General features: G+C 57.5%; 42 protein-coding genes (1 of these 42 only partly in view). 24 read left to right on the top strand and 18 right to left on the bottom strand.

What is annotated here, in order from left to right; genetic code table 11:
- The 4 genes from rimL to P349_RS18660 form a co-directional block, all read right to left on the bottom strand.
- Positions 1 to 19, bottom strand: partial view of a 50S ribosomal protein L7/L12-serine acetyltransferase gene (gene rimL, locus P349_RS18645; protein ID WP_024908422.1) — the 5' portion only. 521 nt of this gene lie to the left of the window's left edge; the window shows 19 of its 540 coding nt (coding positions 1-19); the start codon lies at positions 17 to 19; its stop codon lies off the left edge, out of view.
- A gap of 95 nt (positions 20 to 114) precedes the next feature.
- Positions 115 to 1,770 (bottom strand): glucan biosynthesis protein D, encoded by a 1,656-nt coding sequence (locus P349_RS18650; RefSeq protein ID WP_032647148.1) that lies wholly within the window; start codon positions 1,768 to 1,770, stop codon positions 115 to 117.
- Between the two features lie 242 nt (positions 1,771 to 2,012).
- Positions 2,013 to 2,786 carry a transporter substrate-binding domain-containing protein gene (locus P349_RS18655; RefSeq protein ID WP_021242531.1) on the bottom strand — a complete coding sequence of 258 codons (774 nt, stop codon included), beginning with the start codon at positions 2,784 to 2,786 and terminating at the stop codon, positions 2,013 to 2,015.
- Between the two features lie 10 nt (positions 2,787 to 2,796).
- Positions 2,797 to 3,966, bottom strand: a complete 1,170-nt coding sequence (locus P349_RS18660; RefSeq protein ID WP_032647146.1) for a pyridoxal phosphate-dependent aminotransferase — start codon at positions 3,964 to 3,966, stop codon at positions 2,797 to 2,799.
- Between the two features lie 114 nt (positions 3,967 to 4,080).
- Here P349_RS18660 and P349_RS18665 point away from each other — a divergent pair, with 114 nt between their 5' ends.
- Positions 4,081 to 4,923, top strand: coding sequence for a LysR family transcriptional regulator (locus tag P349_RS18665; RefSeq protein ID WP_032647143.1), 843 nt, complete (start codon positions 4,081 to 4,083; stop codon positions 4,921 to 4,923).
- Here P349_RS18665 and P349_RS18670 read toward each other — a convergent pair.
- Both P349_RS18670 and hglS read right to left on the bottom strand, forming a co-directional pair.
- Positions 4,910 to 6,415 (bottom strand): carboxylesterase/lipase family protein, encoded by a 1,506-nt coding sequence (locus P349_RS18670; RefSeq protein WP_032647141.1) that lies wholly within the window; start codon positions 6,413 to 6,415, stop codon positions 4,910 to 4,912. The genes P349_RS18665 and P349_RS18670 overlap by 14 nt on opposite strands.
- Positions 6,416 to 6,458: 43 nt before the next feature.
- Positions 6,459 to 7,802 carry a 2-oxoadipate dioxygenase/decarboxylase HglS gene (gene hglS / locus P349_RS18675; RefSeq protein WP_032647139.1) on the bottom strand — a complete coding sequence of 448 codons (1,344 nt, stop codon included), beginning with the start codon at positions 7,800 to 7,802 and terminating at the stop codon, positions 6,459 to 6,461.
- Between the two features lie 518 nt (positions 7,803 to 8,320).
- On the opposite strand from hglS, the gene P349_RS18680 reads away from it, so the two are divergent.
- From P349_RS18680 to P349_RS18715, 8 genes are all read left to right on the top strand, one after another.
- Entirely contained in the window at positions 8,321 to 8,506 is a 186-nt protein-coding gene (locus tag P349_RS18680; protein ID WP_004150795.1) for a general stress protein, read from the top strand.
- 94 nt (positions 8,507 to 8,600) lie between these two features.
- Positions 8,601 to 9,095, top strand: coding sequence for a YciE/YciF ferroxidase family protein (locus tag P349_RS18685; protein WP_023311678.1), 495 nt, complete (start codon positions 8,601 to 8,603; stop codon positions 9,093 to 9,095).
- Between the two features lie 23 nt (positions 9,096 to 9,118).
- Entirely contained in the window at positions 9,119 to 9,322 is a 204-nt protein-coding gene (locus tag P349_RS18690; protein WP_032647137.1) for a hypothetical protein, read from the top strand.
- A 24-nt stretch (positions 9,323 to 9,346) separates the two neighbouring features.
- On the top strand, positions 9,347 to 9,853 hold the full coding sequence (locus P349_RS18695; protein ID WP_014883791.1) for a ferritin-like domain-containing protein: 507 nt from the start codon (positions 9,347 to 9,349) through the stop codon (positions 9,851 to 9,853).
- 17 nt (positions 9,854 to 9,870) lie between these two features.
- The gene (locus P349_RS18700; RefSeq protein ID WP_032647135.1) at positions 9,871 to 10,743 is read left to right on the top strand and encodes a manganese catalase family protein; all 873 of its coding nucleotides are present in this window, start codon (positions 9,871 to 9,873) and stop codon (positions 10,741 to 10,743) included.
- Positions 10,744 to 10,810: 67 nt separating this feature from the next.
- Positions 10,811 to 12,214 carry a cytochrome ubiquinol oxidase subunit I gene (locus P349_RS18705; RefSeq protein WP_032647133.1) on the top strand — a complete coding sequence of 468 codons (1,404 nt, stop codon included), beginning with the start codon at positions 10,811 to 10,813 and terminating at the stop codon, positions 12,212 to 12,214.
- Complete coding sequence (gene cydB, locus P349_RS18710) at positions 12,214 to 13,224, top strand: cytochrome d ubiquinol oxidase subunit II (protein ID WP_032647131.1); 1,011 nt, start codon at positions 12,214 to 12,216, stop codon at positions 13,222 to 13,224. The genes P349_RS18705 and cydB overlap by 1 nt, the downstream gene beginning before the upstream one ends.
- Positions 13,225 to 13,232: 8 nt before the next feature.
- A complete protein-coding gene (locus P349_RS18715; protein WP_032647128.1) occupies positions 13,233 to 14,858 on the top strand; it encodes an alpha-amylase family protein in 1,626 nt (541 codons plus the stop codon).
- Here P349_RS18715 and P349_RS18720 read toward each other — a convergent pair whose 3' ends face one another.
- From P349_RS18720 to P349_RS18735, 4 genes are read right to left on the bottom strand one after another with little or no spacing between them, the layout of a single operon-like run.
- Positions 14,859 to 15,845 (bottom strand): SDR family oxidoreductase, encoded by a 987-nt coding sequence (locus P349_RS18720; protein ID WP_032647126.1) that lies wholly within the window; start codon positions 15,843 to 15,845, stop codon positions 14,859 to 14,861.
- Between the two features lie 17 nt (positions 15,846 to 15,862).
- The gene (locus tag P349_RS18725) at positions 15,863 to 16,381 is read right to left on the bottom strand and encodes a 2-oxo-tetronate isomerase (RefSeq protein WP_032647124.1); all 519 of its coding nucleotides are present in this window, start codon (positions 16,379 to 16,381) and stop codon (positions 15,863 to 15,865) included.
- Positions 16,382 to 16,392: 11 nt separating this feature from the next.
- Positions 16,393 to 16,839, bottom strand: coding sequence for a DUF421 domain-containing protein (locus P349_RS18730; protein ID WP_023335661.1), 447 nt, complete (start codon positions 16,837 to 16,839; stop codon positions 16,393 to 16,395).
- A gap of 9 nt (positions 16,840 to 16,848) precedes the next feature.
- The gene (locus P349_RS18735; protein WP_032647825.1) at positions 16,849 to 17,352 is read right to left on the bottom strand and encodes a hypothetical protein; all 504 of its coding nucleotides are present in this window, start codon (positions 17,350 to 17,352) and stop codon (positions 16,849 to 16,851) included.
- A 138-nt stretch (positions 17,353 to 17,490) separates the two neighbouring features.
- On the opposite strand from P349_RS18735, the gene P349_RS18740 reads away from it, so the two are divergent.
- The 4 genes from P349_RS18740 (at position 17,491) to P349_RS18755 (ending at position 22,574) form a co-directional block, all read left to right on the top strand.
- On the top strand, positions 17,491 to 17,880 hold the full coding sequence (locus P349_RS18740) for a YdeI family stress tolerance OB fold protein (RefSeq protein WP_032647122.1): 390 nt from the start codon (positions 17,491 to 17,493) through the stop codon (positions 17,878 to 17,880).
- Positions 17,881 to 17,944: 64 nt separating this feature from the next.
- Positions 17,945 to 18,829, top strand: a complete 885-nt coding sequence (locus tag P349_RS18745; protein ID WP_032647120.1) for an SDR family oxidoreductase — start codon at positions 17,945 to 17,947, stop codon at positions 18,827 to 18,829.
- Positions 18,830 to 19,010: 181 nt separating this feature from the next.
- Complete coding sequence (locus P349_RS18750) at positions 19,011 to 19,934, top strand: LysR substrate-binding domain-containing protein (RefSeq protein WP_024908406.1); 924 nt, start codon at positions 19,011 to 19,013, stop codon at positions 19,932 to 19,934.
- 258 nt (positions 19,935 to 20,192) lie between these two features.
- The gene (locus P349_RS18755; protein ID WP_032647118.1) at positions 20,193 to 22,574 is read left to right on the top strand and encodes a glucose/quinate/shikimate family membrane-bound PQQ-dependent dehydrogenase; all 2,382 of its coding nucleotides are present in this window, start codon (positions 20,193 to 20,195) and stop codon (positions 22,572 to 22,574) included.
- A 91-nt stretch (positions 22,575 to 22,665) separates the two neighbouring features.
- Here the strand turns inward: P349_RS18755 and P349_RS18760 are convergent, their stop codons facing one another.
- The 3 genes from P349_RS18760 to P349_RS18770 form a co-directional block, all read right to left on the bottom strand.
- Positions 22,666 to 24,357, bottom strand: coding sequence for a methyl-accepting chemotaxis protein (locus P349_RS18760; RefSeq protein WP_032647115.1), 1,692 nt, complete (start codon positions 24,355 to 24,357; stop codon positions 22,666 to 22,668).
- Between the two features lie 160 nt (positions 24,358 to 24,517).
- Positions 24,518 to 25,636 (bottom strand): S-(hydroxymethyl)glutathione dehydrogenase/class III alcohol dehydrogenase, encoded by a 1,119-nt coding sequence (locus P349_RS18765; RefSeq protein WP_021242543.1) that lies wholly within the window; start codon positions 25,634 to 25,636, stop codon positions 24,518 to 24,520.
- 32 nt (positions 25,637 to 25,668) lie between these two features.
- Complete coding sequence (locus P349_RS18770; protein ID WP_032647114.1) at positions 25,669 to 25,944, bottom strand: metal/formaldehyde-sensitive transcriptional repressor; 276 nt, start codon at positions 25,942 to 25,944, stop codon at positions 25,669 to 25,671.
- A gap of 230 nt (positions 25,945 to 26,174) precedes the next feature.
- Between P349_RS18770 and P349_RS25195 the strand changes: the two genes are divergently transcribed.
- The 4 genes from P349_RS25195 to P349_RS18785 all read left to right on the top strand — a co-directional run bounded on the left by P349_RS25195 (position 26,175) and on the right by P349_RS18785 (position 28,875).
- Positions 26,175 to 26,543, top strand: coding sequence for an NlpC/P60 family protein (locus P349_RS25195; RefSeq protein WP_071995274.1), 369 nt, complete (start codon positions 26,175 to 26,177; stop codon positions 26,541 to 26,543).
- Complete coding sequence (locus tag P349_RS18775) at positions 26,543 to 27,046, top strand: YbjP/YqhG family protein (protein WP_032647112.1); 504 nt, start codon at positions 26,543 to 26,545, stop codon at positions 27,044 to 27,046. Before P349_RS25195 ends, P349_RS18775 begins: the two co-directional genes overlap by 1 nt.
- Before the next feature lie 63 nt (positions 27,047 to 27,109).
- Positions 27,110 to 27,976 (top strand): AraC family transcriptional regulator, encoded by an 867-nt coding sequence (locus P349_RS18780; RefSeq protein ID WP_032647109.1) that lies wholly within the window; start codon positions 27,110 to 27,112, stop codon positions 27,974 to 27,976.
- A gap of 308 nt (positions 27,977 to 28,284) precedes the next feature.
- Entirely contained in the window at positions 28,285 to 28,875 is a 591-nt protein-coding gene (locus P349_RS18785) for a LysE family translocator (protein WP_032647107.1), read from the top strand.
- 5 nt (positions 28,876 to 28,880) lie between these two features.
- On the opposite strand, the gene P349_RS18790 is transcribed toward P349_RS18785, so the two are convergent.
- Positions 28,881 to 29,774 carry a LysR family transcriptional regulator gene (locus tag P349_RS18790; RefSeq protein WP_032647106.1) on the bottom strand — a complete coding sequence of 298 codons (894 nt, stop codon included), beginning with the start codon at positions 29,772 to 29,774 and terminating at the stop codon, positions 28,881 to 28,883.
- A gap of 214 nt (positions 29,775 to 29,988) precedes the next feature.
- Here P349_RS18790 and P349_RS18795 point away from each other — a divergent pair, with 214 nt between their 5' ends.
- The 6 genes from P349_RS18795 to P349_RS18820 all read left to right on the top strand — a co-directional run bounded on the left by P349_RS18795 (position 29,989) and on the right by P349_RS18820 (position 33,448).
- A complete protein-coding gene (locus P349_RS18795; RefSeq protein ID WP_032647104.1) occupies positions 29,989 to 30,795 on the top strand; it encodes a MipA/OmpV family protein in 807 nt (268 codons plus the stop codon).
- A gap of 10 nt (positions 30,796 to 30,805) precedes the next feature.
- Positions 30,806 to 31,921, top strand: coding sequence for a serine hydrolase domain-containing protein (locus P349_RS18800; RefSeq protein WP_032647102.1), 1,116 nt, complete (start codon positions 30,806 to 30,808; stop codon positions 31,919 to 31,921).
- Entirely contained in the window at positions 31,908 to 32,255 is a 348-nt protein-coding gene (locus P349_RS18805; RefSeq protein WP_032647100.1) for a hypothetical protein, read from the top strand. The genes P349_RS18800 and P349_RS18805 overlap by 14 nt, the downstream gene beginning before the upstream one ends.
- A 25-nt stretch (positions 32,256 to 32,280) precedes the next feature.
- Positions 32,281 to 32,814 carry a DUF2975 domain-containing protein gene (locus tag P349_RS18810; protein ID WP_152540061.1) on the top strand — a complete coding sequence of 178 codons (534 nt, stop codon included), beginning with the start codon at positions 32,281 to 32,283 and terminating at the stop codon, positions 32,812 to 32,814.
- Positions 32,815 to 32,816: 2 nt separating this feature from the next.
- Entirely contained in the window at positions 32,817 to 33,032 is a 216-nt protein-coding gene (locus tag P349_RS18815; protein ID WP_024908393.1) for a helix-turn-helix domain-containing protein, read from the top strand.
- A 143-nt stretch (positions 33,033 to 33,175) separates the two neighbouring features.
- A complete protein-coding gene (locus P349_RS18820) occupies positions 33,176 to 33,448 on the top strand; it encodes a DUF883 family protein (protein WP_024908392.1) in 273 nt (90 codons plus the stop codon).
- A gap of 29 nt (positions 33,449 to 33,477) precedes the next feature.
- On the opposite strand, the gene P349_RS18825 is transcribed toward P349_RS18820, so the two are convergent.
- On the bottom strand, positions 33,478 to 34,941 hold the full coding sequence (locus P349_RS18825) for an EAL domain-containing protein (RefSeq protein WP_032647096.1): 1,464 nt from the start codon (positions 34,939 to 34,941) through the stop codon (positions 33,478 to 33,480).
- Positions 34,942 to 35,218: 277 nt separating this feature from the next.
- Between P349_RS18825 and P349_RS18830 the strand changes: the two genes are divergently transcribed.
- Complete coding sequence (locus P349_RS18830) at positions 35,219 to 36,103, top strand: hypothetical protein (RefSeq protein WP_024908390.1); 885 nt, start codon at positions 35,219 to 35,221, stop codon at positions 36,101 to 36,103.
- A 35-nt stretch (positions 36,104 to 36,138) separates the two neighbouring features.
- Here the strand turns inward: P349_RS18830 and P349_RS18835 are convergent, their stop codons facing one another.
- The 3 genes from P349_RS18835 to P349_RS18845 form a co-directional block, all read right to left on the bottom strand.
- Positions 36,139 to 37,314, bottom strand: coding sequence for an HlyD family type I secretion periplasmic adaptor subunit (locus P349_RS18835; RefSeq protein WP_024908389.1), 1,176 nt, complete (start codon positions 37,312 to 37,314; stop codon positions 36,139 to 36,141).
- Positions 37,311 to 39,491: a type I secretion system permease/ATPase gene (locus tag P349_RS18840; protein WP_032647094.1), complete on the bottom strand. Its 2,181-nt coding sequence runs from the start codon at positions 39,489 to 39,491 to the stop codon at positions 37,311 to 37,313. The genes P349_RS18835 and P349_RS18840 overlap by 4 nt, the downstream gene beginning before the upstream one ends.
- A 73-nt stretch (positions 39,492 to 39,564) precedes the next feature.
- Positions 39,565 to 57,570: an Ig-like domain-containing protein gene (locus P349_RS18845; protein WP_032647092.1), complete on the bottom strand. Its 18,006-nt coding sequence runs from the start codon at positions 57,568 to 57,570 to the stop codon at positions 39,565 to 39,567.
- Between the last annotated feature and the right edge of the window lie 101 nt (positions 57,571 to 57,671).

The following is a 57,671-nucleotide window of genomic DNA, read 5'->3' as shown; positions in this document are numbered from 1 at the left end:
GAATGATTTCTGAAGACATGGTGCCTCTCAATTGCCGGGTGGCGCTAGCGCTTACCCGGCCTACAGTATCGAAACACAGGCCGGGTAAGGCGAAGCCGCCACCCGGCACAAGGGTTAACGCATCACCCTATCATCAACATTCTGACGTTTATCCGACGCCGGTGGGAAATACTGGTACAGCCAGGTTTCGCTGATGGCGTCGCCCTGGCAGCGCAGGAACAGGCGCATATCCACCGGCTCCGTCGAATCCGACGTCGGGTACCAGTCAAACAGAATGCGATAGCCGTCAAACGGCTCAACGTAGAGGATCTCCACCTGCTTCGCTTCGCCGCTGGAGAGCGTAATCACCGGCTCGATGCCTTTTGGCGCAGCGGCCTTCAGGTCGCCGCCGACAAAATCAATCGCAAAGCGACGGGCCCACACTTTCGGGTAGTTTTCGCCCGGTGCCCAGCCCTCCGGGAACCCACCCATACCGGTACGGGTGGCGAAGACGTTGGCCAGCGGAGAACGCACCGGCGGCATGGCGCTCCAGTACAGACGATATTTAAAGTCCAGCTCGTCGCCCGCTTTCACCGCTTTTTCCGGCTGCCAGAAGCAGACCACGTTATCCAGCGTTTCACCGGTGGTCGGGATCTCCATCAGGCCAACCGCGCCTTTACCCCAGTCGTTACGCGGTTCAACCCACAGGCTCGGGCGTTTGTTATACCAGCCCATCACGTCCTGATAGTGCGAGAAATCGCGATCGAGCTGCAGCAGGCCGAACCCTTTCGGGTTTTTGTCCATATAGGCATTGAACTGCAGCTTCTGCGGGTTGTTCAGCGGACGACAAATCCACTCCCCATTGCCGCGCCACATTGCCAGGCGGTCGGAGTCATGGATTTGCGGATGAATGGTGTCGCACATGCGGCGTTCGTTATTGCCGCAGCTGAACATGCTGGTCATCGGTGCGATGCCGAGCTGCTTGATATCCTTCCGCGCATAGAGATGGTTTTCCACCTCCATGATCACCTGGCTCTTCTCGCAGTGGATCACAAACTTATAGGCGCCGGTAATGCTCGGACTGTCGAGCAGCGTATAGACGGTAAAGGTTGTGTCGCCGGGTTTGACGGTTTCAAACCAGAAGGAGGTAAAGTCCGGGAACTCTTCCGGCGTGTCGGTAAAGGTATCTACCGCCAGACCGCGGGCAGAAAGGCCGTACTGGTAAGTGTCATCCACTGCGCGGAAATAGCTCGCGCCCAGGAAAGAGACGATATCGCGACGCGCCAGCTCCGGCGCCTTAAACGCGCGGAAGCCCGCAAAGCCGAGATCGCTTTGCCCTTCCAGCTGTTTGGTATCCACACCCGTTTCGCCGTAGCTGAACAGCTCCGGGCGGAAGTGGATCTCGCGCGCCATAGAGGTGGACTGGTCCAGCGAGAACATCCGCACGCGACGGCGGAACCCCATTCCCATATGGAAGAACTGCACGTCCAGCTGACGCCCTTCAATGTTGTTCCACAGTGACTGTTTTTCATCGTAGCGGATGGCGTTGTACGCCTGCGGCGTCATCGTCGCCAGCGTCTCCGGCAGCGGACGCGGCGCGCCACCCCACGGGGTTTTCGCCAGGTCATGCGCCATGGATTGCAGTACGGAGAAGTCAAAACGACGGCTCTGGCCGTCAGCAATGTCAGAGTCGGCAGCGTATGCCGCTTTGGAAAACAGGGAAGCAAGGCCGGATGTGCCGCTCAGGGCTGCCACTGCCAGCGAGCCTTTTAGAAAACGTCTGCGATTCATGCCTGGAAAAACGTCCTTATGGTCGTGTGAATGTGTTCCGCGCTCGGCGAAATGACGGCAAGAAAGAACGCACAGCCTAAACAAAAATGGTTAAGAATCCAATTGTTGGCCGGTGATTATCTGAACAAAGTGAGAAATATTTTCTGTCGACCAGAACGGCCCGAAAGTGGTGTAAAGAAAGCCTGGAAAATGTTTATAAAAATGCCCCGGCGCGACATCGTTCGCCGGGGCCAATGAGGCGGTTATTTTACGCTGACATCGATACCCGGGAAGTACTTATCAGCGAGTTTAGCGATCGTGCCGTCGGCACGCACTTTATCAATTGCGGCATCAAGCTGCTTTTTGGTGGCCTCGTCACCCTTACGCAACCCAAAACCGATCCCGCTGCCGAGGATAGTGTCGTCAGACACCGGTTTGCCGATGAAGCCAAACCCTTTCCCCTGCGGCTTGCTGAGGAAACCTGCCTGCCCGGCCGCGGACATGACCAGCGAGGCGTCGATACGGCCATTCAGCAGATCGCCCCAGGCCATATTCTGATCTTTATAAGACACCACGGTGACACCCTGCTTTTCCCAGTGCTCTTTGGCATAGGTTTCCTGAATGGAACCCTGCAGCACGCCGATGGTTTTGCCCTTCAGCCCTTCAGGCGTCGCCTCAACCGCCGTACCGGCCTTGCCGACCAGCTGTGACGGAATACGGTAAATTGGCTGGGTAAAATCAATGCTCTTGCGGCGCTGCTCGGTAATGTTCATCGCCGAGTTGATGGCGTCGAATTTCTTCGCCACCAGCCCCGGGATCAGCGCATCAAACGAGGTTTCCACCCAGCTGCACTTCAGCGCTGCCGCTTTGCAGATGGCATTCCCCAGCTCAACGTCAAACCCTTCCAGCTCGCCTGCCGCATTGCGGCTTTCAAACGGCGGATACTCTGCTTCCAGACCGTAACGCAGCTCGGACGCCGCGAAGGAGGAAAAGGTACACAGCAATCCCATGCCGACAACTAGCGCGCGTAATTTCATCTCAAACTCCTTAGCGTGGTTTAACCCGACACAGGGCCTGGGCACCTGCCCGTAACGTCGCCTCATCTTTCGCAAAAGAGAGACGAATCAATTTATTATCCGTACCGTCCGCATAAAACGCCGACAGCGGAATGGTGGCAACACCGTACTCGACGATCAGCCGTTTCACCAGCTCGCTGTCGCGCTCGTCGCTGAACTGGCTGTAGTCCGCCAGCATGAAGAACGATCCGGCGCTGGGCAGCAGCGTAAACGGCGAATCGGCCAGCAGACTCTGCAGCAGATCGCGCTTGCGCTGGTAAAACGCCGACAGCGACAGCCAGGTTTGCGGGTCGACCATATGCTCAGCAAACGCGTGCTGCATTGGCGTATCGGCAGAAAACATTAAAAATTGATGGACTTTACAAATCTCGTCCATCAGCACCGCCGGTGCAACACAGTAACCCACGCGCCACCCGGTGACGTGATAGGTTTTTCCGAAAGAGGAAATAATCACGCTACGCTCCGCCAGCTGCGGGTGCGTGGCCATCCCGTGGTGCGGTTCACCATCAAAAACGACGTGTTCGTACACTTCGTCAGACAAAATAATGATGTCGGTATTGCGCGTCAGGGCCGCCAGCTGCTGCAGGTCACTGGCGGAGAAGACCTGACCGCTCGGGTTGTGCGGCGTATTGATGATAATCATGCGCGTGCGCGGGGTGATCGCGGCGCGAACCTCATCCCAGTTGACGGCAAAATCCGGCACGGTGAGCTTGATGGCAATCGGCGTTGCCCCCTGCAGACGGACAATCGGCGCGTAGCTGTCAAATGACGGTTCAAAGTAGATCACCTCATCACCCGGATGCACCAGCCCGCTGATTGCCGAATAGAGCCCTTCGCTGGCGCTGGCGGTTACCAGCACCTCGCTGGCAGGGTCATACCGCGTGCCGTAGAGCGTGGCAATTTTATCGGCAATACGTTCTTTTAGCGGCTGCAGGCCGGTCATTGACGCATACTGGTTGTGCCCCGCCTCCATTGCACGGGTGACGCCCGCAATCAGCTTCGGGTCGCAGGAAAAATTCGGTGCGCCCTGAGAAAGGTTAATCGCGTTATGCTGCGCCGAGAGCTGGCCGATAACGGTAAAAATGGTGGTGCCCACATCGGGCAGTTTGGAGCGCGTTTGCACAGGCGTTCGTAAAGTCATCCTCTTTCCCTTCTCATGGACATTGCATAACTATTCAAACAACATCTGTGCTGTCGGGACAATCGAATTGTTGTCATAATAGCCATGAGAAAAATGCATAGCTGAGGATTTTCCATGTCGCGCCGTTCGCTCCCGCTTAACGCCATCGACGCATTTTTAGTCACCGCGCGTCACCTGAATCTGACCCATGCTGCCGCAGAACTGTGTCTGACGCAGGGGGCCGTGAGCCGCAAGATTGCCTCCCTTGAGGCGTGGTTTGGCTTTCCGCTTTTTGAACGCCACGCGCGCGGGCTGCGCCTCTCACCGCAGGGCAGCGCTCTGCTTCCGGAGCTACAGTCCGCTTTCGAGCAGCTGCTGTCCGTGGCCGACCAGGCCCGCAGCCAGCACACCGTGATCCGGCTCAAGGCCCCCACCTGCGCCATGCGCTGGCTGGTGCCGCGCCTGCTGGAGGTGGAGCGCGAGCAGCCGGATCTGCAAATTGCGCTGACCACCACCACCGATCACAACGTCAATTTCAAAACCGAATCTTACGACGCGGCCATCGTGTTCGGCACGCACATGAGCGCAGGCGATCTGCTGTTCGAAGAGGCGCTCACCCCGGTGATAAGCCCGGTACGGGCAGGAGCAGCGCTGGGCTCGCTGACGTTCCTGCACCCCACAAGAGATAAGACAGACTGGTCGCTGTGGCTGACGAAACAGGAAGGTCCGGGCTTTGTCATGCACAAAAATCAACACTTCGACACGATGGATCTCGCCATTACGGCCGCCATTCAGGGGCTGGGTGTTGCCATCGCCGACGAAACGCTGGTGGAAGAAGATGTCCGCGCGGGAAGACTGCTACGGCCCTATGAAACCAGCATAAAAACCGGCGCAAGCTACCGGCTGGTGCTGCGCGAAACGCCAGGCGAGGAAAATGGACTGGCGGCGTTTCGCGCCTGTTTGCTTAATCGAGGCTGACGTGGTGCTTCATCACCCGTTTGAAGAGGCTCATGCGGGCGCGCATAAAGCGGTTTTCAAGCCTGAAAGCTGCATGTTTATTCACACCAATGCGTAACAGAACGTCCCGCCCTTTGCGACACGCGGGCCAGTGCGTCGGCCCGGGCAGGGTGTCGCGAAGCCCTGCGTATCGCGCGAAGCTCACCCAGTAATCCGCCACCTGGGCTGCAAACTGCAGATCCCGTTCGTTGACATACTGGCGTGAAGGCTCCACCTGGCCGAGGGTATCGAAGACGTAGGGCACTTCGTTGCCGTGCCAGGCGCCGTTGATATAGGTGCCATGTTCCGCCTCGGCGACATAGTCAAACCAGTAACGCCAGCACAATCCACCCACGCGCTGCTGAGCCTGCATCACCACATAGCCCATCGTGGTGAACGCCATGTCGCGGCACACCTGTCTGCCCAGCTCTTCATCGCCTTTCACGCCCGGATAGAGCAGCTTAATCAGCCCCAGCCCGAAGCGACGCTCCCGGCGAAGCTTCTGAATTTGTCCGGCGAGATCGATGCCAAACACCGCCATCACGCTGGCCTCATCGCTGTTGGAGCCAATCATCACCGGTACGGGATGCTGGCGGGCAGCGAAAAAGACGTCCAGCATCGCTTCGGGCAGAACGCAGTCCCCAACGATGGGCGCCGGGGCGACGTTCAGCGGTGCGGTGAGCGGCCAGAACGCCTCAGGCGGAATGGCGCGTAATTGATCGGCGGTCGCCTTTTCCAGGCCGAAATGGGCGGCCAGCGCCTCCCCTTTTTGCAGAGCCTCCTCGCGCGGCGTGTCCGGCAAGGTGTACCCGCTTTGCACTATCGCCTTATGGAATAATCCTGCTGCCAGCGGCGAGGCCAGCAGAGAGAGCACGCTGCGCGCGCCGGCGGATTCACCAAACAGGGTCACATTGTCTGGATCGCCGCCAAACCCGGCGATGTTCTCCCGCACCCATTCGAGGGCGGCGATTTGATCCAGCAGGGCAAAATTATGCACCACGCGATCTTCCTCTCCTTCCAGCGCGGGATGGGCGAAAAAGCCGAGATGACCGAGACGGTAGTTGATCGTCACGACAACCACGCCGCGCGTGGCCAGCGCTTTGCCGTTATACGGCGGCAGGCCTCCGGCACCAATCGTAAACCCGCCCCCATGCAGCCAGACCATAACCGGAAGCGTCCCGGTGCGCTCTTTGGGGGACCAGACGTTAAGGTAGAGACAATCTTCGGAAAACTGGCCCGGATCGCCGCCGCCTAACTCCTGACAATACTCGCTGCTTTGCCAGCTTGAGGGCGAGATAGCCGTAGCCTCGCGCAGGCCATCCCAGCGTTCAGGAGGCCGAGGTGAGCGCCAGCGCCACTCCTCCACGGGCGGTGCGGCGTAGGGAATACCGCACCAGACGTGGACATTTTCATCGGTTAAACCAGACAGTGCGCCCTGGCGCGTTTCAACCACAGGGGCGGAAGGATTTTGCATAACGACCTTATTTTTTCCATCACACCCCAGCAGAGTAACGATTTCAGAGCAAACCGCAACGCTGTTTGCTGCGGGTTTCAGCCTCCTGATAGAGCGCAAACTCGTCATACACCGGACAGCCCAGCGCGTCTTCAAACGCATCGCGGCTGGCGTTACCGTGGCTGCGGGCCTGGGTTTCGTTCCCGAGATTGGACTGGAAAATCCCCGCAGCGCTGACCGGGAGGAAATCTTCGTAGGTGATCGGCTGGGCAACCACCCATCCGCGCTCAATCAGCGGCTGCGGATCGTCTCCCGGCCGGAACGCATGGCGATGCGCTTCACCTGCAGGCGTCAGACGATAGCGGAAATAGGCCAGCTCCTGACGGCGCATTAACAGTTCGCTGTCCGGGAAAGCGCCAAAGATCTCCCGCAAATGCAGCTGGTGCGTGAGGTTATCTTTACCGGTACCGGCCTGGGCGAGAAGGCTATCGTACAGTTCCCGGCCTTTCGGCGTCAGCGCCACGCCGCGCTGCTCAATCTCACCGAAGCGCGCGGTGTGGGTGCCCTTATGTTCCCCGGCAAACAGCACCGGCTCTTCCAGTGCCTTAAAGCTGGTTTGACGCAGTAAGACGGGCACCTCGCGACGCGGCGGGCCTTCAATCAGAATTTTTGGCTCGATACCGTACTTCGGCATCAGCTCCTGCACCCGGTCAATGTCCAGCGTGCGCGGCGTGAGGTGGTTAATATGGCAGCCCGGGAAGCAGACCACGTCGGCAATCAGGCGATGCTCGTTGCTCAGGGCCAGATAGGTCTCCTGATCGACCGTCGCATGGCGGTGCCAGCGGAAGGTTTCCAACGCTTCCTGTACAAACTCGTGGGCCTGTGCGTCAGTAAAGTGCCCTTCCGACTCGTGGAGGTCGATCAGTTCCAGACAGCGGGGAGTAAAGATGTTCCGGTGAGAGAGGATCTCTGCGGCACGTTCGCGCAGCGCGACGTTTTCAATCAGCTCAAGACGCAGCAGCGAGGTAAAGATACGAAACGGATTTCGACACAGCGCCGCATCATCGATCGGGCGAAACGCCGTTGAGTGGACCGGTACCCCCGCCTGAGAGAGATCGTAATAGCTGACCGGGTACATCCCCATAATGGCAAACATACGGCGCAGGGTTGAAAGTTCCTGTGCCGTGCCGACGCGGATCGCCCCGTGACGCTCAACGTTCAGGCGCGCAAGCTCATCGGCGTTAGCCAGTTGTTCATGTAATAGTGGATTATTTTCCAGAACCGCCAGGTTTACGTCCGCAACCAGTTCGAGCAAGGTGCCGTACTGCGGAACTTCCTGCTGGTACATCGCCGACATAGCCTGCGAAAAGTGTTCCCGAATGTCATCAGCCGTGATGGTGTTCGCCATGATGTCATGCCTCCAGTGAATATTACCTGGAGTGTAGAGAAACCCGTTCCTTCCGGGGGGAAGAATTTCTGATTTGTGATCTTAAGACGACAGTGGTCAAACCGTGTGCTACTGGCCCCCGAACAGAACCACCCTTTCGACCTGAACGCTTTTATCCAGGATTTTCCTTATAATTATTTAGGGTTCCGCTTTCTAGCTATAAAGGAGTATTTTTTCTTTTCTCCTGACTGCAAATTAATCAATTTGAGCACGCCATTATTTTTATCCTCACCTTTCAAATTTTTAGCTCGAAGTTAGGATTAATCCGAATGGTCGTTTACAAGTCCTTCCTGCCTATCCATATTTCCATTTTAAGCGAAGCGCAAATTTACAAATACTTAAAAATAACGCAACCGCAAATAGCAAAACGCATTTGACGGATGACGTACAGCGACTAGAGTTATTACTCGAACGACGAGTGATACGGAAATATTTTCGTATCGTACTGACATAACCAATATATGACTATGAGGTTTAATATGGCAGAGCATCGTGGTGGTTCCGGTAATTTCGCTGAAGACCGTGAAAAAGCATCAGAAGCTGGACGTAAAGGTGGCCAGCACAGCGGTGGTAATTTTAAAAACGATCCGCAACGCGCATCTGAAGCGGGTAAGAAAGGGGGACAGAACAGTCACGGCGGAGGCCGTAAATCTGATAACTCCTGATCTTATTTAAAACTCTTTTAATAAAACCAGAGAGCATGCTGCGGGCTGAAAAGCTCGCAGTACCCTTTCATTATTTTACCGGAGCGTAATTATTATGAATATGAAAAGTGTTGAGGATGTATTTATTCATCTTCTGTCGGATACCTACAGCGCAGAAAAGCAGCTTACCCGCGCGCTGAGCAAGCTCGCCCGCGCCGCGTCCAGCGAGAAGCTGAGCGCCGCTTTTACCGCACACCTGGAGGAAACGCAGGGTCAGATTGAACGTATTGACCAGATCGTCGAGCAGGAAGACGGTATTAAGATCAAACGCATGAAGTGCGTGGCGATGGAAGGCTTAATTGAAGAAGCCAACGAAGTCATCGAAAGTACGGAAAAAAATGAAGTGCGTGATGCCGCGTTAATTGCTGCTGCACAAAAAGTTGAGCATTACGAAATAGCCAGCTACGGTACCCTTGCCACATTAGCAGAACAACTGGGCTATAAAAAAGCCGTTAAACTTCTTGCCGAAACCCTGGAAGAAGAAAAAGAGACCGACCTTAAACTCACCGACCTGGCCGTTGGAAATATTAACCAAAAAGCGCAGAAATGACGCAATAATACAGGTTAAATAAAATGAGCATCAGTCTCAGGACAATTAAACGGTGCCATTTAACGGCAGCCATAATATGGTTCATTCTCGCCATCCCTTCCGTAATATGGTGGAAGAACAGCGTGCTGTGGGTCATTATCATCAGTATTTACGCCAATATTGTCGGCCATTTATCTGGCTACAGTGCCGCGCGTGCCGATCAGGCTGCTGAAAGTGAGACCAAATAAGCGAACCCTAATGAGGATACAATGATGAATCACGTAGAACACTACCATGACTGGCTACGCGATGCCCATGCGATGGAAAAGCAAGCCGAATCTATGCTGGAGTCCATGGCCAGCCGTATCGATAATTATCCTGATGTTCGCGCCAGAATTGAGCAGCATATTAATGAGACAAAACGGCAAATCACATTGCTGGAGGAAATCCTCGACCGTAATGATATTTCTCGTTCGGTCTTAAAAGACTCGATGAGCAAAATGGCGGCGCTGGGGCAATCTATCGGTGGCATGTTCCCTTCAGACGAAATCGTGAAGGGCTCGATCAGCGGCTATGTTTTCGAACAGTTTGAAATCGCCTGCTATACCTCCCTGCTGGCAGCGGCCAAAAAAGCCGGGGACACTGCTTCGATACCCGCTATTGAGACGATCCTCGCAGAAGAACGTGAAATGGCCGACTGGCTGATTCGCCATATCCCGCAAACGACGGAACAGTTCCTGCTGCGTTCAGACGCATCGGGTGTCGAAGCGAAAAAATAATCCACAGGAGAGTGCCTATGTTTCGACACGTCAAACAGCTGCAATACACGGTTCGCGTCGCCGAACCCAACCCCGGCCTTGCCAACCTTTTACTGGAACAGTTTGGCGGACCGCAGGGTGAACTGGCCGCCGCCTGCCGCTACTTTACGCAAGGGTTGAGCGATGACGATCCGGGCCGCAAGGACATGCTGATGGATATCGCGACCGAGGAGTTAAGCCACCTCGAAATCATCGGTACCCTGGTCGGTATGCTGAATAAAGGTGCCAAAGGTGCGCTGGCGGAAGGGGTGGAAAATGAGGCTGAGCTGTATCGCTCCATGACCGAAAACGGAAATGACAGCCACATCACCTCCCTGCTCTACGGTGGCGGTACCCCGCTCACTAACTCTGCGGGCGTACCCTGGACCGCGGCCTACGTCGATACCATCGGGGAACCGACGGCGGACCTGCGCTCAAACGTGGCAGCGGAAGCCAGAGCGAAAATCATCTATGAACGGCTGATCAACGTGACCGACGATCCCGGCGTAAAGGACGCGCTGGCGTTTCTGATGACGCGTGAGGCGGCGCATCAGCTCTCCTTTGAGAAGGCGCTGCAGTCCATCCGTAATAACTTCCCACCGGGGAAACTGCCACCAATCGAGGAATTCACTAACAAGTACTACAATATGTCTGAAGGTGGAGAGGTTCGCGGAAGCTGGAACAGCGATAAACATTTCGATTACGTTGAGTCCCCCCAGCCTGCGGTGGATGGCGGCGATGGCAGTGCCAGCGTCACGCTCACAACCGAGCAGGCAACCCTGGTCAAGGCGATGTCTGCCCGCACGAAATCCGATCCACATTCCGACCCGCTGACCGGTGCCGAGCTGGGTGCTGGTAAGACTCAACCGTAATCGGTTTGCCGGGCAGCCCTGAACTGCCCGGCAATTCGCGTGCCCCATCGTCTCAGAGGTACGGACCATGTTCGAACTCGATGCATTTCATCTGGCCAGAATTCAGTTCGCTTTTACCGTCTCGTTCCACATCCTGTTTCCCGCGATCACCATCGGTCTCGCCAGCTATCTGGTGGTGCTGGAGGGCATGTGGCTGCGTACCAAAAACGACGTCTGGCGTTCGCTATACCATTTCTGGCTTAAGATATTTGCCGTTAACTTCGGCATGGGCGTCGTTTCCGGGCTGGTCATGGCGTACCAGTTTGGCACCAACTGGAGCGGGTTCTCCCAGTTCGCGGGCAGTATTACCGGCCCACTCCTGACCTATGAGGTCTTAACCGCCTTCTTCCTGGAGGCCGGTTTCCTCGGCGTCATGATGTTCGGCTGGAATAAGGTCGGTCCCGGCCTGCACTTCTTTTCAACCTGCATGGTAGCGCTCGGCACGCTGATGTCGACCTTCTGGATCCTCGCCTCCAACAGCTGGATGCACACGCCGCAGGGCTTCACCATTGAGAATGGCCAGGTTATCCCGCAGGACTGGCTGGCCATCATCTTTAACCCCTCCTTCCCTTACCGCCTTATCCATATGGCTATCGCCGCGTTTCTGAGCAGCGCGCTGTTTGTCGGGGCATCGGGGGCATGGCATCTGCTGCGCGGTAACGATACGCCTGCCGTCCGCACCATGTTTTCCATGGCGATGTGGATGGCGCTGCTGGTCGCGCCCATTCAGGCGGTGGTGGGCGATATGCACGGCCTGAACACGCTTGAGCATCAGCCGGCAAAAATTGCCGCCATTGAGGGCCACTGGGAAAATCCGCCCGGCGAGGCCACCCCGCTGCTGCTGTTTGGCCTGCCGGATATGGAGGAAGAGCGCACCAAGTACGGTCTGGAAATCCCCGCGCTCGGCAGCCTGATCCTGACGCACAGCCTGGACAAGCAGGTCCCCGCGCTGAAAGACTTTCCGAAAGAGGATCGCCCAAACTCAACCATCGTTTTCTGGTCGTTCCGCGTGATGGTCGGGATGGGGCTGCTGATGATAACTCTCGGCCTGGTTAGCGTCTGGCTACGCTATCGTCATCGGCTTTACCAGTCGCGCCCGTTCCACTGGTTTGCCCTTTGCATGGGGCCTGCCGGGCTGCTGGCGCTGCTCGCCGGCTGGGTGACCACCGAAGTGGGCCGACAGCCGTGGGTGGTCTATGGTTATCTGCGCACCATCGACGCGGTATCGCTGCACAGCACCTTGCAGATGAGCATCAGCCTGCTGGCGTTCTTCGTTGTCTATTCTTCCGTGTTTGGCGTGGGCTATGTTTACCTCATCCGGCTGATTAAGAAAGGACCTCAGCCCGTCGATACGCTGACCTCAAACACCTCGGGCACGCCTGCCCGTCCGCTGTCTGCCGCTGAGTCTGTTCCGGAAGAGGAGAGAATCTGATGGGCGTCGATATCTCTGTTATCTGGTTTGCCATCATCGTCTTTGCCACGCTGATGTACATCATCATGGATGGCTTTGATTTGGGCATCGGTCTGCTGTTTAACTTTGTGGGCGATGCGAAAGAGCGCGATGTGATGGTCAACAGCGTGGCGCCCGTCTGGGACGGCAACGAGACCTGGCTGGTACTCGGCGGCGCGGGGCTGTTCGGCGCGTTTCCGCTGGCCTATGCGGTCATTATTGATGCGCTGACGATCCCCCTCACCGCGATGCTGATCGGTCTCATCTTTCGCGGCGTCGCCTTCGAGTTCCGCTTCAAAGCCACGCCGTCGCACCGCAAATTCTGGGACTACTCCTTTGCCGGCGGCTCCCTGCTTGCCACCTTCAGCCAGGGCGTGGTGGTGGGGGCCGTGATCAACGGCTTTGACGTGGAGGGCCGACGTTTTGTCGGCTCTGCGCTGGACTGGCTCACCCCCTTCAACCTCTTCTGCGGCATCGGTCTGGTCGTCGCCTACACGCTGCTGGGCACCACCTGGCTCATTATGAAAAGCGAAGGCGCGCTGCAACAACGCATGCGCGAGTTGACCCGCCACGTGCTGCTGGCGCTGATGGTGGTTATCGCGGTAGTCAGCATCTGGACGCCGCTCGGCTGGCAGTACGTGGCCGACCGCTGGTTTACCTTGCCTAACTTCTTCTGGTTCCTGCCGGTTCCTCTGCTGGTCGGGCTTTTCAGCGTGCTGATCTGGCGCCTGACCCGCAATCCGGACAGCCACTCTCGCCCTTTCCTGCTGACGCTGGGGCTTATTTTCCTCGGGTTTAGCGGGCTCGGCATCAGCCTCTGGCCGAACATTATTCCGCCGCGCATCACCCTGTGGGAAGCCGCGGCCCCGCCAGCCAGCCAGCTGTTTATGCTGGTAGGAACATTACTGATTATTCCGGTGATCCTGGTGTACACCGCCTGGAGCTACTACGTCTTTCGGGGAAAAGTTTCGGATACTGAAGGCTATCACTGAGGAACGCTATGACGGACTGGCATACACGAGCCATTATTTATCAGATTGATACCGCGCTATTTTATGATTTGAACGGCGATGGCTGCGGGGACATCGCCGGGATCGCGGCCAAGCTGCGCTACATTCGCCGGATGGGGGCAACGGTCATCTGGATCACCCCGTTTTACCTCACCCCTTTTCTCGATGAAGGCTATGACGTCAGCGACCATCTTCAGGTGGACCCCCGCTTCGGAAAGCTGGCCGATATCATTGCCTTTATCGAACAGGCCCGCGAGCTGGGCATGCAGGTGATTATCGAGCTGCTGATCCAGCACACGTCGGACGCACATCCCTGGTTCCAGCAGGCGCGCCGCAACCCGGCGTCACCCTATCGTGATTATTACCTCTGGTCGGATAACGACGAGGACAATACGCCCCCCATGTTCCCCGGCGTGGAGAAGAGCATCTGGAGCTGGGACGACGAGGCGGGACAATACTACCGGCACATGTTTTATCGCCACGAGCCGGATCTGAACCTCACCTCGCCCGCGGTACTGAAAGAGATTGAGAATATCATCCTCTTCTGGCTCAAGCTGGGCGTGTCGGGATTTCGCCTCGATGCCGCCTCCCACCTGACCACGCAGGCGGGAAACGGTGATGAAAAAAAGGGCCTGTGGATCCTCGAGCATATGCGCCGTCTTATCGAACAGCGGAATCCGGACGCGATCCTGCTGGGTGAGGTGGACGTCGAGGTAGAGGCCTATCAGGACTACTTTGGCAATAATGACCGCCTGAATCTGGTGCTGAATTTCTGGCTCAACAAGTATTTCTACGTCAGCCTGGCCCGCAAAAGCGCCCGCCCGCTGCGCAATGCTGTGAAGAAGATGATCGTACCGCCTGATGCCTGCTGTTTTGCCAACTGGCTGCGCAATCACGACGAGCTGGATCTTGAAGGTATCAGCCAGAAAGACAAACAGTTTGTCCTCGATACCTTCGCCCCTGATGAGGAGATGAACGTCTATCAGCGCGGGATCCGCCGCCGCCTGGCGCCGATGCTTAATGGCGATCGGAAGCGGCTGGCGTTCTGTCACGCGGTGCTGTTTTCCCTGCCGGGTGTCCCGGTGATGCGCTACGGCGACGAGATAGGTATGGGTGACGACCTGGAGCTGGAGGAGCGCTACGCCGTTCGCACCCCGATGCAGTGGGCGGGGTCACAAGGGGGCGGTTTCTCCGCGGCCGACCCTGAAAAATTTATCGCCCCGATTATCGACCATGGCCCTTACCGCTATCAGAAAGTCAACGTCGCCGATTCGCTCCTTCACCACAACTCGCTCCTGCACCGGATAATCGATATTGCCAATACCCGCTCGGAGTTCCCCGAAATTGCCGTTGCGCCTTTTCGACTTATCACAATCGATGATGACGCGGTGCTGGGGATCTATTACGAGACCGACGAGCGCAGCATCCTGACCTTCGTCAACTTTAGCGACCAGTCGGTGCAGTTCACGGCAAAAGGGATCCGCAACGCCACCTGGACCGCCTGTCTCGAGGACAAGCGCTACGATGACGCGTTGGTTTGCGGTAAAACCGTTGAGCTCAGCCTTGGCGGCTACGGCTATCGCTGGTTCTGGACGCACCATAGCGCGCTGCGCTGATTACGGTTTCCGGCGGGTTATCAGACGCGTCAGCACTATTCCTGCCACCGCGAGGGCGCCCAGCGCCACTTTACCCGGCATGCCGGAGGTGACGGACGGCGCGCGGGTTTTCGCCTCGTCGGTAAAGCGGCCATGGATTTTGTGCAGGTCGTTAACCGGCTGGTCGAGGTAGTCCCGGCGATCCGGCGCGTTCAGTTCGTCGGTCATCTGGCCTTCCCAGGCTTTCCTGACCATCAGCCGGTCCAGAAAACCCGGGAAGAGAAACTGTCCGACAATCGACTGGATGGTGCTGCTGCCTACCCACAGCTCGCGAACCGGTTTTTGCGCCACCCTGAAGATAGCGCTGGCGGCCACCTCAGGCTCAAAGACCGGCGGCACCGGCCGCATCGCCCAGGCGAACTTATTCCTCGCCCATTCGAACTGCGGGGTATTGAGCCCCGGCATCTGCACCATCGAAAGCTGAACCCGGCTGTTCTCATGCATCAGTTCCGTACGCACCGCATCGGTAAACCCGCGGATCGCCGCTTTGGCACCACAGTAGGCTGACTGCAATGGAATGGAACGGTAGGCCAGCGCGGACCCCACCTGGATAATCACGCCCCTGTCGCGCGGAACCATCAGTTCGAGAGCGGCGCGGGTGCCGTTCACGTAGCCGAGGTACGTCACCTCAGTCACGCGACGAAACTCGTCCGGCGTAAGGGTGCGAAACGGTGCCAGCACGGCCCCCATGGCATTGTTGACCCAGACATCAATCGCGCCGAGGCGATACTCAATTTCGTTAGCCGCATTCACCATCGCCTGACTGTCGGCGACGTCAGCCTGCACGGCGTGCGCATTCACGCCGAAGCGGCGCAACTCTTCCTGGGTGGAGTGCAGGCTTGCCTCATCGCGGGCGATGAGGCCAACATCGTAACCTGTCTTTGCAAAGTGCAGCGCCGTGGCTTTTCCCACGCCCGCCGTGCCACCGGTAATCACAACGACCGCCATAGAACCTCCTCGTGAAATCAACCGTTATGCCCGTCCGACAATGCTGCCAGCAGCTCGGCCAGCGAGAAATGCACCGCTTTTTCCACCACGTCCTGACAGTCACCGGAGAAAAGCACGGTGCGAGTCTTCGTCTCGCCGCGGATGTTCCACGCAAAACAGACCGTCCCCGCCGCCGTGCCGTCGTCGCCCCCTTCCGGGCCTGCGTAGCCGCTGATGGCGATGCTGATATCCGCCTGGGCGATGTCGCGAATACTGGCAGCCATCTCGGTAACCGTCTGTTCACTGACGGCGGTATAGCGCGCGAGCGTTTCAGGGCGCACGCCGAGGATCCGTGTTTTGGCTTCGTCGCTGAACACGACCAGGCCGACATCATAAAATTCGGCGGTGTTTTCCTCAGCGCAAAGCGCCACTGAGAGCTTGCCGCCCGTGCAGGATTCCGCGGTGGTTAAGCGAAGTCCGAGATCGGTTAATTTGCTTGCCAGCTTTTTTGTTAGTTCACCCACGGTATAATTGTTGTCGTGAAAAAGATTGCTCATCTTTCCGCCTCTTATTTCTCGAAAGGAATGATCGAAATATGTCCATTGCGTTCAAGTATGGCATATTTAATATCGCTTATTTCTGTAATTCCATTATTTTGCCGGGCTGACACCAGAATATCATCGCAGGAGACATCCACTTTTTTCAGTTTGTCGGCTAACGGCACGCCGTTCTCAACCAGAATCACGGGAGTGCCATCCAGAATATTCTCAACCGGGGAAAAATATTTCTTCATCAGTCCAAATATAATATCTACCACCACCAGCGTGGTAATGGTAATCATCGCGCCGGTGACGGAGAAATCTTGTCCGAGAAGCGCCTGCTGAGTAGCCTCACTAATTATCAGGAGCAGAATGAGATCAAAGCTGGTCATCTGCAACAGCGCGCGACGTCCGGCCACTTTAAATACCACCATGAGGAACAGATAAATCGCCAGCGCGCGAAAGACCATATCCATATCAGCCTCCTACGGGTAAATGAATTGCCAGATGTTAATCTCCGGCTCGCTGTTGACGCGGATGACTGTGTTCCATTTACCGGCTCTGGAAGGCGTGGTGAAGAGTAACACAGAGAAGCTGTCTGACTTTTTCAGATTGTTATAGACAAAATAGAGGGTCTTCCCTCGGCTGAACATACTGTCAGGCTGCGGCCAGACGCTGCCAGGCTCGTAAACCTCGCTGCTCTCGCTGGTCATGCTGAGGACATACTTTCCCTCTGTCTGCACCGGGAACGCCAGCTCCATTCGCGTTTCTGTCTCCCGCCGTCCAAAGCGTTCATAGTTTATGGTCAGTGATTTAGCGGAATTCATTTTGACCGTGTCGCTGACCATTCCGCTGGAAAACAGACCGGCAATCGCCGCGACGATAATAGCCAACAGAACAATAAAACCGACCTGACGAAACGCATATTCAAACGTCAGCAAACGATAACGCTCATCTATCCCGGGTAACTTTTCATTTTCACGCTTCATGGTCATCGTCACCGTTTCGCTTATTATCCGATAAGTTTGATTTTTCACGCGAATGTTTTTAGGACTTATCACATTTGCCACATAAAGGAATAGCAACAATACTTAATAAGTCAAGACACCCAAAATGAAGGATATCGGATGAAATTATCACTTATTTCCGCTTTATTGATATTTCTGGTTCCAACCGCATGGGCTGATAATAACGGCGGGTTACAAAAAGGTGAAGCCCCGCCGCCACCGCACGCGCTTGATAGCGGATATCGCGGAACCGACGATGCGCGTATTATGACCATCGTTCAGGCAAAACAAATGCACGACGGTGCGACAATTTCATTACGCGGTAATCTTATTGATGGTAGCGGCGATAAGTTTGTATTTCAGGATAAAACCGGAAAAATCGACGTTATTATTCCCCAGGCAGTTTTCGACGGCAGAACGGTAAAACCCGACCAGATGATCAGTATCAACGGTTCGCTTGATAAAAAATCATCTCCTGCCGTCGTCCGTGTTGATCGTTTGCAGAAATAATTCAGCGAAGCGTTAACGCTGCAGTTATCCATCAAATCTCACCCCTTGGCTTAAGGAGTCAGCTATGAGTGATACAAAACAACGTACGAACGCTTACCCGCAGCCCCCGTTCCCGGAACAGCCGCAAACGCCGCCGGGACTGGCATCCGAAATGCAGCCTGTACCCGACCACGGGGAAACCAGCTATAAAGGACATGGCCGCCTTGCCGGCAAAAAAGCGCTGATTACCGGCGGAGACTCCGGTATTGGTCGCGCGGTTGCTATCGCCTATGCCCGTGAAGGTGCTGACGTTGCCATCAACTATCTGCCTGAAGAAGAAAAAGATGCCTCTGAGGTCATCGACCTGATCGAAGCGGAAGGTCGCAAGGCCGTCGCGCTGCCGGGGGATGTCCGGGACGAAACCTTCTGTCAGAATCTGGTCGAAGAAGCCGTGTCGAAACTGGGCGGGCTGGACATTCTGGTCAATAACGCGGGGCGTCAGCAGTTCCGTGAATCGCTTGAAGACCTGACCACCGAGGATTTTGACGCGACGTTTAAAACCAACGTCTATGCCCCTTTCTGGATCACCAAAGCGGCCCTGCGCCACCTGAAAGCCTCCTCCGTTATCATTAATACCTCCTCCGTTCAGGCGGTGAAGCCCAGCCCCGTTTTGCTGGACTACGCCCAGACAAAAGCCTGTCTGGCGGTATTTACCAAATCCTTAGCCAAACAGCTGGGTCCAAAAGGCATTCGCGTCAACGCGGTTGCCCCTGGGCCTTACTGGACGGTACTGCAGTCCAGCGGCGGGCAGCCGATGGAAAAAGTGAAGGAGTTTGGCGGAGATACACCGCTGGGGCGTCCGGGTCAGCCCGTCGAGATTGCCCCGCTGTACGTCACGCTGGCCTCGGATGAATGTTCATTTACGTCCGGCCAGGTGTGGTGTTCTGACGGCGGTGACGGGGTGATCTAACCGCTTAACCCTTTCCCCTCAGTAATGAGCGATAAATGAACAAGGACGTTCGCTCTTATTCCCCTGCCGAAAAACATGTTGTAACTCAAACAGATCAAATGTTAAAAATATTTTGCTATCAGGTTATCAAAATTAAACAACTTAACTTGTCACCCGCATCGCTCTGTTTTTAACATCGCCTATGGAAAAAAATGGTCTGTTCAGTCAGCGCATACGCTTGCGCCATTTGCATACATTTGTGGCCGTCGCTCAACAGGGAACGCTGGGGCGTGCGGCTGAAACTCTTAACCTGAGCCAGCCTGCGCTCTCGAAAACCCTCAACGAGCTGGAACAGCTGACCGGTGCCCGTCTTTTTGACCGCGGGCGGCTGGGCGCACAGCTTACCATCGTGGGCGAACAGTTCCTTACGCACGCCGTAAAAGTGCTGGATGCGCTCAATACCGCGGGCCAGTCCCTGCATCGAAAAGAAGCGCAATCCAGTGAGGTGGTGCGCGTGGGCGCCTTGCCTACCGCAGCGCTGGGTATTCTTCCGCCGGTTATCGGCCAGTTCCACAAGCAGCAGCGGCATACCACAATTCAGGTAGCTACAATGAATAACACCATGCTGCTCGCGGGGCTGAAATCGGGCGAGCTGGATATCGGTATCGGTCGCATGTCCGACCCTGAACTGATGGGCGGTCTCAATTACGAACTGTTATTCCTGGAGTCCCTGAAGCTGGTGGTTCGTCCCAATCATCCCCTGCTGCAGGACACGGTGACGCTAAGCCGCGTTATGGAGTGGCCGGTAGTGGTGTGCCCGAAAGGGACCGTCCCCCGCCAGACCGCCGAATCCTTGCTGCAGATGCAGGGATGTACGCTCCCTTCAGGGTGTATCGAAACGCTGTCGGCCTCGCTTTCACGCCAGCTCACCCTGGATTATGACTACGTCTGGTTCGTTCCCTCCGGCGCGGTAAAAGATGATTTACGCCAGGGAACGCTGATCGCCCTGCCGATTACCTCCCCAGGTGCCGGGGAACCCATCGGCATTTTGACCCGGGTGGATACCCCCCTTTCCACGGGCGCACAGACGCTGCTGAGCGCTATCCGTAAATCAATGCCGGTATAACACCTTTTTCACCCCTCACCCTAACCCTCTCCCCTTAGGGGAGAGGGGACTAGCCCGTGCGTTAATCAATTAATGCGGAATAATTCATTAACAATTGCGTAAAACAATTTAACAGTTTTATCATAACGGTGAATTCACCAAATGGTTCGCAAATCATTTTATAAAACCGAATTCACTCGTATTAATCATTATTCCTCCCGTAATTATTACCCAACTGGTACATACCCGACGCTGCGGGGGGATCGAAAGGAGAAAGACATGGCATTTGGCAGCGCGCCGCGCGGGATACCTCGTATTCTGCAGTGGCTTCTTGCCGGACTGATGATGCTCATCGGTCTGGCAGTCGGCGGGTTGGGCTTTAAGCTCGCCACCGTAGGCGGAAGTGGATACTTCCTGATCATGGGCGTGGTGATGGTGATTGCCGCGATCCTGATTTTCCTCAACCGCACCAGCGGGATCGTGCTTTACAGCATCGCATTTATTGCCTCGCTGTTCTGGGCGGTAAGCGATGCGGGCTGGGATTTCTGGCCGCTGTTCTCTCGCCTGTTTACCTTTGCCGTTCTGGCCTTCCTCTGCGCCATCGTCTGGCCTTTCCTGCGTGCTGCGAACCGCAGCGCCGCGAACATGGCGCCCGCTTTTGGCGTCGCGGCCGTGCTCGCGGTGGCCATGCTGATCAGCCTGGGCTGGATGTTTAAGCCGCAAACCCTCGTGGCAGCGAACGAACCCGTGCCGGTGAAACCCGTCACACCCGGCGAGCAGCAAAAGAACTGGGAGCACTGGGGCAACACAACCCACGGCGACCGTTTCGCCGCGCTGGACCAGATTAACAAGCAAAACGTCAGCTCGCTGAAGGTCGCGTGGGTTGCGCACACCGGCGATATTCCGCAGAGCAACGGCTCGGGCGCGGAAGATCAGAACACGCCTCTGCAGATTGGCGACACGCTGTATGTCTGTACCCCATACAGCAAAGTGCTGGCGCTGGACGTGGATTCCGGTAAAGAAAAATGGCGTTATGATTCCAAAGCCACCGCACCGAACTGGCAGCGCTGCCGCGGTCTGGGCTACTTTGAAGATCATGCAAACGTGACATCGTCACAGATTGGGACATCACCAGCGGCATGCCCTCGCCGCCTGTTCCTGCCCACCACCGATGCCCGTCTGATTGCCATCAACGCGGATAACGGCAAGGTCTGCGAAGACTTTGGCGACCATGGCACCGTGGATCTGAGCGTCGGCATGGGCGAGATCAAGCCCGGGTATTATCAGCAGACCTCCACGCCGCTGGTTGCCGGGAACGTTGTTGTCGTCGGCGGTCGAGTCGCGGATAACTACTCTACCGGCGAACCGCCGGGCGTGGTGCGCGCCTACGACGTTCATACCGGTAAGCTGGCCTGGGCGTGGGATCCGGGTAATCCGAACCTGACCGGCCTGCCGCCGGAAGGCCAGACCTACACCCGCGGCACGCCGAACGTCTGGTCTGCGATGTCTTATGATGCAAAACTCAATCTGATTTATTTGCCAACCGGCAACGCCACCCCGGATTTCTGGGCGGGCGAGCGTACCGCGCTGGACGATAAGTACAGCTCCTCCATCGTCGCCGTCGACGCGGCCACCGGCCAGGTCCGCTGGCATTTCCAGACCACCCACCACGATCTCTGGGACTTCGACCTGCCTTCCCAGCCACTGCTGTACGATCTGCCAGACGGTAAAGGCGGCACCACGCCTGTGCTGGTGCAGACCAGCAAGCAGGGCATGATCTTCATGCTTAACCGCGAAACCGGCAAGCCGGTGGCGAAGGTGGAAGAACGCCCCGTTCCGGCGGGTAACGTTGAGGGTGAACGCTACTCCCCAACCCAGCCGTACTCCGTTGGCATGCCGATGATTGGCAACCAGACGCTGACCGAATCCGACATGTGGGGCGCGACGCCTGTTGACCTGCTGCTGTGCCGCATTCAGTTTAAAGAGATGCGTCATCAGGGCGTCTTCACCCCGCCGGGTCTCGACCGTTCCCTGCAGTTCCCTGGCTCACTCGGCGGGATGAACTGGGGCAGCGTTTCCGTTGACCCGAACAACAGCCTGATGTTCGTCAACGATATGCGCCTGGGCCTGGCAAACTATATGGTGCCGCGCGCGAATGTGGCGAAAAACGCCAGCGGCATCGAGATGGGGATTGTCCCAATGGACGGCACGCCGTTCGGCGCGATGCGTGAACGCTTCCTGTCACCGCTGGGCATTCCGTGTCAGAAGCCGCCGTTTGGCACCATGTCAGCCGTTGACCTGAAAACCGGCAAGCTGGTGTGGCAGGTCCCTGTCGGCACGGTGGAAGATACCGGCCCGCTGGGCATTCGCATGCACATGCCAATCCCAATCGGTATGCCGACCCTGGGCGCGTCGCTCTCTACCCAGTCCGGCCTGCTGTTCTTTGCCGGTACCCAGGATTTCTACCTGCGCGCGTTTGATACCGCCACCGGGAAAGAGATCTGGAAAGACCGTCTGCCGGTTGGCAGCCAGTCCGGCCCGATGACCTACGTGTCGCCGAAAACCGGTAAGCAGTACATCATCATTAACGCCGGTGGCGCCCGCCAGTCGCCGGATCGCGGTGATTACGTTATCGCGTACGCGTTACCCGATAAGCAATAAGATGTGAAAAAGGGACCGAAAGGTCCCTTTTTTGTAGGTCAGATTTTGTAGGTCGGGTAAGGCGAAGCCGCCACCCGACACAACACGCCACTCAGAACGTCTCCCAGTTATCCCCGGAAACTACCGCCGTCGGGCGCAGCAGTGCGTTCTTCGCCACCGGCGCAGCCGTCACCACGCGGCCCTGCTTTGCGTTATTCAACCGAAACGCACCGACCGCCTCAGTCAGACGCGCGCCCTGTTCTTCCAGAGACGCCGCCGCGGCGGAGGCTTCTTCCACCAGCGAGGCGTTCTGCTGGGTCACTTTATCCATCTCGGAAATCGCCTGGCTCACCTGGACAATACCGCGACTCTGTTCATCAGACGCCGCGGCGATTTCCAGCATGATGTCGGTCACGCGTTTCACCGCTTCGACGATTTCATTCATGGTGTTACCGGCAGCAACAACCTCGCCGGAGCCCTGGTCGATCAGCGATACCGATTCGTTGATCAGGCTTTCGATCTCTTTTGCGGCGTTCGCACTGCGGCTTGCCAGGGTGCGCACTTCACTTGCCACCACGGCAAATCCGCGCCCCTGTTCACCCGCACGGGCCGCTTCTACCGCCGCGTTAAGCGCCAGAATATTGGTCTGGAACGCAATGCTGTTAATCACGGCGGTAATCTCAGAGATCTTCTTCGAGCTGCTGGAGATATTGCCCATGGTTTTGACCACGCCGGAGACCATCTGGCCGCCGCGGCTGGCTTTACCGGAGGCATCTTCCGCCAGCTTGCTGGCGTGATGGGCGTTATCGGCGTTCTGCTTCACCGTCGCGGTCAGCTGTTCCATGCTCGCGGCGGTCTGCTCAATAGCCGCAGCCTGCTGCTCAGTGCGCGAAGAGAGATCGGTGTTACCGGCTGAAATCTCGCTGGTGCCGCGGTAGATCTCCTCCGCCCCCTGACGTACAGTGCCCACGGTATTTTCAAGCGAGTGCTGCATGGTTTGCAGATCGCGCGCCAGGCGGCCAATTTCGCTGCGCCCGACCACATCGTCCGGCATCGTCAGGTCGCCTTTGGCGATATTCTCGATACGTTTCGCTGCACGCTGCAGCGGATTGATTACCGTGCGGCGCAGCACGACAAAGGTCATCGCCGTCAGCACCAGCGCCAGCACAAACGCGCCTACCATAAACATCAGGCCCAGTTGCGTGCGGCTGTGCGCCTGCGCCGTCAGCGCATTCGCACGGTCGGTACGGATCTTAATCGCCTTCAGCAGAACGGCGTTGTAAGCGTCATCCAACGGGCGCGCCGTTTCGTTTTCGTGGTTGATGATCGCTTCGAACATGCCGTTTTTGGCAAATTTCACCATCGGCTGCATGCCCGCGATATAGGCGTCGTACCGCGCCTTGAGATCCGCTTCCAGCGCTTCACCCTCTGCGGTGCGCACGGCACGATTCATATAGGCGGTAAAGCTCTCCTGGGACTGCTTAATGCGCGTTTCCGCCTCGCTGATGTTCTGCTTCATGGCGTCCATCTCCGCGATACGGCTTGCCGCACCGGCGTGGATCAGGTTGATACGCGCGGTTCGCAGATGGTTTGAGCTGTTCGACAGCCCCATACGCACCTGAATTTCAGCTGTGACATCCTGCTGATCGCGATCGGCCTGCAGCAGGAAATACCCCGCAAGACCCGAGCTCAAGGCAAACAGAAGAATAATGCCACCGAGAATGGAGGAAAACAGCGGAACCAGCCTGATGTGATGCAAGAAGCTCAGCTTACGCTGCGCCAGCATCGAAGTAGTGTTGTCCATGACCGTCGACTCTCTTGTAGGGAAGATGCGTAAAAACACGCCTGTCAGATAGTCATCGGCACGGTTGGGATTTAGATTACGGCTAAAAACGCCGCACTGGTCACACTTTAGAGAAGATTATTAAAGAAACGCCAGCGGCGAAAAACCGCTGGCAGAAGAGTTACTTGTCGCCGAAATGGATAACGGTACGGATGGATTTTCCTTCGTGCATCAGATCGAACGCCTCGTTGATCTGCTCCAGCGGTAAGCGATGGGTAATGAACGGATCGAGCTGAATCTTGCCGACCATGGCATCTTCAACCATACCCGGAAGCTGGGTACGCCCCTTCACGCCGCCAAACGCGGAACCGCGCCATACGCGCCCGGTGACCAGCTGGAATGGACGGGTTTTAATCTCCTGACCCGCTCCGGCCACGCCAATGATGATGCTCTCGCCCCAGCCTTTGTGGCAGCACTCCAGCGCGGAACGCATCACGTTGACGTTGCCAATACATTCGAAGCTGAAGTCCACGCCGCCGTCGGTCATCTCAACGATGACGTCCTGAATCGGCTTCTCGTGATCTTTCGGGTTCACGAAATCGGTCGCGCCCATTTCACCCGCCAGTCTGAATTTCTCCGGGTTGGTGTCGACCGCGATGATACGACCGGCCTTCGCCTGCACCGCGCCCTGAATCACCGCCAGACCAATGCCGCCGAGACCGAACACCGCCACGGTATCGCCCTCTTTGACTTTTGCCGTGTTATGCACCGCACCAATACCGGTGGTCACGCCGCAGCCCAGCAGGCAGACTTTATCCAGCGGCGCCTGCGGGTTTACCTTCGCCAGCGAGATCTCCGCGCAAACGGTGTATTCGCTGAAGGTGCTGGTGCCCATGTAGTGATAAACAGGCTCGCCGTTATAAGAGAAACGGGTAGTGCCGTCCGGCATCAGCCCTTTCCCCTGTGTGGCGCGCACCGCCTGGCAGAGGTTGGTTTTACCGGATTTACAGAACTTACACTCGCCGCATTCCGCCGTGTACAGCGGGATCACGTGGTCCCCCGGTTTCAGGCTGGTCACGCCCTCACCCACTTCCACCACAATCCCGCCGCCTTCATGGCCGAGTACCGCCGGGAAGACACCTTCAGGATCGTCCCCCGACAGCGTAAACGCATCGGTATGGCACACGCCGGTATGGGTGATTTTGATCAGCACTTCGCCTTTCTTCGGCGGTGCCACGTCGATTTCAACGATTTTCAGCGGCTGGCCGGGACCAAATGCAACTGCAGCGCGAGATTTCATCATGTCTTCCCTTTATTGTCAGGTGTGTGGGTTTATTTTAGATAAGAGCGCAGCAAATGGCCGACTTCCGCCATGCGTACGGCTCGCTGATCCGGCGTGGTTTCCCCCGTTACCAGCTCGTCTTTGAGGTGAATTTCAACCATTTCGCCCATCAGGCCATTGGCAGCCCCGCGCACGGCAGCGATTTGCTGCAGGATGGCCAGACAGGGGTCACCCAACTCCAGCGCGCGTTCAAGGGCATCAACCTGGCCCCGAATGCGACGGACGCGGGTAAGAATACGTTTTTTATCTTCGGGTGAATGCGGCATACGCCCTCCTGATACTATAGGGGGGTATGGTATTTAACTTTCCTGTCGATGTAAACCTTCTGTTTTCGTTGCAACAGCAGCGTATCTACTGCATATCATCAACCAGGAAAATAAAACATCAAAAAGGTATAACGCACTGAAATATATAATTTTTTAATGACATTATTTGCCTAACCGGATTGTAGCTTCCGTTGTTTAGTGACGAATTCATATACAACAGGAGTTAACACATGGCATGGAACAAACACGTAGCAGCCCTGCACGCACGCCAGAATGCGGGAACTTCATCGCAAAGACGCTGTGGAGAATTTACGCGTAAGGCAATACGTGCAGGTGGCGTGGATATTGGCAATGCACCTAACGCAAAGGACTATGGCAGTAACCTTGAACGAGCAGGTTTTCGAGTTTTAGGGCAAGGTGAAACATTACAGGAAGGCGATGTGGTTGTTATTCAGCCCTATGATGGCGGTAATCCTGCGGGTCACATGGCAATTTATGACGGCACTACCTGGTACTCTGACTTCAGACAAAGAGATATGTGGGGTGGCCCGGGATATCGCTCCGCACGCCCCGCTTACAAAATTTACAGGAAAAGCTGATGCGTTACGTTCTCTTGATGTGCCTGTTTCTTACGGGATGTTCAACACAAATGGATGCGCCGGAAAAACGTACTCATGACTTTTACAAGTTTTACCTCACTGCTTTCGTTACAGACAGCAAAGAAGATAATCTCGATTCACCAAAAATGCGTGACTATATTGCGCAAGACACACTCTCCCGACTGCAGAAAATTTCCTCTCTCTATGAACAAGAAATTATCGGTTCCGACTATTTTACCTATACGCAGGACTATGCGGCTGAGTGGATCCCTGACCTAAGCGTAAGCAATGCGATTAACTCTGCGTCCGGGAAAGTTGTTAATGTTCAGTTGGGTGTAGGTAATGAGCGGAAACTGCAGCTAAAAGTGTATCTGCGCATAGAAGACGGTAAATGGAAAATTTATCGCGTCACCGATGCAAGCCATCATTTCGAACAGTATATTTTTGACGACAGGGCGATTGCTGCCGCACAACGGTATGCGGCCAGTATAACTTCTCCATAATTAGCAAGATCGGTCAGGATTCTGGCCGTTCGGTGAGGCAAAGTGGGTCATCAGGAGGATGCAATGAACGATGCAATCAAAACGGCTTACCGCGAGCGCTTCACGATGGTGTGCGACTATATCGCCCGCCATCTCGATGAACCGCTCACGCTGGAGAAGCTCAGCGCGTTAGCCTGCTGTTCGCCTTATCATTTTCACCGGCAGTTTCTGGCATTTAGCGGTCAGCCTCTGTATCGCTATATCCAGTGGCTACGCCTGCGTCATGCTTCCTGGCGGCTGGCGTTTAATCCTCAGGATAAGGTGATTGATATTGCGCTCGATGCCGGGTTCCAGAGCCCTGAATCGTTCAGTCGCGCCTTCAGAAATGCGTTTGGAAAAAGCCCGCGTCAGTTTCGGCAACAGCCGGACTGGCTGAACTGGCACCAGCGCGTACCGAAAATGACCTTTCAGGAGCAAAAAACGATGGAAGTTAAGATTGTCGATTTCCCACAGACCCGAGTGGCAATGCTGCAGCACCGTGGCAGCCCGGATCGGGTTAATGACAGCGCGGCGAAATTTATCGCCTGGCGTAAAACCACGGGCTTATCGCCAGTGCACGAAAGCAACACGTTTGGCATTGCCTGGGACGACCCGTCAACCACGCCAGCAGACGCCTTTCGTTTCGATATCTGCGGCAGTATCGCTCAAGCGATACCAGAGAATGAATTTGGGGTTTCCAATGGTGAAATCGACGGCGGACGTTACGCCGTGGGGCGTCACACGGGTTCTCTGGATACCATTTCCGCCACGGTGTGGGCGATGTTTCGCGACTGGCTGCCGGCCAGCGGCGAAACGCTGCGCGATGCCCCGGTATTTTTCCACTACCTCAACTTTATTCACGAGGTGCCAGAACATGCGCTGCAAACGGATATCTACCTGCCGTTAAATTGACGATCCCTTGTTTACCACCTTATTTCCGTTTTATCACAAGCGCTGTTATATACCTGACTCAGGAACCGCACGCATTACATAAATTATATTAGGATCCGTTACTTATGGGCCACCCGCGCCTGCCGATTGCTTACGGCAGGCGCTACCCCGCAACTGCGCGATCTGTGCAAAAAATCAAACACACCTTTAGATAAATGCCACTTACTCTGACGTATGTTCCCAGGTAGTATTCAGAAACATGACGAATAAAGTCGCGACTTAATCGTCGCAGCACCTCTAATGCAGATAAGCCAACACGCGGAGATAAAATGCTGTTCATTTTCACAATGTTTATATTTTCACTGACGCTTTCATTTTCTCCTGGCCCCGTTAATATGGTAATTATATCGTCTGGGGCCGCTCACGGTTTTAGAAAGACCTTCTCATTTGTCTCCGGTGCAACAATAGGGTTTACGTTATTACTTATCTTTATTTGTTTCGGTTTTTACGCTGCAATCGAAAAACACCCTTTGTTTTTCCGGTATCTTAATATTGTCGGTTCTTTATTTATAATGTATCTGGGCTATAAGATAGCCTCATCCCGTCCCGATATATCATTAACAAAAACAGATTCTCCTGGTTTTGCACAGGGTTTTGTCATGCAATGGATCAACCCTAAGGCATGGACCGCATGCGCCTCAGGGGCAGCGATGTTTTCCGAACCCTCAAACCCTGCGACAGCATTCGTCTTTGTAACGGTCTATTTTTTAGTCTGTTACCTGTCGCTATCCGCATGGGCATTAATGGGAGCAAAGGTGTCGGTGCTGCTCAGGAGCACACAGCAGATCCGTACGTTTAACGTGTTGATGGGCGGACTGTTGCTTATTACGGCGTGTTACATGCTCGCTTTAGCATTTTAAACCCTTTATAACGAGTGAAACTCAATCGCGTTATAAATATCGTTAATCAATTTGTAGGCAATACTGCTGGTCGACATATTAGAAGGCCATACGGCATAGACTTTCAGCGGTTCTAATGACCAGTCAGGGAGTATTTCCTGCATGTCTCCACGCTTAACGTCCTCTTCGCTTAAATAACGGGGAGGTGCTGCGAGACCAATTTGTTGCCTGGCAAGCGCATAAGCGGCTTCGACATTATCTACATACACGGCAGGCGTATACGTTACGACAGCCACTTCCCCATTTTTATGGCGAAATTCCCGGCTATTCTGCCGCATATTGAGTCCAATCCATGGCAGTTGCGCCAGGTCATCAGGATGCGTAATCGTCGGGTAATGGCTGAGCAATTCACGGGAAGCAACGACCTGGCGCGGCAGCACAAAAAGATGGCGTGCTTTCAGTGAACTGTCCGGAAGTTCGCCGATTCTAAATGCAACATCAATACCGTCAGCAATAATATCTCTGCGCGTATCACTGTAAGAGATATTCAGTAAAATGCCCGGATGTCGCATTATAAAATCGGCCAGATGCCGGGTAAACGCACTCTTTAAAAAAACGGCAGGAAGTGAAACAGTAAGCTTATTCGCCGTTGATATCGAACGCTGCTTGAATTCAATGACCCCCTGCTCATACAGCGCCAGCATCGATTTAGCCGTTTCCAGCAAATTTGCGCCATCGTGAGTCAGAGAAAGTTTGCGGGTGTTTCTGTAGAGCAGCGCGCAGCCAAGATTTTTTTCCAGCTTTGATAAATGCGTGCTTGCCGTTGCGGTTGTAAGCCCTAACGCTTCTGCCCCACCTGAAATGGATCCAGCTTCAGCAATCTTTGCAAACACTATCAGATAACGGATGTCATCAATCATTTATCGTCCTGTTGCGACGGCGTTCCTGCGAACTCCTCATTCAATCATAGAGTTACGATATCGTACTTTCCTCCACGGCCGCATCTCTTTTTGTAGTGAGAGCTTTATCGCCCTACCAATTTTAGTGTAAAACAATAAATGTTTATTGTTAAACGATAAACTCCAGGCTAGCCTGCACGCACTTCAACTTACTTTTTGCCTGGAGAGGCATCGAATGAAAAGAAGTCTGCTGTATGGCGTTTTGCTCGCGGGGATCGCGCTTTGCGCCCCCTTACACGGTGCGGAGCTGTCCGGTTACGCGGGTCTGGGCGTCGCGGTCAGTCCCGTTTATTCGGGATCGCGGCATTACGCACCCGGACCGCTACTGAAGGGCGGCCTGAGTCTGAAGAGTAAAGACTGGGGGCAATGGGATCTCTCCACGGAGGGGCTGGCATGGACATATCACCCCGACACCCCGTTTGCCGTGAGCCTGCTGCTGGCCTCTGATGAGGGGCGAAAAGAGACGGTTAACTATCCCTTCTCCGCTCGAAAAAACCGTGATCTCCAGGGAATGGGTGATATGGCCGACATGCTGATGGCGGGCGCGGAAATGCGTTATCAACGCGAGGACTGGACGATATGGCTGCGCGCGTTAAGTGCAACGCAAAAACACCGGTACGGTGGCGAGACGCAGCAGCTGGCGAGGACCGTGAACAGCGGCGTAAAGTCCACCCTCTGGCGCGGGCAGGACGTCGAATTTTCGGTCGCAGGTGACATCACCTGGGCGAACAGCGGCTATCAGCAGCGCCATTATGGCGTCACCGCGAACCAGTCTCAGCGCACCGGGTTTGAGGCGTATTCCCCATCTTCGGGTTTACAGGAAGCTGGAGTCGATAGCGAACTGGTCTGGCACATCAGTGAAAATCTGGCGGCTGGGATGACCGGTCGCGCAGCCTGCCTGCTTGATGAAGCGGGTAAAAGCCCGCTGGTTAACAGCCGCATGCAGTACACCCTGTCATCAATGATCCAGTACGAGTTCTGAGGCGCAGACCATGAATAAACAGTATGTATACAGCCGCAGGCGAGTGTTAGCCGCAGGGGTGGTTTTTGTGTCGCTGATTGCCGCAGGCATCTACCTGCAGCCGGGCGTCAGCACGCCGTCCCCGCGCCAGACGGGTGATGCAACCACCGTCTCGTTCCTGACGCCACTCCTCAGCGGGGCGCGTGGCAGCGTTGCCGTCGCACTTATCACGCCAAAAGGCGTGCAGTACGCCCTGTGGGACAGCAATTTTACAAAACAGTATGAAATCGCCAGCCTGACCAAAACCATGACCAGCAGCCTGCTGATTGAGGCGCAGCGACGCGGCGAGGCGACTCCGCAAACCCGCGTCGGTGAACTTATTCCGGAGATCGCAGGCCCGGCGAGCGATATTACCCTGGCGCAGCTGGCTTCACATCGCTCCGGCCTGCCGCCGCTGGCGACGTCGTTACCCGAGAAAGTTCACGTTATTAAGTCCATCATCCTGCGAGACAATTTCTGGGACTTCGATGAGGAGACATTAATAGACATGGTGAATAAAGCCAGCGTCGAACGCCCGGCCGGATTTGACTATTCCAACACCGGCTATGCGCTGCTGGGACTGGCGCTGGCGCGTGCATCGCATCAATCTTTTGCTGGCCTCCTGCAAACGCGCGTATTCGCTCAGGCGCACATGACAGGTTCTGTCGTCGCCAGTGATACAACGCCCACCTCTTCCACGTTCAGCCGGGGTCGGTCCGCTTCCGGCCTGAGCGAAGCGCCGTGGATAATGCACGCATTTATCCCCGCCGGAGGCGTGCGTTCAACCATTGTCGACATGGCCCATTACGCTCAGTCGCTGCTGGCAGGACAGCTCGCATGGCGCGACGCAATGACGCCGCAGTTTGCAACTGACGATCCCGATTCACGCGTGGGCTATGGCTGGTTCACCACACGCATTCAGGGGCGCGATATCACCTGGCATGATGGTGAATCGTCGGGGTTCGCTTCCGCTATCGCCTTCGACCGACAGCGTAAAAGCGCCGTGGTGATCCTCTCCGACACCGCGTGGCCGGTGGTTGTCCCGGCCATACGGCTGCTATTAACCCCGCCATCTCATACAGCAGAGGCGCATCATGAACTGGATTGATATTCTCTGGGCGATACTGACCGTTGTTTCGGCCCTGCTGTTTGGGTGCGGAACGTGGGCCGCGCAGTATAAACTTCGGCTAATGAACACAATGCTGAGCGTTGGGCTCATTCTTTATTGCATGGAAATGATGCAGACCATCACCCATCTGAGCAGTTCAGGCTACCTGTTCAGAATGCTCACCTGGGTGATTCAGGCGTCTTATCTCGCCTTTTGCGTCTATCATGTGTGGCCAAAACCCTGGATGAAACGCGCCGCTAACTGGCTGAACGGCGGTAAGATTGCCATCGCGCTAATGCTTATGTCATGCTTGTGCATGCTGGTCTTAAAATAATATGAAACACTCAGGAAGGTTCGATGTGAATGGTGCGAGGGGTAAACTCAGTCTGGTGTTCATCGCAGGGGTGCTGCCGCTATTTCTCATCCTGGCATTAATCACCCCTTTATGGATTTATTTCACCGGCGAGTCGTTTTTTATTTCCACTCTGCTAAAGCTTGCCGAGGTTCAGAAAGACGATCTGGCTGTTGCAACGGTTTCGTCGCTGCGCCAGATACTCCTGCTGGCGATCCTTTATCTTCCGGTGGGGCTGTTTGCCTTTGCTGTCTGGCAGGGAATGAGCGTCACGCGGCAGGTTCGTCAAAAACAGATCCTCTCCCGGGCTCTGGCAAACAGCGTTCGCAAGATTGCCATCGCGATGTTAAGCCTTGGGATCGCACTGCCGGTCTGTCGCTTTTTGATCCCGCTGACGATCGCGTGGCCGGGACATTACTACCAGGTCACCCTTTTGCTTGGGGATTTTGTTCTGTTATTAACAGGCGGTTTGCTGCTGGTAACCTTTCACTCCCTGGTCGAAGGGATCAAAGCGGAAGAAGAAAATAAGGAGTTCATCTAATTATGGCTGTCGTGGTTCACCTGGACAAAATGCTGGTAGAGAAGAAAATGACGTCCAGAGCACTGGCAGCCTTTGTGGGGATCACTGAGCAAAACCTGTCGCTGCTCAAGTCCGGCAAGGTGAAAGGGATACGTTTTGATACGCTGGCGAAAATATGCGAGGCACTGCAGTGTCAACCGGGTGATATCCTCTCCTGGGAGCCGGACAGCCCGGAATGACTCGCCAACCCCCCGCTCTCTGTGCGAGTCCCCCGCACAGAGATATATCCGAAAACCACCCTGTCAGGTGCTGAAATTAACCTTTCGTCTCTCACATCCGCAAAGAACGGCTATCCTTTAATTATCAACAAAAGGAGGCAAAAATGTCTGATATCGGTACTGATAAAAACACCCAGTTTGCTGAAGACAAAGCAAAAAATAAACTTGATGAACTTGCAGGTTCGGCGCAGCAGCAGTTTGGTGAGTTCGTTGATTCACCAAAGCATCAGGTAAAAGGTGCGGCAAAAAAATATGCCGCGCAGGCCAGCGATGCTGTTTCCGATGTTACTGAAGCGGTCAGAAATAACCCCCTCACCGGCCTCGTCGCAGCGGGTGCCGTCGGTATTGTTCTCGGCCTGTTGCTGGGTCGAAAATAATAAAAGGCCCTTCGGGGCTTTATTTTTTGTTAACTGAACAACCTGACCATGCGGTCTAACTCTTCCTCTTTCACAGCACGCGATAAATAATACCCCTGAAAGTTTTTGACGCCCAGCGCGACTAATTTCTCGAATTTCTCTTCACTATCAACCCCCTCTGCAATGCAGTCTGCCCCGGTCATGTCGCTATAAATCTGTATCGCTTTAATCAAGTTATAGTCATTGTCGTTTGCCACAAAATGCTCGACGATGTCCCGATCCAGTTTGAGTCCGTCAAAATGCACCTGGCGCACCGGGAACATGGTTTGGTGGTTAGAGAAACAGTCATCCAGAAACAATCGACACCCCGTATTGCGTAAATGCCGCATGGTTTCAGGGATCCTTTTGTCCTTCGTCACGTCAATATCTTCTGCAAATTCAAAGACCAGTTTTTCGGCCCACTGCGGTTTGAGCAGCATGCCGATGGCTTTTCTCGCCATATCTGGCAAGGCATTGCCGGAAGCCAGACGAGGCGGGATATTCACTGAAAAATAGTATTTCCCGTTATACTTATTAATTCCTGATACGGCGGCATGGATGACTAGCGCCGTTATTTTTAGCCATATTTCATAACTGGAAATATCCGTAAGAAAACTGGTTGGTTTGACAATCTTACCATTCTTATTCCAGCGAATGAGTATCTCAAACCCTACACCTTTTTTATCACGATCGGTAATGATCTGATAGGCAGGAAATATCTCTTTGTTATGCAACGCATTGAAGACTTCTGCTTCCTTATCCGTAAATTCCGTTTTTTGACTTCGCCGCTTAATACTTCCCTCCGCTTTTAAATTGTGCGGATCGTGTAGCCATTGCTTAATTAACCTTAATTTCAGCACACCTTCCTTGCGGTGGGTGTAAACCGTTTTATTAGAGAGCCCCATTATATCGCACATTTCTTTTACGGACATGCCGCGATAGAAATTTAACAATACATCAATCTCTCTTTTTGTAAGCCATTTGATATTTTCATGCGGAGAAATATCCGTACTGCGTTCGCGTAATAAACGTGAGCGGTCCTTAAACCCGTTATGGTGGGTGTGAAAACAGGTTATTACATCTGAAACATGGGCTATACGAATTAATGACAATTGATAGCGGTTATTTAAAAGACTGCTAAGAGTGCGATACAACCAGCCATCCGGTATGTCACCATACAGGGTGACGCGTCGAATAACGGGGAGTGCATTGAGCACGGATGCCAGTCGCTTCAGGCTCTCCAGAAGATCGACAATACCTTTGCCGAGAAAAGCCACAATATGAGCATTCTGATTTATAAGGATATTTTGCAATTCCTGTTGGGAGACCTCATCCCCCTCAAAGTGAATATGCGTGGCCTGTACTCCGTACCTGCTAAGGATCTCACGATATCCCTGGAATGTGAACGCGCAGGCTGAAACGACAAATTTTTGTTCATCGCACGCCCCATTTCTGAGAGAAACTTTGTGGATCATAACCAGCTCCTGGGCACCAAAAGCGCCGTTTCCATTTGTGAATAAATTAAATTTATTGCACACGTTGAGAACAGTAATTTTATCCTGGAGCCTCAGGGTAAGATACAGTTATCAGCCTGATTCACTGGAACATCTTTGCGTTAATCACCAGTTCGCAAATATACTTTTCTTTGCAAATAACAACGGCAAATATCTCATTCTCAGGGTATAATGAGAATTCCGAAAAAGAAGACTGAACACTTCATCTATCGGCTCATTAAAATACGAGAAAAATGCTATGGATAATCACATCTCATCCAGGGCCTTGCTACATCGAAGGGATGTTATAAAGAACAATCCGCGATTCGGTGAGGCAATATTAGAGCACTACACAATTAATGACACCATCTATAAAAAACAACCTCTTTTCTACAAGACAATGCTGCAGGAATCACGATTTAACATTATCCTCTCTATGTGTTGTTTTATTTTTGGAAATCAGGCGGAGTCAGTTTCAGAGATTAAAGATTTATGTTCTCGCTATAAGATAGCCAGCCCCAACAGCGTTATTGCGATCATTACGATACTGAGAACCACCGGGCGTATCAAGACCTGGCGCTGCACGGAAGACCGACGCAAAACGAGAATCGCTCCTACTGAAAAAGGCCTGAATGAACTTAAGCGTTATATGTCCGGCGCATTTTTGCCCGTCAGTATTCTTTACCCGACATTCAATATTAACGTAAACCTGCTGGACAATGATATTTTGAGAAATAACTTCTTCCGCCGCGCGGCAGAATATCTTTTTCGGGGATTAACGTTCAGGAAGGTGTTGCCTGAAGTGGGATTATTTATCGATAAAGATGGCGGACGTATGATTATGCTTTATCTTTACCTGCAGGCTATGAAAAATAAATCTGCCCATGGTGCCGTCATCGACTATTCAGCCAGCACGCTCGCAAAAGAATTTTTCGTTTCGCGTATCCACGTCAACCGGATTATCAAATCGGCTCAGGAGGCAGGCTACCTGAAAGATAGGGGTGATGGTCGACTATCGATATACCCGGCGTTTATCGAACTCGTCGAAAATTATGCCGGGTTATATTTTGCCTATGTTACGCATTACATCAACGTAGTACCCAAAGAGCGACGCCACGCTAACAACGCGACGTCAACCGTATAATTCTCCAGGCGTTCGGTCTCCCGAACGCCCTTCACCTATCGTTCCCGCAGCGCCTCTTTTGCCTTATTCAGCGGTTTCAACAGATAATCCAGAATGGTTTTGCTGCCGGTTTTAATATCAACGGTAGCAATCATGCCCGGAAAGACCGGAAATTCCTGCCCTTGCTTATTGGTCAGATGGTTACTGTCGGTACGAATATAGACGCGATAATAGTAGACATCCCTTTTCACCTCATCCTGCAGGGTGTCCGGGGAAATCATGGTCACTTCCCCTTCCAGCCCACCGTAAATGGAGTAGTCATAGGCCGTCACTTTCACCAGCGCCTTCTGACCGGGATGGATAAACGCCACATCGCGCGGCGATATTTTCGCTTCGACCACCATCTGATCGTCAAGCGGGACCAGGCTCATCAGCTTGCCGTTCGGCGGGATAACGCCTCCCACGGTCGTGACATCAATGTCCTTCACGATCCCACGAACCGGCGCATTGAAGGTCAGCCGGGTCAGGGAGTCCTCACGCCCTTTCATCACCGAACGCTGGGCTTCAATTTCCGCGTTGGCTTTCGCCAGCTCTTCACGGGCGCGAACGTAATACTGGTTTTTCATCTCGGTGATTTTATTCTCAAGCTCATTCTTTTGACGCTCAAGACGCAGCACCTCAACCTTGCTGGCCGCCCCCTGGGTCACCAGCGGCCGGGTTAATGACAGCTCGCGCTGCACCAGCTCGGCGCCCTGACGCAACCCGGCCAGCCCTTTTTCGAGACTCTCGCGCCGGGACTGGTAGAGCGCCGTTTCCTGTTTGACCAGTTCAACGTCGTCATCCAGCTCCCCCGGAAACGCCAGTTCCGTGTCGTTCACCTCGGCCTTCAGGCGCGCAGCCGTGGCCATCGCCGCATTCAGACGCGACTCACTCTCCAGCACGCTCGACTCGGTTTTTGTCCGGTCAAGCTGCGCAAGCTGCTGGCCGCGTTCCACGATGTCGCCTTCGCGCACCATCAGGCTGTGGATAATGCCGCCTTCCAGGGACTGGATGACCTGCTCATGCGAAGACGGTATCACCTTGCCGCTGCCGGTCGTCACCTCATCAAGATGGAACAGGCTCGCCCAGGCGATAAACGCCGCCAGCAGGGCGAACAACGACCATGCCACCAGGGTTGAGCGCGGCAGGCGTGGCTCCTTCAGTCGGCTATTGAAACGGGAGAAATCATTCATGCCGCGCCCTCCTCGGCAACCGCCGCCGGCTTCATGGTCACGGTGCGCTGCGCTGTCTTTTGCGGCGCCATTCCGTGCTGCTGCAGGATGGCGTCGCGCGGGCCGTCCATCACCACCTTGCCGTTTTCCAGCACGATGATGCGGTCGACCAGGTCCAGGATCGGCAGGCGATGCGTCGCCACCACCAGCGTCCGGCGTTTACCCAGCCATGTGTGAAGATGCTGAATAAACTGCTTCTCGCTCATTTCGTCCAGCCAGGCCGTTGGCTCGTCCAGCAGCAGGATAGTCGGCGAGGTGATCAGGGCACGCGCCAGCAGCAGCGCCTGACGCTGTCCGCCGGAGAGGCCAGCCCCGCCCTCGTTGATGATATAGTTCAGCCCCATTTTCTGTTTGCGCACAAACTCCAGCGCGCCGCTGTTAACCAGCGCCTGATGAATTTCGTCATCGGTCGCCAGCGGGTTCCCCATCAGGATGTTGTCCCGCACGGAGCCAAAGAACAGACGGGCCTGCTGGCTCAGCAGCTGCATGTCGCGACGCACGTCGGCCGGGTCGAGGTGATTAAGGGCAATATCGTCCAGCAGAATGCTGCCCTGCTGCGGCTCCTGCATGCCCGCCAGAAGCTGTAACAGCGTGCTTTTACCGGAGCCATTACGTCCGAGCACCGCCACGCGCTCTCCGGCGCGGATCTGCAGCTTGCTGATGTTAAGCACGGTGAGTTTCTCTTCCTCGTCGTAATAAAACCCGACGTCCTCAAGCGCATAGTCGCCGCGCAGGTGTGCCTTGTGCACCTTCTTGCCGTGCTGCGGATCGTCAATCGGCCGCTGCATCAGGTCGTCCAGCCCCTTGCGGGCCACTTTTGCCGACTGCCAGCGCGAGAGCACGCCTGAGATCTGAGACAGCGGCGCAATGGTCCGTGACGCCAGAATCGAGGTCCCCACAAGCGCACCGGTGGTCATGTCACCGCTGATGACCAGGTAACAGCCCACCAGCAGTACCACCGCATAGACGATAGACTGCACCTCCTGCGTCCAGGTGAGCAGCAGGCCCGTCAGCCAGCGCTGCTTCATGCCGACGCTGGCGGCGACGTCATTGGTGTTATTCCACTGGTTCTGGAAACGCTGCTCGGCGCGCATCAGCTTGATGTCTTCAATGCCCTGCACCGCTTCCACCAGCGTGGCGTTACGGATGGCGGATTCACGCATCCCTTCGCTGGAGAGTTTCCCTAGCGGGCGCTGCACCAGCAGGCCCGGAATAAGTAGCAGCGGAACCGCGAGCAGAACCACCAGCACCAGCGGGCCGCCAATCATCCACAGGATAAAGACGAACAGCAGGAAGAACGGCAGATCGGAGATAGCCGCAATGGTGGTGGAGGTGATGAGCTCCCGCACCGACTCCAGCTCGCGGATCTGCGCGATAAACGATCCGGTTGATTTGGATCGCGCGCCGTTTTTAATCCGCAGCGCATGGGCAAACACGCGTTCAGAGATACGCAGGTCGGCGCGTTTGCCCACCACGTCAGAAATATGCACGCGCAGCATGCGCATGATGAATTCGAACACGATGGCAATCATCACGCCGCCAAACAGCACCCACAGCGTGGCTTCCGACTGCGACGGCACCACCCTGTCGTAGACCTGCATGGAGAAGACCATGCCGGAAAGCGCCAGCACGTTGGCCACCAGCGCCACCAGCATAATGTCGCTGTAGCGTCGCCAATCCTTCAGCGCCAGCTGCCAGAACCAGTTTTTCTCATACGGTTTAATGTAGTCATCCACGCGGGCATCCGGCGTGGACTCGAGCGGGCGCAACACCATCAGCCCCTTTAGCCGCGCCCCGAGCTCGTCACGCGTCAGCGTCGTCTCCAGCCCCGCGTCGCCGCTAAACTGCAGGCTGACGTTGCCTTCGCTGTCCATGCGATTAATGACCGCGATTTGTCCGCCGGTGAATTCCGCCAGCAGCGGCAGGCGCCACGGATCGAGGGATACCGCTTCAGCCGCCACCATACGCATCCCCAGCCCAAGCTGGCGCGCCATCTCCTCCAGCACCAGCTGGCGCGGAGACTGGCTTTCATGGTTAATCGTGACCCGAACATGCTCCGCTGAGAAATCCAGCCGATAATGTTTCGCGATGATAAGCATGCCCTGCAGCCAGGGTTCGTACTGTGGATGTGTCTTCATAATCTCCGGGTTAACGCAATTCGTGTAAAAGAAACGCCAAAAGGCCGCGAGGAGCGCTCCCCGCGGCGTTGGTTTACGCAATTAACAGCTGATGGTTCGCCAGCAGCGTCGCCAGATCCGTCTGCACGCCGTTCAGGGTCACCAGAGTGGTTGGCGAGAACTGGCCGCCTGTACCGTCCAGGTCAACCTGGATCTCGGTATTGCTGCCATTCTGCACCACGCGGATGTAATCGCTGATATTGCCCGCGCTGCTGTCCAGCGTGGCCACGCCGTTCACGTAGCTCGCCGAACCCGTGCCGGTATAGCCGCTGCCGGAGAGCAGATCGCGCAGGTCAATACGATCCGTGTCCGCGGTCCCTTCCCAGGTGCCGACCGTAAAGCCGTTCACCACGTCGTGACCGTTACCGCCCGTGGCATCCGAGGCGTTGATCAGCTTGTAGAGCAACGTATCGTGACCGCCGCTGCCGATGTTGAAGGTGTCGTTCCCGCCCCGGCCTTCGAACTGGTTATCACCGCTGTTGCCGGTAATGACGTCGTCGAAGTTCGAGCCGTTAATTCCTTCAATGTTGAGCAGTCGTGACGTACCGAACCCGGTGTTCTGCGCGGTAGAAAGGCGCAAATCAACGGTTACGCCGGAGGTCGCATTGCGGTAATCCACCACGTCCATCCCACCGGTGTTGCTCCAGGTGTCATGGTCGGAATGGGTAGTCCAGCCGCCGGAACCGTTGTAGGTATAGGTGCCATCCTCTGCGATAAAGGTGTCGTTATACCCGGTTCCGGTAATGGTTCCGCTGTGGCCGCCGGTGGCCGCTTCGGCCGTCAGGACGTAGCCCTCTTTCCCGTTGCCCGCCTCCAGGCCGCTCCAGGTGACGTTATCCGACACGCCGTTGGTGATCTTCAGGATCTCGGCTGAGTAGGTTTCATTCGGATCCAGCCCGTAGAAGCTCACCAGCGCAGAGGTATCGTTCGAACCGATACCGGACTGGGCGTTGATGATCTGCGAGGCCACCAGTACGCCCGCGGCGTTGTACAGATTGACCGTATTGCCGTAGTAGGCGTTGATGCCCTCGCTGTCGACAATGTGCAGGTGCATCGCGGTGCCGTCAGCAATGGTTTTGCTGTTTTGTACCAGCACCACCTTGCCGTTCTGCTGAGAGACCAGCAGATCCTGCGCACCGTCCCAGTTGTAGTCCACTGCCGCCACGCCGGTGACGTTCGCCAGTCCGGAAGCCAGCTGGCTTGCAGTCCAGGTCGAGCCGTAACCGTTGTTGGTGAACAGCGTTGCCGTCTGCGAGCCGCCATAGCTGCTGAGCTTGACGATGTCCATCTGCCCGTCACCGTTCCAGTCCACCGCCACCGACAGATACCCCGCCGTGGCGTTAGAGGCCTCGACCGCGCTCTTGGTGGTTGAGAGCTTCCCGGTACCGTCGTTGTAGTAGATCACCCCGCCGTTGTTGTTGTAGCTGCTGCCCAGGTACAGATCCATGTAGCCATCGCCGTTGAAGTCCGCCCACGTCATGGACGCCGCCGTGGTGGTATTCGAGGCGTTGGCCACAAACACGTTCGTCAGGTTCTGACCGATAGAGAGCGTGCCGTTACCGTTGTTGTTGATCACGGTTAACGAGTACGCGCCGCTGCGGTTGGTGTGCTGAACCACATCCACGGTGCCGTCATTGTTAATATCGACGCCGGAGATTTCACGCATGGTGGTGAACTGTCCCCAGAACCCCGCGCCGCCATAAGTGCCGTCAGGCGAGAGTACCCCGTTGTTGTTGATCAGATAGGTAATGGAGTCCGCGCCGGAGTCGCCGTACGCCAGATCCAGATAACCATCCCCGGTTTTGTCGTACGCAATCACGCCGCCGTACCAGATGGTGGTCCCCATCGCCAGCTGGCTGGCGTTATAGGTGCTGCCATCGTAGGTCCACATCACCTGCGTGGATCCTGAGTAGGTGGTCTCCGTGGCGAAAATGTCCTGCGTGCCGTTGCGGTCAAAGTCGGCGGCGGTCTGGCTCACCACGTAATAGCCGCGGGTGTTGGTCAGGGTATTCCCGGCGTAGGTCGAGCTATCGCTGCTGGAGTATGACTGGCCGTTAGCAATGATGTTCCACAGACCGCTGCTGTTCATGCCGAGGGTCATGGTGGAGTTGTTGCTGTTCCCCGCCGTGGTTGCCCAGTCGGTGTTCACCGAGGTGGTATCAATCACCAGGCTACCGGTAGCCGTACCGGTGGTATTGCCGTTACCCGCGCTGCTCTTCACCTGCGCGGTCACGCTGTAGCTCGCCACGCCCAGCGCATCGCCGTCCGGGATCTGCAGATACCAGGTGTTGTGATCCGGGTCGACCACCACCGCACCGCCCGTCTGGGAGGTGTAGGTTTTGCCGTTCACCGTCACCACCAGGTATTCACCGTTCACCAGGTCAGCGGAGACGGTGCCGGTGACAATCGGCGTGGTGTCCGACGTGGTCTGCGCGGTAATCGCCGCCGTGGTGATCGGGATGCTGGTATCAACGTTCAGCACAAAGCCGTCAGACTCGGTGTAGTTACCGGCCCTGTCGGTGACGCGCACAATGTAGGTGTGATTTCCGTCGCTCAGGCCGTTGTCCTGGAAGGACCAGCTTGCACTGCCGTTCATGGTCACCTGACCGAGCAGGACCCCGTCACGATAGAGCTGCACAATTTCACCGTCGTCCGGGGCGCGGTTAAGCGTACCGTTGATCAGCGGCGAGTTATCGTCCGTTGCCACCGCGCTGCCAAAGGTGCCCTGACGCTCGCCTTCACCGTCGGTATAGCTCACGACCGTACCCACCGTGGTTGGCGGCGTGGTGTCCACCGTCACCACCTGAGAGGCGGTGGAGCCGACGTTGCCCGCCTGGTCGATAATCCGCACCTGGTAGGTGTAGTCTCCGTCAGGCAGATCGCGGGTATCGGTGTAGCTCCAGCGCTGGTTGGTGACCGTGGTATCGAGCCAGGTGTTCCCGCCGTCCAGGCTTATCTGTACGCGCTCGTCGCTTGCCAGCGCGCTGCCCAGCGAACCGTTGATGGTCAGCGTGGTGTCCATGGTGATGAAATCACTGCCGGACTGGCCGGTATCTTCGCTGATGCTGTCGATGGTGACGCCGTACTGCGGCGCGTGGGTATCCACCGTCACCGCCTGCGCGGTGGTGGCCCCAACGTTCCCCGCCTGGTCAACGACTCGCACCTGATAGTTATGGCTGCCGTCGGTCAGGGTACGCGTGTCGCTGTAGCTCCACTGCGTCCCGCTGACGGTGGCGTACACCCAGGTGCTGCCGCCGTCCATGCTCACCTGCACGTACTCACCCGCCCCTAACGCTGCGCCGAGCGTTCCGTGCAGCGTGTACGAGGTCGAACTGGTCAGGAAGTCGTTATTGTCGAATCCGGTATCCACGGTGATGTTATCCACGGTCACCGTAATCGCCGCATCCGGGGCGACCGTATCGACGGTCACCTGCTGATGGGCGCTGGCACCCACGTTGCCCGCCGCATCCACCACGCGAACGTAGTAGTCATAGGTCTGGTTACCCAGCGTGCGGCCATCGACGTAGTACCAGCTGTTGCCGGTGACGATGACGTTCTGCCAGGTGACGCCGCCGTCGATGCTGATCTGGGCGTATTCGCCGTCGGCCAGCGTCGCGCCGAGCGAGCCGTGCAGCGTCAGGGACGTATCGTTGGTGATAAAGTCGCTGCTGCTCAGACCGGTATCGTCACTGATGCTGTCGATGGCGATGGTTTTGCTCGCGTCCGGCGCAACCGTATCAATGGTCACCACCTGGCTGGCGGTGGCACTGATATTGCCCGCGTCGTCAATCACGCGCAGCTGGTAGTTGTAATCCCCGTCGGCCAGCGTGCGGCCATCAACATACGTCCAGCTCAGGCCGCTGACGCTGACGTCGGTCCAGGTGACGCCCCCGTCAAGGCTGATCTGCGCGTGGTCGCCGCTGCCCAGCGCCGCGCCGAGCGTCCCTTTCAGGCTGATCTGGTTGTCGCTGGTGATAAAGTCGCTGCCGGACAGGCCGGTATCCTGCGTAATGGAATCCACGGTAATGGTGGTTGCCGCAGGCTTCGTCAGGTCAATCACCACGTCCTGGCTGTCCGTGGCCCCCACGTTGCCCGCGTTATCAATCACGCGCACCTGGTACTGATACGTACCGTCCGTCAGGGTGCGGCCATCGGCGTAGCGCCAGGTGGTGCCGGTCACGGTCAGGTCGATCCAAGTGACGCCGCCGTCGAGGCTGATCTGCGCCTTCTCGTTATTGCCGAGCTGCGCGGTCAGCGAGCCGTTGACGACGACCTGGCTGTCGTTGGTGATGAAATCCGTTGCGCTCAGGCCGGTGTCGTTTTGCAGCGAATCAATAGCGATCCCCATCGACGGCGCGGTCAGATCGACCGTGACGGTATGGTTATCGCTGGCGCTGTTGCCGATGGTATTGCTGACCTGCGCGTTAATCACGTACGAGCCGCCGTCTGCCAGCGCGGTCACGTCAGCGCTTCCCACCGTGTAGCTCCAGGTACCGTCATTCTGCACGGTCGCCGTATAGGTTTTACCGTTCAGCGTGATGGTCACCGTCTGGCCTACAGGCGCGTCGGTGGTGCCGCTGATGACCAGCGGCGTGCCGTGCTCGGCGGCGTTGACGATATCGTCCTGCGCAAAGGTATTAATGGTGATGGTTGGGACATCGCCGTTCAGCGTCACGTCGTGCGTTGCGCTGCCCGGGTTGCCCGCCCTGTCGCTTACCGTAGCCGTAATGGTGTAATCCCCGTCGCTCAGGCCGAGGAAATCACGGCCCGGCACGAAGACCGACCACGATCCGTCCGCCCCGACGGTCGCCTGATAGCTGTGCCCGCTGAAGGAGACGGTCACCGTCTGGCCCTGTTCCGCCGTGGTGGTGCCACGGATGGTCTGGCCCGCCAGCTGCTCGGCGTTGTTGACGATATCGTCATCGGCCACGGTGCTGATGGTTACGGCTGGCGCGACGGTGTCTACCGTTAAGGTGTGCGTGGTCTGGCCGTTATTACCCGCTTTGTCGTTGACCGAGGCGGTCACCGTCAGCGCACCCTGGCTCAGCGCAGCCAGATCGGCTGCCGGAACGTCGAGCGTCCAGGTGCCGTCGCTGCCGACAAGCGCAGTGTAGGTTTTGCCGCCCAGCGTCACGGTAACGGTCTGACCCGCCTCCGCGCTGGAAGATCCGTGCACGGTCAGCGGCAGCTGGGCTTCCGCCGCGTTCAGCATGTCGTCAGCCGACAGCGTCGCAATGCTCACCACCGGCGCAGTGGTATCCACGCTGATGCCGTGCGTCGCCGACGCGCTGTTGCCCGCGCTGTCCTGCGCCGACACGGACACCTGATAGCGCGCGCCATCGGCCAGGGCACCCACGTCTGCGGCCGGAACGGTGGTCGTCCAGCTGCCGTCGCTCTGGATGGTGGCCGTATAGCTCTTGCCGTTCAGCGTCACGGTAACCTGCGTCCCGCTGGCGAGCTGGGCGCTGGAGCCGTTAATCACCAGGGACGAACCGGCTTCAGCCGCGTTGATGACGTCGTCACCGCTAACGGTGTTCACCGTCAGCGCCACGGAGGCGGTGTTGACCACCACGTCATGGGTCTGGGTGCTGCTGTTGCCCGCGCTGTCGGTAATGGTCGCGCTGAGGGTCACGGTGCCGTCGGTCAGCGCGGAAATCACGCTGGCCGGGACGCCCACGCTCCAGTTGCCGCTGGCGTCAACGGTAGTGGTGTACTGGTTCGAACCGATGGTGATGACCAGCTTATCGCCGACGCTCGCGCCGGTTGCCGTGCCGCTGACAATCTGCGCCTGCACGTGCTCCACGCTGTTGATGACGTTATCGCCCGCGACAGCGTTAAAGCTGACGGTCGGCGGCGTGGTATCAAGCGTAATCGCTTTGCCCGCGCTGCCCGGGTTACCCGCGGCGTCGCTCACGCTGACCTGCACGGTGTAGCCGTTATCCGCCAGTGCGGACAGGTCGGTGCCCGGCACGTTCACGCTCCAGATACCGCCCTGCTGCACCTGGGCGGTATAGCTCTTACCGCCCAGGGTCACGGTGACCGTCTGCCCGACTTCCGCCGTGGTGGTGCCGGAAATGGCCACGCCCGCAGACGCTTCGCTGGCGTTAATCACGTTGTCGCCAGCGACCGTATCAATGCTCACGGTTGGCGCAGTCGCGTCCACGCTGTACTCGCGGCCCGCCGAGGCGCTGTTGCCGTGCGCGTTGGTGACGCTCACCTGCACGCTGGCGTCACCGTCCTTCAGGCCCGCGAGATCCGCAGACGGCACGGTTGCCGTCCAGCGGCCGTCAGCATCCACCTTCGCGGTATACGTCTTGCCGCCGAAGGTAATGGTAACGGTCTGGTTTTCCTCCACGTTCGAGGTGCTGCCGGAGAGCACCAGATCCGCGCCTTTCTCCGCCGTGTTAATCACGTCGTCGGTGGCAATCGCATCGATGCTGACGGCAACGACAGACAGATCGACCGTTACGTCATGGCTGATGGTCACCGGGTTGCCCGCCGCGCTCTGGCCCGCAACGGTGACAGTGACCGTACCTGCTGCGAAGGCCCCGACGTCTGCCGCCGGGATCGCCGCGCTCCAGGAACCGTCTGCCAGCACGGAGGCCGCATAGGTTTTGCCATTGATTGTCACGGTGAGCGTTGTACCTGCCGCCAGCCCGTCGCTGGAGCCGGAGACGATCAGGTTTTGACTATGTTCGATGCTGTTGATCACATCGTCGCCCGCCACGGTATCGACGCGCAGGCCGGGCAGGCTGGCGTCGATAACGATTTCGCGCTCGCCCGCTCCCGTGTTGCCGTGGCCGTTGGTGACGGTTGCCGATACGGTCAAATCCCCGTTGCCCAGCGCCGTCAGGACGGACTCCGGCACGTTAACGGACCAGGTCAGATCGCTCTGCACCGTTGCGGTGTAAGTGTTACCACCAATGGTGACGGTGACGGTATTGCCCGCTTCGGCATTCGCCACGGTGCCGCTGATGATCTGACCTGCCGCCACTTCCGCCGCGTTGATGACGTTGTCGCCCGCCACGGTATTGATGGTGACGGTCGGCAGCGCGGTATCGACCAGCAGATTCGCGATGTTGCTGACGCTGTTGCCCACACCGTTAGTGGCGGTCGCGTTCAGGGTGTAGTTGGCCTGGCCGAGACCCGCCAGATCCGCTGCCGGAACGGTCAGGCTCCAGGTGCCGTCTGCCGCCGTGGTGCCCGTGTAGTTTTTACCGTTGAGGGTCACGGTCACCACGGTGCCTTCCGACAGGTTGGCGCTGGTGCCGCTGACGCTCAGATCCTGCCCCTTCTCCACCGCGTTCAGTACGTCATCGCCGCTGATGGCGTTGAAGGCCACGGACGGCAGGCCGGTGTCAACGGTCACGTTATGCGTGCCAGTGCCGGTATTGCCCGCCGCGTCGGTGACCGACGCCGTGACGGTTACGGTGCCGTCGCTGAGGCCGGAAATCACGCTGGCCGGGACGCCCACGCTCCAGTTACCCGCCGCGTCCAGCACGGTGGTGTAAGTCTGGCCGCCGATGGTCACGGTCACCTTATCGCCCGCCGCCGCGCCGGTGGCGGTGCCGCTGACGATGTGCGCCTGGCTGTGTTCTGCGAGGTTAATGACATCATCGCCCGCCACGGTATTGATGGTCACCGCAGGCACGGTCACGTCCACCGTCAGAGTGTGATCAACCGACGCCGGGTTGCCCGCTTTGTCGCTGACGCTCGCCGTCACGATGACGCTGCCGTCGCCGAGCGCCGCCAGATCCGCCGCCGGAACGCTCAGCGTCCAGCTGCCGTCCGCGCCTGCGGTTGTGGTGTAGTCTTTGCCGTTCAGCGACACGGTCACGGTCTGACCCGCTTCGGCGGTGGTGGTGCCGGACACGGTCAGATCGCTCTTCGCTTCGGCGGCATTCAGAATATCGTCAGACGCAAGGGTATGAATGGTCACGGACGGCGCGGTGGCATCCACGCTGTACTCACGCCCCGCCGAGGCGCTGTTGCCGTTCACGTTGGTGACGCTCACCTGCACGCTGGCGTCGCCATCCTTGAGGTGGGCCAGATCCGCAGACGGTACGGTCCAGGTCCAGTTGCCGCTGTCGTCCACCGTGGTGGTGTAGATTTTGCCGTTCAGGCTGATGGTCACGGTTTGCCCGGCCTCAACGTGGGTGGTCGCACCGGACAGCACCAGATCCGCGCCCTTCTCCGCCGCGTTAATCACGTCGTCGATGGCGATGGAGTTGATGCTGATGGCAACGGTCGCCAGATCCACGGTCACATCGTGGCTGATGGTAATCGGGTTACCCGCTGAACTGTCGCCGGTAACGCTGATTTTGACGGTGCCTTCCGGCCACGCGCTCACGTCCGCTGCCGGAACAGCCGCGCTCCAGGTGCCGTCCGCCAGCACCATGGCCGCATAGTCTTTACCGTTGACGGTGACGGTCAGCGCCGTGCCCGACGCCAGCCCGTCGCTGGAGCCGGTGACGATCAGGTTCTGCGCATGCTCAATGCTGTTGATGACGTTGTCGCCCGCCACGGTGTCCACGCGCAGGCCCGGCAGGTTAGCGTCGATAGCGATTTCGCGCTCGCCAGTGCCGGTGTTGCCGTGGCCGTTGGTGACGGTCGCCGTTACGCTCAGGCTGCCGTTGCCCAGCGCGGTCAGCACGTCAGACGGCACGTTCACGGACCAGGTCAGATCGTTCTGCACCGTCGCGGTATAGCTGTTGCCGCCAATGGTCACGGTCACGGTGTTGCCCGCTTCGGCATTCGCCACGGTGCCGCTCAGCGTCTGGCCTGCGGCCACTTCCGCCGCGTTAATGACGTTATCGCCCGCCACGGCGTTGATGTTGACCGTTGGCAGCGCGGTGTCCACCAGCAGGTTCGCGGTGTTGCTCACGCTGTTGCCCACGCCGTTGGTGGCGGTTGCGTTCAGGGTGTAGTTAGCCTGGCCGAGACCCGCCAGATCTGCTGCAGGAACCGTCAGGCTCCAGGTGCCGTCTGCGGCGGTCGTCGCCGTGTAGTTTTTACCGTTCAGGGTCACGGTCACCACGGTGCCTTCCGCCAGGTTGGCGCTGGTGCCGCTGACGCTCAGATCCTGTCCCTTCTCCACCGCGTTCAGCACGTTATCGCCGCTGATGGCGTTGAAGGCCACGGACGGCAGACCGGTATCGACGGTCACGTTATGCGTGCCGGTGCCGGTATTGCCCGCCGCGTCGGTGACCGACGCCGTGACGGTCACGGTGCCGTCGCTGAGGCCGGAAATCACGCTGGCCGGGACGCCGACGCTCCAGTTGCCCGCCGCGTCCAGCACGGTGGTGTAAGTCTGGCCGCCGATGGTGACGGTGACCTTATTGCCCGCTGCCGCGCCGGTGGTGGTGCCGCTGATGATGTGCGCCTGGCCGTGCTCAGCGATGTTAATCACGTCGTCGCCCGCCACGGTATTGATGGTCACCGCAGGCACGGTGATATCTACCGCCAGGTTGTGATCCACCGATGCCGGGTTGCCCGCTTTATCGCTGACCGATGCGGTGACGGTCACGCTGCCGTCCGTCAGGGCCGCAACATCGGCCGCCGGAACGTTCAGCGTCCAGCTGCCGTCCGCGCTGACGGTTGTGGTGTAGTCTTTACCGTTCAGCGATACGGTGACCGTCTGGCCCGCTTCGGCGGTGGTGGTACCGGAAACGCTCAGATCGCTCTTCGCTTCGGTGGCATTGAGAATGTCGTCCGTCGCCAGGGTGTTGATGGTCACCGACGGCGCGGTGGTATCCACGCTGTACTCGCGGCCTGCCGAGGCGCTGTTGCCGTTCACGTTGGTGACGCTCACCTGCACGCTGGCGTCGCCGTCTTTCAGACCCGCCAGGTCGGCCGCTGGCACCGTGGTCGTCCATTTGCCGTCGGCGCCTACAATCGCGGTGTAGCTCTTGCCGCCGAAGGTGATGGTAACGGTCTGGTTTTCCTCAACGTTTGAGGTCGCCCCGGAGAGCACCAGATCCGCGCCCTTCTCAGCGGCATTAATCACGTCGTCAGTAGCAATCGCATCGATGCTGATGGCAACGGTCGCCAGATCCACCGTCACATCGTGGCTGATGGAAACCGGGTTACCGGCGCTGCTCTGGCCCGCAACGGTCACGGTAACCGTGCCCGCATTCAGCGCACCCACGTCCGCCGCCGGGATCGCTGCGCGCCAGGAGCCGTCCGCCAGCACGGTCGCCGGATAGGTTTTGCCGTTTACGGTCACGGTCAGCGCCGAGCCCGCCGCCAGCCCGTCGCTGGAGCCGGTGATAATCAGATTCTGCCCGTGTTCGATGCTGTTGATCACGTCATCACCCGCCACGGTATCCACGCGCAGGCCCGGCAGGTTAGCGTCTATCACGATTTCGCGCTCAGCGGATCCGCTGTTGCCGACGCCGTTGGTCACGCTGGCTGACACGGTCAAATCGCCGTTGCCCAGCGCGGTCAGCACGTCGGACGGCACGTTAACGAACCAGGTCAGATCGCTCTGCACCGTTGCGGTGTAGCTGTTGCCGCCAATCGTCACGGTCACGGTGTTGCCCGCTTCGGCATTCACCACCTTACCGCTGATGGTCTGGCCGGCTGCCAGCTCCGCCGCGTTAATAATGTCGTCGCCTGCAATGGTGTTGACGATCACGCCCGGCAGAACGGACTCCACGTTCACGGTGTGCGATGCGCTGGTGCTGTTACCGACGCTGTCCGTTGCCGAGGCGGTGACGGTATAAAGCGCCTCGCCCAACTGACCGACTTCGTTCGCCGGAACGGTGGTGGTCCATTTTCCGTTATCGTCCACCTGCGCGCTGTACGCTTTGCCGTTGAGCATCACGGTTACCACCGCGCCTGCCGCCAGGCCGGAAGCCGTACCGGAGAGGGTCAGATCCTGAGTTTTCTCGCTGTTGTTGATCACATCGTCACCAGAAACGGTGTCAATGGTCAGCCCCGGCGCGGTCAGGTTCACCTCCACGCCGTGCGTGGCGCTGTTGCTGTTGCCCGCTTTATCGGTCAGCGCCGCGGTAATAGTGTGATCCCCGGCGGCGAGCGCGGTGACGTCCGCCGCAGGCACGCCCACGCTCCAGTTGCCGGAGGCATCCAGGGTGGCGGTGTAGGATTTGCCGTTGAGGGTGACGGTGACCACATCGCCCGCCGCCGCGCCGGTCACGGAACCGGTGACAATCAGGGCCTGCGCATGCTCGGCGCTGTTGATCACGTCATCGTCGGAAACGGTGTTAATCGTCAGCTGCGGGACGGTGGTATCCACCAGCACGTCGCGATCCGCTGAGGCCGGGTTGCCCGCCTTATCAGACACGGCGGCGCTGACGGTGTAGTTGCCGTCGGTAATTGCGCCCATGTCAGCAGACGGCACGGTCACGCTCCAGCTGCCGTTAGCCTGCACGGTGGTGGTATAGTCCACACCGTTCAGGGTCACGGTGACGGTCTGGCCCGCTTCGGCGTTGGTCACGCCGTTAATCACCAGATCCTGCTGCGCTTCGGCCGCATTGATGATGTTGTTGTCGCTGACAATTTCAATAGACACCGTCGGCGCGGTGGCGTCCACGCTGTACTCGCGACCCGCCGTGGCGCTGTTGCCGTTCACGTTGGTGACGCTCACCTGCACGCTGGCATCGCCGTCCTTCAGACTGCCCAAATCGGCAGACGGTACGGTCGCCGTCCAGTTGCCGCTGGCATCCACCGTCGCGGTGTACGACTTGCCGCCGAAGGTGATGGTAACGGTCTGGTTTTCTTCCACGTTGGTGGTGGAGCCGGACAGCACCAGGTCCACTCCTTTCTCCGCCGCGTTAATCACGTCGTCCGAAGCAATCGGGTCAATGCTGATGGCGACTGCCGCCAGATCCACCTTCACGTCATGGCTGATGGAAACCGGGTTGCTCGCTGCGCTCTGGCCTTCCACGGTCACGGTAACCGTGCCCGCATTCAGCGCGCTGACGTCGGCCGCCGGAATGGCCGCCGTCCAGGTGCCGTCCGCCAGTACGGTTGCCGCGTAGGTTTTGCCGTTGACGGTGACCGTCAGCGCCGCGCCCGCTGCCAGACCGTCGCTGGAGCCGGTGATAATCAGGTTTTGAGCGTGTTCGATGCTATTGATCACATCGTCGCCCGCCACGGTATCGACGCGCAGGCCCGGCAGGTTGGCATCAATAACGATTTCGCGCTCGCCCGTTCCGGTGTTGCCGTGGCCGTTGGTGACGCTGGCTGACACCGTCAGATCGCCGTTACCGATGGCGGTTAAGACCGAGGACGGCACGTTGACCGACCAGCTCAGGTCGTCCTGAACCGTCGCGGTCCAGGTATTGCCACCGACTGAAACAGTGACAGTGTCACCGCTCGCTGCGCCGCTCACTTTTCCGCTCAGGGTCTGCCCGCTAGCCACTTCCGCCGCGTTAATGACGTCGTCCGTGGCGACAGGGTTGATGGTGACCTGCGGCAGCGCGCTGTCGACCAGCACGCTGTGCCCGGTGCTCGCGCTGTTGCCTGCGGCGTCGGTTACGCTCGCCGTCACGGCGTAGCTCGCTTCGCCCAGCGCAGAGACGTTTGCCGCCGGAACGGTCACGCTCCAGTTCCCGCTCGCGTCGGCGGTGGCCGTATAGCTGATGCCGTTCAGGGTCACCGTAATGGTCGTGCCATCCGGCTGGTTGCTGGTGCCGGACACCAGCAGATCCTGGCCTTTCTCGGTCGCGTTGATCACGTCGTCAACCGCCAGGGTATTAATGGCAATTACCGGCGCGGTCAGGGAGACGTCAAATTCGTGCGTCGCGGTGGTGCTGTTACCGGCTTTGTCGGTGAGGGTCGCAGAGATCGTCTGCTCGCCGTTTGCCAGCGCGCCCACGTCCGCCGCAGGAACGCCCACGCTCCAGTTGCCGGACGCGTCCAGCATAGCGGTGTAGTCTTTGCCGTTCAGGGTCACGGTAATCACGTCGCCCGCCTGCGCGCCCGTCACCTTACCGGAGACGATCAGCGCCTGGCCGTGCTCGGCAATATTCACGATGTCGTCGCCCGCAACGATGTTGAAGGTGATCTGCGGCACGGTGGTGTCGACCAGCACCGAGGAACCTGCGCTGGCCGGGTTACCTGCTTTGTCGGACACGGTCGCCGTGACCGCCGCGCTGCCGTCGGTGATGCCCGCCAGATCCGCCGCAGGCACGTCGAGCGTCCAGCTGCCGTCCGCCTGCACCTGCGCGGTGTACTGATTGCCGTTGAAGGTCACGGTGACCGTCTGGCCCGCTTCGGCAGTAGAGGTCCCGCTCAGGGTCAGATCCTGCGCCGCCTCTGCCGCGTTCAGCATATTGTCATTGCTGATGGTGTTGATGGTCACCGTCGGCGCGGTGGTATCGACGCTGAATTCCTGCACCGAAGACGCCGCGTTACCGTTCACGTTGGTGACGCTGACCTGCACGCTGGCGTCACCGTCTTTCAGGCCGCTCAGATCGGCAGCCGGAACGGTCCAGGTCCAGTCGCCGTTGCCATCCACCGTCGTGGTATAGGTTTTACCCGCAAAGGTGATGGTGACGGTCTGGCCCGCTTCCACGTTGGCGGTGGTGCCGGACAGCACCAGGTCCTGGCCTTTTTCCGCCGCGTTAAGCACGTTGTCGTCGGTCACGCTGCTGATGGTGATGGCGACCGGCGCGAGATCGACGTCAACGACAGTGCCGATGGTCACCGGGTTACCGGAGGCATCCTGCGCGCTTGCCTTGATATCCAGCGAGCCATCCGCCCACTGGGACACGTCCGCCGCCGGTACCGCTGCCTGCCAGGTGCCGTCGGCCAGCACCGTTGCGGAATACGCTTTGCCGTTAATGGTCACGGTGACGGCGCTGCCCGCCGCCAGATCGGTGCTGGTGCCGGAGACAATCAGATTCTGGGCGTGTTCGATGACGTTAATCACGTCGTCACCTGCGACCGTATCAATACGCAGTCCCGGAAGCTGGGCGTCGATGGTGAAGTCGAGAGAAGAAGAACCGGTATTACCGTGCGCGTTGGTCACGCTGGCGGATACGGTGAGGTCGCCATTGCCGAGCGCGGTGAACTGGCTTTCGCTTAACGGCAGGCTCCAGGTGAGATCGTCCTGCACGGTAGCCGTGTAAGTCTGACCGCCGATGATAATCGTGACAGCGTCACCTGCCGCCGCGTTCGTCACCTTACCGGACAGGGTTTGCCCTGCCGCCACTTCCGCCGCGTTAACGATATTGTCGCCCGCCAGCGTGTTGATCGTCACCACCGGCAGCGAGCTGTCCACCAGCACATCGTGTGAGGTTGAGGCGCTGTTGCCTACGCTATCCGTGACGCTCGCCGTCACGGTGTAATGAGCTTCTCCCAGGGCGCTTACGGCCAAGGCCGGTACGGTCACGCTCCAGTTGCCGCTGGCGTCGGTGGTGGTGGTGTAGTTGATGCCGTTCAGGTTAACGGTGACGCGCGTGCCTTCCGGCTGGTTGCTGGTGCCGGAGAGCAGCAGATCTTCGCCCTTCTCGGTCGCATTGATTACGTCGTCCGCCGCCAGCGTGCTGATACCAATAACAGGCGTCACGGTATTCACTACCACATCCAGCGAACTGCTTCCGGTGTTGCCGGATCGGTCGGTCACGGAGACGTCGATGGTCCAGGTGCCGTCCGCCAGACCCTGCACGACGGGCGCCGGCAGGCCGAGGCTCCAGTAGCCCGCCGCATCCACCACGGTGGTGTAATCGACGCTGTTAATGGTGATAGTCACCAGGTCACCCGCTGCCGCACCGGTGACGGAGCCGCTCAGGATCTGCGCCTGTGAATGGGCGAGCTGGTTAATGGTATTGGTGGCGGTGACAAAGTCATTAATGGTCACCTGCGGTACAGTCGCATCCACCAGACCCACGCGATCGGCGCTGCTGCTGTTGCCCGCCACGTCGCTCACGGTTGCCGTCACGGTAACGATTCCGTCCGTCAGGGCACCGACGTCAGCCGCCGGGACGCTCAGCTGCCAGGTACCGTCCGTCTGGACCGTGGTCTGATACGTTTTGCCGTTCAGCGTCACGGTGACCGTCTGGCCGGGTTCCGCACTGCTGCTGCCGCTTAACAGTAAATCCTGCTGCGCTTCTGCCGCATTAATGATGTTGTCGGCGGTCAGGTTATCGAGCGTAATCGCCGGTGGCTGCGTATCCACCGTGACAACGCGCGCCGCGTCCGCGCTGTTGCCGCTGACGTTAGTGACGCTGACGCTCACCTGCGCGCGCCCGTCGGTCAGGGTTTCCATGGCGCTGGCGGGTACAGTCAGGCTCCAAGAGCCATCCTGCTGCACCTGCGCAGTAAAGGTCTGGTCAGCGAATTTCACCACCACGGTCTGCCCCGCTTCCACGCCCTGCGTCTGGCCGGAAAGGGTTAAATCACCGCCTTTTTCTGCCGCATTCAGCAGGTCGTCGCCGGAGACGGTATCAATGGTGACCGCCACGGCGTTCAGATCGAGTTCAATCGGGTGTTCAGCCGCAACGGGATTGCCCCAGTCATCTACCGCGCTGACGCTCACCGTCATGCCGCCCGCCGTCCAGGCCTGCAGGTCCGCCGCCGGAACGCCGATCTGCCAGTTGCCGCTGGCGTTAACCGCGGTAACGTACTCAACGTTGTTGATGGTGACGATAATCTGCGTGCCCGCGGCCAGATGGCTACTGGAGCCGGTGACGCTCAGATCCTGCTGCTGCTCAATGGCGTTGATCACGTCATCGCCGGAAATGGTGTTCACGCGCAGACCCGGCAGCTCCGCGTTGATATTGATATCACGCTCGCCGGTGCCGGTATTGCCGTGCCCGTTGGTCACCGACGCGGTGAAGGTTAAATCGCCGTCGCCGAACGCCTGAAGATCCGCTGATGGGATCTTCACGCTCCAGGTCAGATCGCTGCCAACCGTTGCGGTGTAGCTCTTGCCGCCTGCGGTGATGGAGACGGTATCGCCCGCCGCCGCGCCGGTAACGCGACCGCTGAGGGTTTGATCGACGCCCGCTTCGGCGTTATTGACCAGGTTGTCGCCCGCAAAAGTATTGATGATGACCTGCGGAAGAACGGTATCCACCAGCAGATTCGCTTCGGCAGAACCGCTGTTACCCACGCTGTCGGTACCGCTGACGCTGACGGTGTAAAGCGTGTTCGCCAGATTCAGGACGTCGGAAACCGGCACCTGGACCGCCCAGATACCGTTTTCGACGGTGGCCTGATAGTTGACGTTGTTCAGCGTCACGGTGACGGTGGTGCCGTCCGGCAGGTTGCTGGTGCCGGTCAGGCTCAGCGGCTGCATCGCCTCCTGGGCATTCAGGACGTTATCCTGGCTGATAGCGTCAATCGTAAATTCTGGCGGATGTCCACTCAGCGTAATGTCGTGCGTGGCGCTGCCGGTGTTGCCTGCCGCATCAGTGACGGAAACTGAAATCGTGTGGTTACCTTCACCCAGCGCGCCCAGCACGAACGCCGGCACGCCCACGCTCCAGCTGCCGTCCGCCAGCACCACGCCGGTGAAGGTCTGACCGCCAAGGGTTACGGTGACCACATCGCCCGCGGCGGCACCGCTCGCCTGGCCGGAAATAATGTGCGCCTGGCCCTGCTCGCTGATATTAAGGATATCGTCGCCCGCCACGGTATGGATGGTGATGACCGGCGCGACGGTATCCACCGTGAAATCTGCCGTCACGGACGAACCGTTGCCCGCTTTGTCGCTCACGTTAACCGTCAGGGTGTGATTACCCTCATTGAGCGCCTGCACGTCGCCCGCCTCCAGCGTGACGGACCAGGTGCCGTCGCTGCCCACCGTGGCGTTATAATTTTTACCGTTCAGGGTGACCGTGACGATCTGACCGGCTTCCGCATTCGTTTTACCGGTTAGCGTCAGCGGCTGATTATGCTCAGCCGCATTAATGATGTTGTCCTGTGCGAGGGTATCGACAGAGATGGTTGGCGCGGTGGTATCCACGCCAATCGTCTGGCTTCCGCTGACGGTGTTACCCGCCGCGTCTTTGCCGCTGACGTTGACGGTCCAGGTACCATCGACCAGCGCCTGCGCGTCGGCCGCGGGTACGTTAACGCTCCACGCGCCGTCTGCCCCGACTTCAGCCGCGTAGGTTTTGCCGTTCAGCGTCACGGTGAGTTCGGTACCCTGCGCCAGATTTTTGCTGGCGCCGGAGAGCGTAAAGCCCGCAGATTGCTCGCTGGCGTTCAGCACGTTATCGCCCGCCGTGGTGGCAAGCGTAATGGCGGCCTCGGCGGTCGAGACCGTTACGGTGATGTTGCCCGCATTGGTGGTTTTACTGCCGTCGATCTGCACGACCGACCAGGTGTGCTCCCCGTCCGTCTGGGTCGGTAATATTACCGTCCACGTGCCGTCTTTACCGACCATGGTGCTGGCAATGGTGCTGCCGCTGCTGTCTTTGATCTGAATGGTCGCGCCCGGCTGACCGGTGCCGCTAAAGGTTGGGTTGCTGTCGTCCGTGATCTCGTTTGCACTCAGCACGCCCTGCTTGTCACCCGCTTTATCCGACAGCAAGAAGGTCGGCGTGGCGCTTTCAACTTCTTTGGTATTATCAATGACTTTTGTTTTCGTCTCGCCGTCACCGCCGTTTGCCAGCAGTGCCCCGATGGCACCGCCGCCTAACGCAGCTCCCGCAATCCAGCCCCACGGCGCGTCGCTTAAAACACTTTCCTGCTCGAGGAAAGGTTGAATGCTGCTAATCGATGTGGCCTGCGCGGTTAACTCGGTCACCGCAACGCCTGACGCTTCCCCGGCATCGGCAAAAGAAATATGTGTCAGTTCCTGACGGTCGTTGAATACCAGTTCTGACTGGTTATGCGTCTCTGGATCTTCGACAAAATAGTTGTTGCAGCGAATAACGCTGCCATCTTTCATATAAATGAGGAGGTCTTTCCCCTGACGGACATAACGCGCCACATCCTGAGCAGAACCCTGGATTTCAATCACGCTCGGCGATGAAATAGAGACCGACAGATTTCCTTCGCCGGTTAATTTCGTTTTCTCCGCCGTTTTGCGAATGATGACATCAACAACCTTTACGTTACTCATTTCTTCTCCTTGCAGGTGTGCGGATTCCTGTGGATATGTCCACCAGACGGATGTAGCTATCCCTGGGAAAAAACACCCATTATTTTCAGACTTATTTTTGC

This window comes from Enterobacter sp. DC4, assembly GCF_000568095.1.
GTDB lineage: Bacteria > Pseudomonadota > Gammaproteobacteria > Enterobacterales > Enterobacteriaceae > Enterobacter > Enterobacter pseudoroggenkampii.
Note: the sequence above shows the minus strand (reverse complement) of the source record. Positions and strands in the feature narration are given on the sequence as shown.

Bases quoted from the DNA above. Each gene is read 5' to 3' on its own strand.
- P349_RS18820 (WP_024908392.1), top strand. From the start codon at position 33,176: ATGTCTGATATCGGTACTGATAAAAACACCCAGTTTGCTGAAGACAAA.
- P349_RS18780 (WP_032647109.1), top strand. From the start codon at position 27,110: ATGAACGATGCAATCAAAACGGCTTACCGCGAGCGCTTCACGATGGTG.
- P349_RS25195 (WP_071995274.1), top strand. From the start codon at position 26,175: ATGGCATGGAACAAACACGTAGCAGCCCTGCACGCACGCCAGAATGCG.
- P349_RS18815 (WP_024908393.1), top strand. From the start codon at position 32,817: ATGGCTGTCGTGGTTCACCTGGACAAAATGCTGGTAGAGAAGAAAATG.
- P349_RS18740 (WP_032647122.1), top strand. From the start codon at position 17,491: ATGAAATTATCACTTATTTCCGCTTTATTGATATTTCTGGTTCCAACC.
- P349_RS18730 (WP_023335661.1), bottom strand. From the start codon at position 16,839: ATGGATATGGTCTTTCGCGCGCTGGCGATTTATCTGTTCCTCATGGTG.
- P349_RS18755 (WP_032647118.1), top strand. From the start codon at position 20,193: ATGGCATTTGGCAGCGCGCCGCGCGGGATACCTCGTATTCTGCAGTGG.
- P349_RS18705 (WP_032647133.1), top strand. From the start codon at position 10,811: ATGTTCGAACTCGATGCATTTCATCTGGCCAGAATTCAGTTCGCTTTT.
- P349_RS18845 (WP_032647092.1), bottom strand. From the start codon at position 57,570: ATGAGTAACGTAAAGGTTGTTGATGTCATCATTCGCAAAACGGCGGAG.
- P349_RS18680 (WP_004150795.1), top strand. From the start codon at position 8,321: ATGGCAGAGCATCGTGGTGGTTCCGGTAATTTCGCTGAAGACCGTGAA.
- P349_RS18775 (WP_032647112.1), top strand. From the start codon at position 26,543: ATGCGTTACGTTCTCTTGATGTGCCTGTTTCTTACGGGATGTTCAACA.
- P349_RS18830 (WP_024908390.1), top strand. From the start codon at position 35,219: ATGGATAATCACATCTCATCCAGGGCCTTGCTACATCGAAGGGATGTT.
- P349_RS18655 (WP_021242531.1), bottom strand. From the start codon at position 2,786: ATGAAATTACGCGCGCTAGTTGTCGGCATGGGATTGCTGTGTACCTTT.
- P349_RS18700 (WP_032647135.1), top strand. From the start codon at position 9,871: ATGTTTCGACACGTCAAACAGCTGCAATACACGGTTCGCGTCGCCGAA.
- P349_RS18660 (WP_032647146.1), bottom strand. From the start codon at position 3,966: ATGACTTTACGAACGCCTGTGCAAACGCGCTCCAAACTGCCCGATGTG.
- P349_RS18805 (WP_032647100.1), top strand. From the start codon at position 31,908: ATGAACTGGATTGATATTCTCTGGGCGATACTGACCGTTGTTTCGGCC.
- P349_RS18790 (WP_032647106.1), bottom strand. From the start codon at position 29,774: ATGATTGATGACATCCGTTATCTGATAGTGTTTGCAAAGATTGCTGAA.
- P349_RS18785 (WP_032647107.1), top strand. From the start codon at position 28,285: ATGCTGTTCATTTTCACAATGTTTATATTTTCACTGACGCTTTCATTT.
- P349_RS18735 (WP_032647825.1), bottom strand. From the start codon at position 17,352: ATGAAGCGTGAAAATGAAAAGTTACCCGGGATAGATGAGCGTTATCGT.
- cydB (WP_032647131.1), top strand. From the start codon at position 12,214: ATGGGCGTCGATATCTCTGTTATCTGGTTTGCCATCATCGTCTTTGCC.
- P349_RS18840 (WP_032647094.1), bottom strand. From the start codon at position 39,491: ATGAAGACACATCCACAGTACGAACCCTGGCTGCAGGGCATGCTTATC.
- P349_RS18685 (WP_023311678.1), top strand. From the start codon at position 8,601: ATGAATATGAAAAGTGTTGAGGATGTATTTATTCATCTTCTGTCGGAT.
- P349_RS18745 (WP_032647120.1), top strand. From the start codon at position 17,945: ATGAGTGATACAAAACAACGTACGAACGCTTACCCGCAGCCCCCGTTC.
- hglS (WP_032647139.1), bottom strand. From the start codon at position 7,802: ATGGCGAACACCATCACGGCTGATGACATTCGGGAACACTTTTCGCAG.
- P349_RS18725 (WP_032647124.1), bottom strand. From the start codon at position 16,381: ATGAGCAATCTTTTTCACGACAACAATTATACCGTGGGTGAACTAACA.
- P349_RS18695 (WP_014883791.1), top strand. From the start codon at position 9,347: ATGAATCACGTAGAACACTACCATGACTGGCTACGCGATGCCCATGCG.
- P349_RS18650 (WP_032647148.1), bottom strand. From the start codon at position 1,770: ATGAATCGCAGACGTTTTCTAAAAGGCTCGCTGGCAGTGGCAGCCCTG.
- P349_RS18835 (WP_024908389.1), bottom strand. From the start codon at position 37,314: ATGAATGATTTCTCCCGTTTCAATAGCCGACTGAAGGAGCCACGCCTG.
- P349_RS18715 (WP_032647128.1), top strand. From the start codon at position 13,233: ATGACGGACTGGCATACACGAGCCATTATTTATCAGATTGATACCGCG.
- P349_RS18720 (WP_032647126.1), bottom strand. From the start codon at position 15,845: ATGGCGGTCGTTGTGATTACCGGTGGCACGGCGGGCGTGGGAAAAGCC.
- P349_RS18765 (WP_021242543.1), bottom strand. From the start codon at position 25,636: ATGAAATCTCGCGCTGCAGTTGCATTTGGTCCCGGCCAGCCGCTGAAA.
- P349_RS18665 (WP_032647143.1), top strand. From the start codon at position 4,081: ATGTCGCGCCGTTCGCTCCCGCTTAACGCCATCGACGCATTTTTAGTC.
- P349_RS18770 (WP_032647114.1), bottom strand. From the start codon at position 25,944: ATGCCGCATTCACCCGAAGATAAAAAACGTATTCTTACCCGCGTCCGT.
- P349_RS18795 (WP_032647104.1), top strand. From the start codon at position 29,989: ATGAAAAGAAGTCTGCTGTATGGCGTTTTGCTCGCGGGGATCGCGCTT.
- P349_RS18800 (WP_032647102.1), top strand. From the start codon at position 30,806: ATGAATAAACAGTATGTATACAGCCGCAGGCGAGTGTTAGCCGCAGGG.
- P349_RS18825 (WP_032647096.1), bottom strand. From the start codon at position 34,941: ATGATCCACAAAGTTTCTCTCAGAAATGGGGCGTGCGATGAACAAAAA.
- P349_RS18760 (WP_032647115.1), bottom strand. From the start codon at position 24,357: ATGGACAACACTACTTCGATGCTGGCGCAGCGTAAGCTGAGCTTCTTG.
- P349_RS18750 (WP_024908406.1), top strand. From the start codon at position 19,011: ATGGAAAAAAATGGTCTGTTCAGTCAGCGCATACGCTTGCGCCATTTG.
- P349_RS18670 (WP_032647141.1), bottom strand. From the start codon at position 6,415: ATGCAAAATCCTTCCGCCCCTGTGGTTGAAACGCGCCAGGGCGCACTG.
- P349_RS18690 (WP_032647137.1), top strand. From the start codon at position 9,119: ATGAGCATCAGTCTCAGGACAATTAAACGGTGCCATTTAACGGCAGCC.